This window comes from Streptomyces sp. NPDC053474 (assembly GCF_044544845.1).
Lineage (GTDB): Bacteria > Actinomycetota > Actinomycetes > Streptomycetales > Streptomycetaceae > Streptomyces.
The window spans coordinates 1-55,664 of record NZ_JBITXV010000009.1 but is presented as its reverse complement, the minus strand read 5'-3'; the positions used below and the strand labels follow the sequence as shown (position 1 = coordinate 55,664).

General features: G+C 71.6%; 51 protein-coding genes and 4 pseudogenes (1 of these 55 running past the window's edge). 26 read left to right on the top strand and 29 right to left on the bottom strand.

The genetic code is table 11. The features are described from left to right. The 7 genes and pseudogenes from ACIG3E_RS22065 to ACIG3E_RS22035 all read right to left on the bottom strand — a co-directional run. Window positions 1–1,188, bottom strand: partial view of an amidohydrolase gene (locus ACIG3E_RS22065; protein WP_399619004.1) — the 5' portion only. It extends 516 nt beyond the left edge of the window; 1,188 of the gene's 1,704 nt are visible here — the first part of the coding sequence; the start codon lies at window positions 1,186–1,188; its stop codon lies off the left edge, out of view. A 275-nt stretch (window positions 1,189–1,463) separates the two neighbouring features. Further along, a pseudogene (locus ACIG3E_RS22060) lies at window positions 1,464–1,726 on the bottom strand (aldo/keto reductase); the annotation flags it as partial. A 285-nt stretch (window positions 1,727–2,011) separates the two neighbouring features. Continuing rightward, window positions 2,012–2,347 (bottom strand): Lsr2 family protein, encoded by a 336-nt coding sequence (locus ACIG3E_RS22055; RefSeq protein WP_399619001.1) that lies wholly within the window; start codon window positions 2,345–2,347, stop codon window positions 2,012–2,014. Between the two features lie 655 nt (window positions 2,348–3,002). Continuing rightward, window positions 3,003–4,100: an iron-containing redox enzyme family protein gene (locus tag ACIG3E_RS22050; protein WP_399619834.1), complete on the bottom strand. Its 1,098-nt coding sequence runs from the start codon at window positions 4,098–4,100 to the stop codon at window positions 3,003–3,005. 84 nt (window positions 4,101–4,184) lie between these two features. Further along, window positions 4,185–4,454 (bottom strand): annotated as a pseudogene (locus tag ACIG3E_RS22045) (CDGSH iron-sulfur domain-containing protein); the annotation flags it as partial. Next, complete coding sequence (locus tag ACIG3E_RS22040) at window positions 4,339–5,028, bottom strand: methyltransferase (RefSeq protein WP_399619832.1); 690 nt, start codon at window positions 5,026–5,028, stop codon at window positions 4,339–4,341. The gene ACIG3E_RS22040 and the pseudogene ACIG3E_RS22045, both read right to left, overlap by 116 nt. A gap of 315 nt (window positions 5,029–5,343) precedes the next feature. Then, the gene (locus ACIG3E_RS22035) at window positions 5,344–6,084 is read right to left on the bottom strand and encodes a class I SAM-dependent methyltransferase (protein WP_399618998.1); all 741 of its coding nucleotides are present in this window, start codon (window positions 6,082–6,084) and stop codon (window positions 5,344–5,346) included. Window positions 6,085–6,290: 206 nt separating this feature from the next. Between ACIG3E_RS22035 and ACIG3E_RS22030 the strand changes: the two genes are divergently transcribed. Then, window positions 6,291–6,635, top strand: coding sequence for a hypothetical protein (locus ACIG3E_RS22030; RefSeq protein WP_399618995.1), 345 nt, complete (start codon window positions 6,291–6,293; stop codon window positions 6,633–6,635). A 156-nt stretch (window positions 6,636–6,791) separates the two neighbouring features. Then, complete coding sequence (locus ACIG3E_RS22025; protein WP_399618992.1) at window positions 6,792–6,956, top strand: hypothetical protein; 165 nt, start codon at window positions 6,792–6,794, stop codon at window positions 6,954–6,956. Between the two features lie 102 nt (window positions 6,957–7,058). On the opposite strand, the gene ACIG3E_RS22020 is transcribed toward ACIG3E_RS22025, so the two are convergent. Together ACIG3E_RS22020 and ACIG3E_RS22015 are read right to left on the bottom strand one after the other, a co-directional pair. Continuing rightward, window positions 7,059–8,789 (bottom strand): helix-turn-helix domain-containing protein, encoded by a 1,731-nt coding sequence (locus ACIG3E_RS22020; protein WP_399618989.1) that lies wholly within the window; start codon window positions 8,787–8,789, stop codon window positions 7,059–7,061. Further along, window positions 8,786–9,451 carry a DNA-binding protein gene (locus ACIG3E_RS22015; protein WP_399618986.1) on the bottom strand — a complete coding sequence of 222 codons (666 nt, stop codon included), beginning with the start codon at window positions 9,449–9,451 and terminating at the stop codon, window positions 8,786–8,788. Before ACIG3E_RS22015 ends, ACIG3E_RS22020 begins: the two co-directional genes overlap by 4 nt. Window positions 9,452–9,600: 149 nt before the next feature. Here ACIG3E_RS22015 and ACIG3E_RS22010 point away from each other — a divergent pair, with 149 nt between their 5' ends. Continuing rightward, complete coding sequence (locus tag ACIG3E_RS22010; protein WP_399618983.1) at window positions 9,601–10,146, top strand: putative immunity protein; 546 nt, start codon at window positions 9,601–9,603, stop codon at window positions 10,144–10,146. Window positions 10,147–10,353: 207 nt separating this feature from the next. After that, the gene (locus tag ACIG3E_RS22005) at window positions 10,354–11,124 is read left to right on the top strand and encodes a hypothetical protein (protein WP_399618980.1); all 771 of its coding nucleotides are present in this window, start codon (window positions 10,354–10,356) and stop codon (window positions 11,122–11,124) included. A 49-nt stretch (window positions 11,125–11,173) separates the two neighbouring features. Here ACIG3E_RS22005 and ACIG3E_RS22000 read toward each other — a convergent pair whose 3' ends face one another. The 6 genes from ACIG3E_RS22000 to ACIG3E_RS21975 all read right to left on the bottom strand — a co-directional run bounded on the left by ACIG3E_RS22000 (window position 11,174) and on the right by ACIG3E_RS21975 (window position 19,799). Further along, the gene (locus tag ACIG3E_RS22000) at window positions 11,174–12,490 is read right to left on the bottom strand and encodes an alpha/beta hydrolase family protein (RefSeq protein ID WP_399618977.1); all 1,317 of its coding nucleotides are present in this window, start codon (window positions 12,488–12,490) and stop codon (window positions 11,174–11,176) included. A gap of 184 nt (window positions 12,491–12,674) precedes the next feature. Then, entirely contained in the window at window positions 12,675–14,252 is a 1,578-nt protein-coding gene (locus ACIG3E_RS21995) for an alpha/beta hydrolase (RefSeq protein ID WP_399618975.1), read from the bottom strand. Between the two features lie 201 nt (window positions 14,253–14,453). After that, a complete protein-coding gene (locus ACIG3E_RS21990) occupies window positions 14,454–14,666 on the bottom strand; it encodes a DUF4287 domain-containing protein (RefSeq protein WP_399618973.1) in 213 nt (70 codons plus the stop codon). 39 nt (window positions 14,667–14,705) lie between these two features. After that, window positions 14,706–15,380: a DUF998 domain-containing protein gene (locus ACIG3E_RS21985; RefSeq protein WP_399618970.1), complete on the bottom strand. Its 675-nt coding sequence runs from the start codon at window positions 15,378–15,380 to the stop codon at window positions 14,706–14,708. A gap of 262 nt (window positions 15,381–15,642) precedes the next feature. Beyond that, window positions 15,643–16,542, bottom strand: a complete 900-nt coding sequence (locus ACIG3E_RS21980; protein WP_399618967.1) for a LysR family transcriptional regulator — start codon at window positions 16,540–16,542, stop codon at window positions 15,643–15,645. A 296-nt stretch (window positions 16,543–16,838) separates the two neighbouring features. After that, window positions 16,839–19,799: a M14 family zinc carboxypeptidase gene (locus ACIG3E_RS21975; protein ID WP_399618965.1), complete on the bottom strand. Its 2,961-nt coding sequence runs from the start codon at window positions 19,797–19,799 to the stop codon at window positions 16,839–16,841. Window positions 19,800–20,054: 255 nt separating this feature from the next. On the opposite strand from ACIG3E_RS21975, the gene ACIG3E_RS21970 reads away from it, so the two are divergent. The 3 genes from ACIG3E_RS21970 to ACIG3E_RS21960 all read left to right on the top strand — a co-directional run bounded on the left by ACIG3E_RS21970 (window position 20,055) and on the right by ACIG3E_RS21960 (window position 23,498). After that, entirely contained in the window at window positions 20,055–21,035 is a 981-nt protein-coding gene (locus ACIG3E_RS21970) for an NAD(P)-dependent alcohol dehydrogenase (RefSeq protein ID WP_399618962.1), read from the top strand. A 486-nt stretch (window positions 21,036–21,521) separates the two neighbouring features. Then, window positions 21,522–22,592, top strand: a complete 1,071-nt coding sequence (locus ACIG3E_RS21965; RefSeq protein ID WP_399618959.1) for a serine hydrolase domain-containing protein — start codon at window positions 21,522–21,524, stop codon at window positions 22,590–22,592. Window positions 22,593–22,925: 333 nt separating this feature from the next. Then, window positions 22,926–23,498 carry a hypothetical protein gene (locus ACIG3E_RS21960; protein WP_399618957.1) on the top strand — a complete coding sequence of 191 codons (573 nt, stop codon included), beginning with the start codon at window positions 22,926–22,928 and terminating at the stop codon, window positions 23,496–23,498. Between the two features lie 87 nt (window positions 23,499–23,585). On the opposite strand, the gene ACIG3E_RS21955 is transcribed toward ACIG3E_RS21960, so the two are convergent. From ACIG3E_RS21955 to ACIG3E_RS21940, 4 genes are all read right to left on the bottom strand, one after another. Beyond that, entirely contained in the window at window positions 23,586–24,725 is a 1,140-nt protein-coding gene (locus tag ACIG3E_RS21955; RefSeq protein ID WP_399618954.1) for a serine hydrolase domain-containing protein, read from the bottom strand. 161 nt (window positions 24,726–24,886) lie between these two features. Beyond that, window positions 24,887–25,132: a hypothetical protein gene (locus tag ACIG3E_RS21950; protein WP_399618952.1), complete on the bottom strand. Its 246-nt coding sequence runs from the start codon at window positions 25,130–25,132 to the stop codon at window positions 24,887–24,889. Then, window positions 25,129–26,070, bottom strand: coding sequence for a MerR family transcriptional regulator (locus tag ACIG3E_RS21945; protein ID WP_399618950.1), 942 nt, complete (start codon window positions 26,068–26,070; stop codon window positions 25,129–25,131). Before ACIG3E_RS21945 ends, ACIG3E_RS21950 begins: the two co-directional genes overlap by 4 nt. Before the next feature lie 118 nt (window positions 26,071–26,188). Then, entirely contained in the window at window positions 26,189–26,323 is a 135-nt protein-coding gene (locus ACIG3E_RS21940; RefSeq protein ID WP_399618948.1) for a hypothetical protein, read from the bottom strand. Between the two features lie 211 nt (window positions 26,324–26,534). On the opposite strand from ACIG3E_RS21940, the gene ACIG3E_RS21935 reads away from it, so the two are divergent. The 3 genes from ACIG3E_RS21935 to ACIG3E_RS21925 all read left to right on the top strand — a co-directional run bounded on the left by ACIG3E_RS21935 (window position 26,535) and on the right by ACIG3E_RS21925 (window position 29,533). Next, window positions 26,535–27,041, top strand: a complete 507-nt coding sequence (locus tag ACIG3E_RS21935; protein ID WP_399618946.1) for a carboxymuconolactone decarboxylase family protein — start codon at window positions 26,535–26,537, stop codon at window positions 27,039–27,041. Between the two features lie 279 nt (window positions 27,042–27,320). Beyond that, entirely contained in the window at window positions 27,321–28,448 is a 1,128-nt protein-coding gene (locus ACIG3E_RS21930) for an FAD-dependent monooxygenase (RefSeq protein ID WP_399618943.1), read from the top strand. Window positions 28,449–28,552: 104 nt separating this feature from the next. Continuing rightward, window positions 28,553–29,533, top strand: a complete 981-nt coding sequence (locus ACIG3E_RS21925; protein WP_399618940.1) for an AraC family transcriptional regulator — start codon at window positions 28,553–28,555, stop codon at window positions 29,531–29,533. Window positions 29,534–29,572: 39 nt separating this feature from the next. On the opposite strand, the gene ACIG3E_RS21920 is transcribed toward ACIG3E_RS21925, so the two are convergent. Further along, window positions 29,573–30,697: a hypothetical protein gene (locus ACIG3E_RS21920; RefSeq protein ID WP_399619830.1), complete on the bottom strand. Its 1,125-nt coding sequence runs from the start codon at window positions 30,695–30,697 to the stop codon at window positions 29,573–29,575. A 274-nt stretch (window positions 30,698–30,971) separates the two neighbouring features. Between ACIG3E_RS21920 and ACIG3E_RS21915 the strand changes: the two genes are divergently transcribed. Beyond that, complete coding sequence (locus ACIG3E_RS21915) at window positions 30,972–32,444, top strand: FG-GAP repeat protein (protein ID WP_399618937.1); 1,473 nt, start codon at window positions 30,972–30,974, stop codon at window positions 32,442–32,444. 5 nt (window positions 32,445–32,449) lie between these two features. Here the strand turns inward: ACIG3E_RS21915 and ACIG3E_RS21910 are convergent, their stop codons facing one another. The 3 genes and pseudogenes from ACIG3E_RS21910 to ACIG3E_RS21900 all read right to left on the bottom strand — a co-directional run bounded on the left by ACIG3E_RS21910 (window position 32,450) and on the right by ACIG3E_RS21900 (window position 34,671). Next, the gene (locus ACIG3E_RS21910) at window positions 32,450–33,376 is read right to left on the bottom strand and encodes an NADP-dependent oxidoreductase (protein WP_399618934.1); all 927 of its coding nucleotides are present in this window, start codon (window positions 33,374–33,376) and stop codon (window positions 32,450–32,452) included. A 105-nt stretch (window positions 33,377–33,481) separates the two neighbouring features. Next, window positions 33,482–33,773: pseudogene (locus ACIG3E_RS21905) on the bottom strand (FAD-dependent monooxygenase); the annotation flags it as partial. Between the two features lie 4 nt (window positions 33,774–33,777). Then, window positions 33,778–34,671 (bottom strand): NADP-dependent oxidoreductase, encoded by an 894-nt coding sequence (locus tag ACIG3E_RS21900; RefSeq protein ID WP_399618932.1) that lies wholly within the window; start codon window positions 34,669–34,671, stop codon window positions 33,778–33,780. 71 nt (window positions 34,672–34,742) lie between these two features. Between ACIG3E_RS21900 and ACIG3E_RS21895 the strand changes: the two genes are divergently transcribed. The 6 genes from ACIG3E_RS21895 (at window position 34,743) to ACIG3E_RS21870 (ending at window position 40,499) form a co-directional block, all read left to right on the top strand. Further along, window positions 34,743–35,312, top strand: a complete 570-nt coding sequence (locus tag ACIG3E_RS21895) for a TetR/AcrR family transcriptional regulator (protein WP_399618929.1) — start codon at window positions 34,743–34,745, stop codon at window positions 35,310–35,312. Then, window positions 35,309–35,773, top strand: a complete 465-nt coding sequence (locus ACIG3E_RS21890; protein WP_399618926.1) for a hypothetical protein — start codon at window positions 35,309–35,311, stop codon at window positions 35,771–35,773. Before ACIG3E_RS21895 ends, ACIG3E_RS21890 begins: the two co-directional genes overlap by 4 nt. Window positions 35,774–36,243: 470 nt before the next feature. Further along, a complete protein-coding gene (locus ACIG3E_RS21885; protein ID WP_399618923.1) occupies window positions 36,244–37,260 on the top strand; it encodes a hypothetical protein in 1,017 nt (338 codons plus the stop codon). A gap of 109 nt (window positions 37,261–37,369) precedes the next feature. Then, window positions 37,370–38,896 carry an amino acid permease gene (locus tag ACIG3E_RS21880; protein WP_399618920.1) on the top strand — a complete coding sequence of 509 codons (1,527 nt, stop codon included), beginning with the start codon at window positions 37,370–37,372 and terminating at the stop codon, window positions 38,894–38,896. A gap of 110 nt (window positions 38,897–39,006) precedes the next feature. Continuing rightward, window positions 39,007–39,807, top strand: a complete 801-nt coding sequence (locus ACIG3E_RS21875; protein WP_399619827.1) for a GNAT family N-acetyltransferase — start codon at window positions 39,007–39,009, stop codon at window positions 39,805–39,807. Between the two features lie 74 nt (window positions 39,808–39,881). Beyond that, the gene (locus ACIG3E_RS21870; RefSeq protein ID WP_399618917.1) at window positions 39,882–40,499 is read left to right on the top strand and encodes an HdeD family acid-resistance protein; all 618 of its coding nucleotides are present in this window, start codon (window positions 39,882–39,884) and stop codon (window positions 40,497–40,499) included. Window positions 40,500–40,516: 17 nt separating this feature from the next. On the opposite strand, the gene ACIG3E_RS21865 is transcribed toward ACIG3E_RS21870, so the two are convergent. Continuing rightward, window positions 40,517–41,002, bottom strand: coding sequence for a hypothetical protein (locus tag ACIG3E_RS21865; RefSeq protein ID WP_399618914.1), 486 nt, complete (start codon window positions 41,000–41,002; stop codon window positions 40,517–40,519). A gap of 184 nt (window positions 41,003–41,186) precedes the next feature. Here ACIG3E_RS21865 and ACIG3E_RS21860 point away from each other — a divergent pair, with 184 nt between their 5' ends. After that, the gene (locus ACIG3E_RS21860; protein WP_399619824.1) at window positions 41,187–42,284 is read left to right on the top strand and encodes a MerR family DNA-binding transcriptional regulator; all 1,098 of its coding nucleotides are present in this window, start codon (window positions 41,187–41,189) and stop codon (window positions 42,282–42,284) included. Between the two features lie 72 nt (window positions 42,285–42,356). On the opposite strand, the gene ACIG3E_RS21855 is transcribed toward ACIG3E_RS21860, so the two are convergent. Further along, the gene (locus ACIG3E_RS21855) at window positions 42,357–43,070 is read right to left on the bottom strand and encodes a class I SAM-dependent DNA methyltransferase (protein WP_399618911.1); all 714 of its coding nucleotides are present in this window, start codon (window positions 43,068–43,070) and stop codon (window positions 42,357–42,359) included. A 124-nt stretch (window positions 43,071–43,194) separates the two neighbouring features. Further along, window positions 43,195–43,587 carry a winged helix-turn-helix transcriptional regulator gene (locus ACIG3E_RS21850; RefSeq protein ID WP_399618908.1) on the bottom strand — a complete coding sequence of 131 codons (393 nt, stop codon included), beginning with the start codon at window positions 43,585–43,587 and terminating at the stop codon, window positions 43,195–43,197. Between the two features lie 214 nt (window positions 43,588–43,801). Between ACIG3E_RS21850 and ACIG3E_RS21845 the strand changes: the two genes are divergently transcribed. Next, window positions 43,802–44,707, top strand: coding sequence for an NADP-dependent oxidoreductase (locus ACIG3E_RS21845; protein ID WP_399618905.1), 906 nt, complete (start codon window positions 43,802–43,804; stop codon window positions 44,705–44,707). A 57-nt stretch (window positions 44,708–44,764) separates the two neighbouring features. Here ACIG3E_RS21845 and ACIG3E_RS21840 read toward each other — a convergent pair whose 3' ends face one another. Continuing rightward, a complete protein-coding gene (locus ACIG3E_RS21840) occupies window positions 44,765–46,042 on the bottom strand; it encodes a hypothetical protein (protein ID WP_399618902.1) in 1,278 nt (425 codons plus the stop codon). 300 nt (window positions 46,043–46,342) lie between these two features. Between ACIG3E_RS21840 and fdh the strand changes: the two genes are divergently transcribed. The 6 genes from fdh to ACIG3E_RS21810 all read left to right on the top strand — a co-directional run bounded on the left by fdh (window position 46,343) and on the right by ACIG3E_RS21810 (window position 53,756). After that, entirely contained in the window at window positions 46,343–49,588 is a 3,246-nt protein-coding gene (gene fdh / locus ACIG3E_RS21835) for a formate dehydrogenase (protein ID WP_399618899.1), read from the top strand. Continuing rightward, window positions 49,585–50,442, top strand: coding sequence for a 4Fe-4S dicluster domain-containing protein (locus ACIG3E_RS21830; protein ID WP_399618896.1), 858 nt, complete (start codon window positions 49,585–49,587; stop codon window positions 50,440–50,442). The genes fdh and ACIG3E_RS21830 overlap by 4 nt, the downstream gene beginning before the upstream one ends. Beyond that, window positions 50,439–51,395, top strand: a complete 957-nt coding sequence (nrfD, locus tag ACIG3E_RS21825; RefSeq protein WP_399618893.1) for an NrfD/PsrC family molybdoenzyme membrane anchor subunit — start codon at window positions 50,439–50,441, stop codon at window positions 51,393–51,395. The genes ACIG3E_RS21830 and nrfD overlap by 4 nt, the downstream gene beginning before the upstream one ends. Before the next feature lie 50 nt (window positions 51,396–51,445). After that, window positions 51,446–51,964, top strand: coding sequence for a cysteine hydrolase family protein (locus tag ACIG3E_RS21820; protein WP_399619821.1), 519 nt, complete (start codon window positions 51,446–51,448; stop codon window positions 51,962–51,964). A 22-nt stretch (window positions 51,965–51,986) separates the two neighbouring features. Further along, window positions 51,987–52,946, top strand: a complete 960-nt coding sequence (locus ACIG3E_RS21815) for a TIGR03557 family F420-dependent LLM class oxidoreductase (RefSeq protein ID WP_399618890.1) — start codon at window positions 51,987–51,989, stop codon at window positions 52,944–52,946. Between the two features lie 363 nt (window positions 52,947–53,309). Beyond that, on the top strand, window positions 53,310–53,756 hold the full coding sequence (locus ACIG3E_RS21810) for a GNAT family N-acetyltransferase (protein ID WP_399618887.1): 447 nt from the start codon (window positions 53,310–53,312) through the stop codon (window positions 53,754–53,756). A 536-nt stretch (window positions 53,757–54,292) separates the two neighbouring features. On the opposite strand, the gene ACIG3E_RS21805 is transcribed toward ACIG3E_RS21810, so the two are convergent. Next, complete coding sequence (locus ACIG3E_RS21805) at window positions 54,293–54,736, bottom strand: DUF2267 domain-containing protein (protein ID WP_399618884.1); 444 nt, start codon at window positions 54,734–54,736, stop codon at window positions 54,293–54,295. Window positions 54,737–54,868: 132 nt separating this feature from the next. After that, the gene (locus ACIG3E_RS21800; RefSeq protein ID WP_399618882.1) at window positions 54,869–55,300 is read right to left on the bottom strand and encodes an Hsp20/alpha crystallin family protein; all 432 of its coding nucleotides are present in this window, start codon (window positions 55,298–55,300) and stop codon (window positions 54,869–54,871) included. 127 nt (window positions 55,301–55,427) lie between these two features. On the opposite strand from ACIG3E_RS21800, the pseudogene ACIG3E_RS21795 reads away from it, so the two are divergent. Continuing rightward, window positions 55,428–55,664: pseudogene (locus ACIG3E_RS21795) on the top strand (type III effector protein); the annotation flags it as partial.

The following is a 55,664-nucleotide window of genomic DNA, read 5'->3' as shown; positions in this document are numbered from 1 at the left end:
GCGGGCGTCGGTCCTCGGGTGTTCGGCCATGGCCGCGGCGAAGGCGTCCGCGACGGTGTCGCAGGCCCGGTCGCCGGTGACGTGGATGCCCAGCTGGTGCCCGGCGACGTGGGCGTGGCGGATGATGGCGTCGATCTCGGCGGTCCGCTCGGTGTCGCTGGCGCCGCCGACGCACAGGGAGCCGCAGCCCCCGCCGACGTACGGCTCGTGCATCCAGGACGTCTTGTTGGGGACGACGCCGTCGGCGAAGACCTTGACGCCGTGGATCGCGAGGCGGCGCGGGTCGGCGTCGCCCTGCGCGCCGATGGCGGTGAGGGTGCGGGCGAACTCCTCGGCGGTGCTGGCCATTCCGGTGGGCAGGAGCAGGACGCCGACGCGGGCGGTCAGTTCGCCGTCGGCCAGGAGCTGCCGGTAGACCTCCAGGGTCTGGGCACCGAGGGCGCCGCGCATGATGCCGTCGCCGCCGGGGCCGAGCCCGGGCTCGGTGTAGCTGGTGATGCCGAGCCGGGCGAGGGCGGCGAGGGCGGACCGGATCGCTTCGGTCCGCTCCTGGCGGCTGAGCGGCGGCAGCGCGTTCTGGATCAGGGCCTGGGCGCCCTCGTGGAGCAGTCCGGTCGGCTCCCCCGCGGCGTCGGTGACGATGGCTCCGCCGGGCGGGGCGACGGTGTGCCGGTCGATCCCGATGAGGTCCAGGGCCTTGGAGTTGACCCAAGTGGCGTGGCCGGAGAAGGAGTACAGGACGACGGGGTGGTCGGGGCTCACGGCGTCCAGGTCGTGCCGCGAGGGCGTCCGCGACGGGTCGGCGACGCATTCGTCGAGGTAGCCCGGGTCCCAGCCGTGCCCGGTGATCCACTGTCCGGCGGGGGTGCGCCCGACGGCTCCCCGTACCGCGTCGGCGACGTCCGTGAGGGAGGACACGGCGGGGTGGCCGAGTTCGACGGAGAGCGGCGGCGTCGACATACCGAAGGCGCATCCGTGCAGATGGGAATCGTTGATTCCGGGGAGCAGCGTCGCCCCGCGCAGGTCGACGACGCGGGTGTCGGGTCCGATGAGCGGGGCGACGTCGTCCCGCTCGCCGACGGCGCTGATGACCCCACCGGTCACGGCCAGGGCCGAGGCGATGGAGAACTCCGCATCGACCGTGACCACCTGGCCGTCGAGAAACACCAGGTCCGCATACGTGTCCACAGAGGGTCCTTTCGGGTGGCGGGCGCGCTGCGGGCGCCCGCGAACGATCTCCCGAGGACTATGGCCGCGCCGCTCTCCCTCGCACATCGGTCATCCAACCGATACGACCTCCCGCCTCACGGCGGCGGACGAGACCGGCGGCCCCGTCGTGACGCTGGACTCGCTCGTGTCCCGGCCGGTGACCGAGGGCCAGCGCGAGAGCGGTCCCGGTTCAGGGTGGGGCGGCCGCCGCTCAGGTCGAGTGCCCGGCCCTTGCGGTAGCACCCGGTCAGGAAGCCCGAGGCCAGCGGGAAGTGGACCTTGGTCACGAGGACCACGTCGTGGCGCCGCCCCTTGAGGGCCTTGCCGACGACCGTCTCGGATTCGCCCGCCGAGTAATGTCGGCCGTGTCGACGAAGTTGATTCCCTCGTCGAGGGCGGCGTGGACGATGCGGGCGCAGTCTCCGTACTCGGCGTTTCCGACGAAGCCGGACATCATGGTGCCCAGGCAGTACGCACTGACTTCTATGCCGGTTCTGCCCAGGACGTGGCAGCGCATGCCGCTCTCCTAGGGGACCGCCTTCTCGGACCTCGGCGACCTTACGAAATCAAGTGCGCTCCAGGGCAAGCACGGTCTTGGGCGGCCTTCTCGTGAGGGGCGCCGGGGGCGGCTGTCGTGGCTCCTGGCGGGGCGTCAAGCTCCGCTTCTCCGCGCGGGATGGCCTGGCCGCGTTTCCCGTGCAAGGGGACCCGGCCGTCGGCGACCGCCGGTCGGGGTGAGCCGGGCTGCGACTCCCCCGGGCGCGGCGGCCGCACCGTTTGCCTTGTTTCCGAGCGGCCGATATCAGGCGGCGGCCTTCTCATAGGCCTCGCGGATGTTCGCCGGGACGCGGCCGCGGTCGTTGACCTCGAAGCCGTTCTCCTTCGCCCAGGCGCGCATCTTGGCGGTGTCCTGTCCGGCGGCGCTCTTGCCCTTGGCCGCGGGCTGCTTCACGCCGCGGCCGCCGCCGGTCTTGCGGCCGCCTTTCAGGTACGGTTCGAGGAGGCCGCGCAGCTTGTCGGCGTTCTTGGTGCTGAGGTCGATCTCGTACACCTTGCCGTCCAGGCCGAACGTCACGGTCTCGTCGGCCGTCTTGCCGTCCAGGTCGTCAATCAGCTTGATTTCAACGCGCTGTGCCATGGTTGTGCCTTTCGTAAAGGGGTGCGCCGATGAGGGGCGGCCTACCGGCCACCGGGCTTGTCGTGGCCGCTATCCGCTGACGCTCACGCCGACCGGTCAGCGCGCTTGTCCGAGTTTCGCTCGCTGCCGTGGGGCGTGTTCGTCCGCATACAACTTCTCTACCCCCCAATCCATTTGGGGATCATCTCAGAGGAATGCGGAGTCCGCTAGCGGTAATCCTGATGATGTGGCACCGAGACGCTTCTCAATCTTCAGGACAAGCCGGTCCGGCGGAATCGCTCAGGCGTCCGCTAGCCGACATTCGCCGCCTTCCGGCGAGGAGGATACGCGGATCGACCAAGGTCGTCCGGGACCTGAACAGAACACGGCTCTCCCGTGTCAATGAAGTACGACCGGGAAGTACGACCGGCAGCCTCGATGCGGCGATCTCCCATTCGGTCGTTCTCGTCACGCCGCTCTCCTCAGCTCGAAGTCAGCGCCTCGAAGTCATCCCTCGAAGGCCATCGCCTCGGCCGCTTCCCTCGATCTCTCCGCCTTGATCTCTTCTTCTCGATCACTGAACGTGCCTGTTTGATCGCACCGCATCGAGATCGAGGTCGCCGTCGGCACGGCTACCTGAGATGCGTGAGAAGCCCGGCGGGCGGTAGAGCGGAACCTACAGGGGGGCAGGCGTCACACACGGGAGGGGGACGCGCAATGCGCTGTGCCCCTCGCGCCAGGCGGCCAGGAGGTGGGCGGCCAGGCGGGCCTCGACGAAGTCGGTGGTGTGGACGCCGAAGGCGATGTCGGCGTCGAGCTCCGGCTCGGCGGCGAGCAGGCCTCCGACGACGTCGCGGCGCACCACCTGCTCGTGCACGGCGTCGGCCTCCACGTGTTCGTCGTAGAACCGCTCGGCCGCGGGGCCCGCGCCGACGCGCCGCAGGGCGGCGGCCAGCCGCCGGGAGCCGGGCGGCGAGGTGACCTCCACCGCGGCGAAGTGCCCGACCAGTGCGCCGCGCAGGGCCCGGTGGAGCCCGAACAGGGACATGAGGTTGACGACGGCGAGGGCTTCGGCGGGCGCCGCGTCGAGGTAGTGCCCGTAGGAGGTGTCGAGGCCGAGGTCGGTCATGAGGTCGGCGAAGAGCCGCGCGTGGATGCCCTCGGGCCGGCCCGCGCCGAACTCGTCGAACTCCACGGCCACCATCGCGGCCTTGGCGCGGCCGTGCAGCCGAGGGATGACCCAGGCGTGCGGGTCTGCTTCCTTGAGGTGGTAGAGGGACCGCAGGGCGGCGTACTCCCGCAGTTGCCACAGCTCTCCGTCACGCTGGAGGTGGTGGCTGACGCTCGTCCCGTCGTGTCCGGCGGGCTCGGTCAGCAGCGCGTCGAGGGCCTGCGCCGCGTCGCCGGGCCGGGTGGCGTCGGCCCGCAGGGCCCGGACGAAGCGCTGTTCGAGCCTGCGCCGCAGGGACAGCAGGTCCGGGTCCCACTCCCGCTCGTCGTCCACTCCGGCGAAGCCCTGGTAGTGGAGTTCGTACAGGACGTAGAGGGCGAGTTGCAGATCGTCCCCGTAGGGGTCGGCGTGCCGCGCCGCTTCGTGGGGCGCGGGGGTGCCGCCCTCGCGCAGGGCCGCGATGACGCCGTCGGACACCTCGCCCCGGGCTGCCGGGAGCTCCGGGCTGCGCCCACGGGACTCCGGGACCTCCGTGGCGCTTCGGGAGCGGGCGGGCGCCACGGACGTAGGGTCGCGCGGCGGCTCGGTGCGGGCGGAGGGCATGACGGCGGCTCCTGCTTCGGCGTCCTCGGTCGCGGGGGCGGAGGCCCGTTCCGTGTCCGGTCGGGTCCGGCGGCGATGGCTCGTGTCGCACCAGGGGGACGTACGGCTGCGGCGGCAGGTGCAGATCGCGACCTGGAAACGGTCCGAGACGCGGCCGGTGCCGTCATCGCCGACCACTTCCACCGGCCCTTCCACCAGGAGGGGGCCCTCGCGGTCGACGGTGACGCGGCGGGGGTGTTCAGCGGAGTTCGGCACGGATGACCACCAGCTCCTCCCTGGTCTCGGAGTCGCCGAGCAGTCCCGCCCGGCGCAGCCAGGCGCGGCGGGACCGCAGGACGGGTCCGAACGGAACATACTCCCGGTCGATGACCGCGGCCTCCATGCCGAGGCGGGCGAGCCGGTCGAGGGACGCCGTGACGCCGCACAGCCCAGAGTGCACCATCAGCAGGGCGCCGCCGGGATGCAGTACGCAGGGCGCCGCGTCGCAGACGCGGTTCACCACCGCCCTGCCTTCGGTTCCCGCCTCCCAGGCGCGCGCCGCGCCCCGCCGGGGAAGGCCGGGGGACGGGCTGGGGACGTACGGCGGGTTGCTGACCAGGAGGTCACAGCAGGCGTCGGGGAACTCCTCGGCCAGGTCGCCGCGGCGCGCGGTGACGCGCAGCCCGTTGCGCAAGGCGTTCAGGCGGGTGGCCAGGACGGCCCGCCGTGAGATGTCGACGGCGGTCACCCGGGCGCCCAGCGCGGCCGCCGCGACGGAGAGCGCCCCCGAGCCGCTGCCCAGGTCCAGGACCTCGGTGTCCTCGTCGATGCCCTCACGGCGCAGGGAACGGGTCAGGAGGTCGGTGTCGTACTGCGGCGCGTAGACGCCGGGGAGCGTGAAGAGGCGAGCCAGCCGGGCGGTCCCCGACGACGTACGCGTGGGGGGCATCGGCTGCCCGCGCGTAGGGGCAAGCGGCTGCGGGTGCGTCTCTGCGCTCATCGGCATCTCCCGTCGGTCGGTGTCCACGAGAGGGCGCCTTATCCCACCATCCGCCGGTTCTCCACCGCTCACCACCAGAACGTTCACAGATGGTGACTAAGTGAGAACTATGCGGATTTGTTTGCCGTCTCGGTCGTGTCACTGAGTGCCCACTGGGATGCTTCTGAACCCCGAGCGCCCTCGGATCCGACGGGCCGAGCGGTCCGGCGCTGGTTCAGGAGAGGTCATCGCGATCACGCGTTGGCCGACGGCGAGCCGGGCACGTCAGGCGCGGCAGCGCAGCATCTCCAGGGGCGGGTTGGCGAGGCAGTCCGCCCAGAAGTCGGCCCCGAACTCGCGTACACCCGCCTCCGACACCGTCACCGGCACCCAGGTCACCTCGCTGAATCCGGCCGCCCGCAGGCACTGTTCGTAGACCTCGCGGCGCGGGCAGGCGCCGACGAACGAGATCGGCGGGTCGAGGAGCGCCGTGACCCGGACGCGCGGCCCGGTCTCGATCTCCTCGCCGGTCGCCTCGCAGAGGAAGCCGTACTTGGCCAACGACGGCCCGTCGAAGCGGTAGTCGGGGTTCTGCGCGAACACGAAGAACTCGCCGCCGGGCTTGAGGCTCCGGTGTACGTTGCGGCCCATCCGCTCCATGGCAGCGATGTCTTCGGCGTAGTTGAGCAGCTGCACTCCAAGGGCTATGTCGAAGTGCCGCCCCAGCGGCCGCAGTTCGGCCACATCACCCACCTCGTAGCGCACGCCCAGCGGATCGCGCTCCTCGAACGCCCGGGCCACGGCGACCATTTCGCCGGAGATGTCGACGCCGAACACCTCCGTGGCGCCGCGCCGCTTGAGCTCCCTGCTGTAGAAGCCGGTGCCGGAGGCCAGGTCCAGGACCGACTTGCCGCGCACGTCACCGACCATGCCCAGGAAGCTCGGCGTCTCCCCGTACCGCGCCAGCGGCAGGGCCTTGAAGCCCTCGAACGCCTCACCGATCTCGTCGTACTGCTGCACGCTCATCGCACTGCACTCCCCTGCGCTTCGACATGCCCGTGGCCACGACCCCCGTCCCCGGGGACACGCCGTGGCGATTTCTGATGGGCAGTCTCTACGGATTCCGACGGGCCGCCGTACTGGCAGAAGCCACAAAGATCGGGGCGCCGCCCCGGGTTCCCGTACAACGGGAGCACGCTGGGGCTGTACCGTCGCCGAGGCAGGGAGGATTCATGAGCGACAGCGATCCGCACGTCCACGTCGAGGCGCGGGTGGGCCGCGGCGACGCCGCCGCCCGCACCATGATGGCATCCACGTTCGGGCTGGTCAGTGAGCTGCCGAGCGTCGTCACCACGGGGTGCGGGCTGCGGGTGCCGTACGCGATGGCCTCGGCCCGTCCGGACCGTGTGACCTGCCTCGCCTGCCGTGCGCACGCGCGCCGCGAACACCTGCGTCTCGCGGAGGAGGTCGAACGCCTGAGCCTCATGCTCGGATCCACGATCACCCCTGCCCAGGGCAGGCTCGCCGCGGCCAGGCATCGCGACCTCGCACAGGGGTTTTCGGACACGGAGAGCTGAGTCCGCGCCTCGCAGCGCGCCTGCCGCTCGGCGCGGTCCACCGGCCGGACGGCCCTCTGCGCTGGCCTGGTCGGGCCGGATGTGGGCACATGGCAGGGACGGCGCGACCGTGCGCCGTCGTCTTCCCGTACGCATTCCCGTACGAAAGGACTGGTCATGGGCGAGCACGAACGCGGCAGGGACAAGCCCCGGCAGGACGAAGAGGCCAAGAAGGCCCTCGCGGAGAAGGAGCGGGCCGAGAAGGAGGCGGCCAGGGCGTCCGAGTCGGACGACGCCAAGGCGCCCGGACAGGACCCCGGCGGTTCCGGGACGCCCGGGTAGTCCGGGACGCCCGGATGCTCCGGGTGTCCCGGATGGCGGGGCAGCCCGCCGCCTGCGGGTGGTCCGCCGCGGCGGGTGCGGGTCCGCCTCGCCGGACGACGGTCAGGGCGCGGCCACGGCCGCGTCCTCACCGAGGGTGTAGGTGTCCTTGACCTTCACCTGGGTCACGCCGCGGCCCTCCTCGAAGACGGCGCGCCAGTCGCCGATCACGTGGAGTTCGTCGGTGCCCATCGCGCGGACCACCATCAGGCCCTCGTCGTAGGCCTTGTAGGTCTTCATCCAGAGGTTGGCGAAGGCCTGGGAGCGGATGAGGTGCATCCAGTCGGAGCGGTACAGCTCGCGGTTGTAGTTCGACTCCCCCAGCGTCGAGACGAACTTGGAGTACATGGCCTTGACGTACTCCAGGGTCACCTCGTCGTCCTCGGCGATCGCCCGGTCCCGGGCGTCCTTCAGAGCGACGCGGAACTTCTCCAGGAGCCCTTCCGTGGCACCGGAGGTGAACGACTCGTGGATCTCGGGCGGGTCGCACAGGCCGTACTTCGGTCCGGACAGGCGCAGCAGCAGGCGCAGGGTCGGCTCGGTCACCCACAGGGGGCCCGGCTCGTCGCGGCTGCCGAGCGGGTTGGGGAGCACGTGGTCGTGGTCCCAGGCGGGCGGGGTGATCAGGTGGACTCCGGCCCGGCGCCGGTCGTGGGGGGTGCCCGTGGAGTGTTCCAGCTGGCCGATCGGCAGATGGGTCTTGAGCGCGGACAGGTACGCGCCGTTGATGTCGAGGGCGGTCACCTCGTGCTGCCCGGCGGGGAGTTCGGGGCGGGTCCACTTGGGGCGCGCCTCCCAGATCCGGTCGGCGCCGCGCGCGCTCTGCCTGCGCAGGATGTCGGGCATCCAGGGGTGGGCGACGATGTCGTAGCGGCCGCCGGTACGGGTGTGGTCGAGGAGTGCCATCGCGTCCGGGATGGCGCGCTTGACCAGGGCCGCGGTGGCCGCCTCGACGTCGCCGTGGTGCTGCGCGAGGGTCTCGGCCACGGCCGTGCCGATCAGGTCCGGGGAGGCGGCCGCGGCGGTCCGGGCGCGGCGGCCGACGGGGACGACCTTCACGCCCCGGCCCGGGCTGCGGACGGTGCGGGTGGCCGTGGCGGGCGCGCTGTCCGGCTCGGCCGCTGAGGGCCCCGAGGGCGCGGTGTGCGCAGGCCGCGCCGAGGCCGTGGCCGTGTCGGCCTCGCCCTGGGGAGCGGAGGCCGCGCACTCGGCGGCGTCCAGGTGCTGCGGGTAGCCCTCGACCTGGTCGCGGGCGGGCCGACCGCACAGGACGCAGGGCTGGGGCTCGGGGAGTCCGTCCTGTCGGGCCGGGGCGGCGGGGCTCGTGGCCGTCGGGGAAGGGGTGGCCTCGGCGGCTTCGGCGGTCGGCCCCGGGCTTTCGGCGAGCGGCCCCACCGGCTCGGCGGCTTCGGCGGGTGACTGGGCGCCTGCGGCGGATGGCTGGGCGGCTTCGGCGGGTGACTGGGCGGCTCCGGCGGTCGGCTCCATGCTTTCGGCGGGCGGCCCGACCGGCTCGGCGCGCCGCTCATCAGGCCCGGCGGCGCTCAGCCGGGCCTGGACCTTCTCCTCTGCCTGGCCCAGGAAGTACGCGTACCTGCCGCGGACCTCGCCGCTCGGGTCGCGGCCCGCCTCCCAGCCGCCGACCGTGGACGGGCTCACCGCGAGCGCGCGGGCCACCTGTGCCCGGGACAGGCCCAGCGCCTCGCGCAGCGCGCGGCGTCGCTCGGCGGGCGGCAGCGGAGCGGGCTCGGCCGCCGAGGCCAGCAGCGCGTCGATCGCGTCGAAGTCGCTCATGCCATCTCTCCGTGGGGGTGCGGGGAAGCCGTCTCGTCGCGGGGGCGCGGGGGCGACTTGAGGTAGGCGATCGGGCCGCCCGACCTCGCCTCCTGGACCCGGGCGCCCAGCAGCGTACGCGTGAGTGCGGCCAGGGCGGGGTCCTCGGTCAGGACGCGGAAGCCGTCGGGGTCGTCGAGCGCCGTGACCCGCCCGGCGACGCTCGCGTCGAACGAGTGCCGCACCTCCCGCCCTCCGTGCCGGGTGCCGCCGCGGCCGCGGATGGCCAGGACCCCGGTGACCCAGCCCGCGACCGCCACGGCCAGGACTCCGGCGGCGGTGACCTTGTCCGGTTCGCACCGCCACCACTGACGGGAGGCCTCCAGGAACTGTTCGTCCGTCAGGTGCGGGGCGTCCCCGATGAACTCCCGGTCGTCGTCCGCGTGCGGCGGCGGCCCGGCGGGCCCCGTACGCAGCACCGGCAGCTCCCCCCGGGTGACGCCGATCTGCGGGGCGCGGGCCAGGGCGTGGACCCGGGCGGCGGCGAGGTCGGGCAGGAACCCGCTGGCCAGGAGCTTGCCGACGGTGTTCGGCGACAGCCTGAGCACGGCGGCGGCCTCGGGCCGGGTGAGGAACGCGCCGACCAGGGCCCGGGGTGTCGTCAGGGCGACGGACGGCAGCACGCCTTCGGCCTCCGGATCGAGTGGGGTGAAGCAAGACGCAGTGTATTGCTTCACCATGCTCATCCGAGAGCTCCCCCCGCCCGGGTCGCGTACGGCCGGGGCAGCGCACACCGCCCGAGGGACCGGCCGTCCGTGGCAGGATCCCCGTCGTGACGAGCGTGGCCGGTGACTTCGAGTTGACCATGGACGAGCTGCGGGTCGTGGCGCGTTTCGCGGCGGAGAGCGCGCAGGAGGTGCTGTCCGTGTACGAGGACGCGCACCCCGGTGACCCGCGCCCCCGCGCGGCTGTCGCTGCCGCGTGGGAGTTCGCGCACGGCGCCCGGAGGACCAAGGTCCAGCGCGTCACCTCTCTGGCGGCGCACCGCGCGGCGAAGGAGGCGGCCGACGAGGCCGCTCGTCTGGCCGCCCGCGCGGCCGGTGACGCGGCGGCCGCCGCGTACCTGCATCCGCTCGCGCAGGCCACCCAGGTGGGCCATATCCTGCGTGCCGCCGCGTGCGCGGCGCGCGTCGCCGAGCTGACCGCGCCCGACGATCCCGACGCGGCCCTCGATCTCCTGGAGCGGACACGGCAGCGCGCGACACCGGTCCTGATCGACGTCCTCCACCGGTACCCACTCGCCCCGACCGGCAAGAGCCGGGTCGCAGAGCTGATGAGCGTGCTGGACGCGTCCCTGCGTACCGCCGCCCGCTCGTAGACACCCCGCCGACAAACCGGCCGTGCCACAGCCCCCGCTTCCCTCTTCTGAGTGGTGCATGCGGCTCCCAGGCATATCCGTCGCAGCGATGACGCACGACCAATGAGCGTGCTTGAAATGAACGTGCTTGAAATGAGCGTGCTTGCTCACTTGTTGCGTCACTGACGCGGCTTGAGACTCCGCGGGGGGCCTGTGGAACTGTGGCTGTTGAACCATCTGTCCACCACCGCGATCGCCGCTGTGATCGTCGGCGGCGTCGTCGTCCTGGCGCTGGCGGGCAGCGCCCTGACGCACCGGCTGCACCCGCAGCTGGCGGGCGGGGAGCACAACGACATGGTCGGCGTCGTCCTCGGCATGTACGGCGCCATCTACGGCATCATCCTCGCGTTCGTCGTCGTGACGCTGTGGACCCAGGTGCAGGACGCCGACGCGGTGGTGCAGAACGAGGCGTCGTCCCTGGCCCAGCTCACCTGGGACAGCGAGGTGTTCCCACCCGCCCAACGCGACCGCGTCCACGCGGCCGTCGGCGCCTACACCCACAAGGTGGTCGACGTGCAATGGCCCCTCATGCGAACCGGCAAGCCCCGCTACTCCGTCGCCCAGCAGCAGATGCGGGACCTGTTCACCTCGCTCCAGACGTACGAGCCGCGTACGGAGCGGGAGAAGGCCTTCTACCGCAAGGCGACCGACGACCTCAACGAGGTGGTCACCCAGCGCCGCGCCCGCATGACCATCGCCGACCAGGAACTGCCCACGCTGCTGAAGACCCTGGTGTACGGCGGCGCGCTGGCCTTCATCCCCCTGACGTTCCTCTACGGCATCAGCAGCCGCCGCGTCCAGCTCCTGTTCGTCGGCTCGGTCGCCGCCCTCATCGGATTCAGCCTGCTGCTCGTTGTCGCCCTCGACCACCCCTTCGCTGGCAACATCAGCGTCGACACGGCAGCGTACAAGGTGGGTCCCCTGGCACAGTTCTGGTGACCTCGCACGAGCACGGGTGGCGCGTGCCGCGCGGCGGCGCGGGTCGCTTTCAGTGCGGCTTCACGTACTCGACCTTCACGACGTTCGGCACCCGGGGCAGCTTCTTACGGCCCGTCAGGAGGGCCTGCGTGGAGGTGTCGTTCATCAGGTAGCGGCGGAAGAAGGCACTGGTGTAACCCGTGGCGATGCTGCGCTGGGTGGTCTCGTCGAGCCCTTTGTGCTGCTGGTTGGTGCCGTCCTGGGCGACGCAGCGGCCGGGCCGCCCGCCGGGAACGGCGTCGTTCTCACCGGCTACCTGCCCGCTGCGGGGAGACCACTGGGTGTTGAAGTAGTTGTGGTTGCCGCCGGTGAGGGTGATGCCGTGGAGCGGCGCCTTGTTGCGGCCCTTGTTCCACTTGACGTACTCACCGGTGTTGACCTGGTCGCAGGTTCCCCACAGTACGGCCATCGGCACCTGGGTGACGGGCTCGTTCTCCCAGGTGGCGGTGGGGGCGAGGCCGAGTGCCGCCTTCACCTTCACCCCGGCGGGCCAGTCGCCGTGCCGCTTGTCGGAGGCGTGCTGCATGACTCCGCCGCCGCCCATGGAGTGCCCGAGAGTGCCGACTCGTCCGAGGTCCACGCGCTCGGTGAAGGAGGCGGCGCTCGCCCGGCCGGTCTTCGCGTCCTTGAGCTTGCCCTTCAAAGGGCCCTTGCCCGCGTCGAGTTGCCGCCACAGATCCAGGTGCTTGTTGATGAGGGCGGCGCGTGCCTGGTACACCGAATCGGCCTGACCGCTGCTGGTGGCGTTGATCCCGTTCGCACCCATGGAGACCACCACGAAGCCCTGCCGGGCCAGGTCCTTGGCCAGATAGTCGTAGCCGGAACTGCTCGGCAGCGGAGCGATGCCCGGCCGACACGGCCACGCCGACAACCGGTCGCCCATCTCGCCCATGATCTTCAGCTGCCTGTCCGCCTCGGCCTTGTCACCGGCCTTCTCGGCCGCGGCCAGCGCCTTCTTGGCCTTCACCATCCGATGCTGCGCGGCACGGTCGGCGCAGGTGTTCCACAGGCCGTGCTGCATGACGATCAGCGGATGCCTGCCCGGGGCCACGCCCTTGGCGCCCGGCCCCTTCGGATAGTGGACCACCGCGGCGATCTCGTTCTTCCCCCGGTACGGCGGTGCGGGCACGAATGCCTGGTCTCCCAGGTCGTACGTCACCCGGCCCACCGACGGCGAACCGGACCCCACGGCGCCGGGAGAGGCCGCGCTGGCCGTGGCCGGGTGGGGGACGACCGCCCCGAGCACGGTCACCGCGGCTCCCGCGCACAGAGTCGCCGCACCGGCTCGTCCGCCGAAGGTCTTCCTGCTGTGGATCTCCGCCGCCATGCGGGGTCCTGCCTCTCACATCCTCGTCGATGGGGTCCGCAGGCTAACGCGCGGTTGTTAGGAACGTGTCAGAGCTGCTGACCGGGCAGGGCCTGGGCCCCCTCCCGCCCGGAACGCGGCTCGCGGGTGGGAGGGGGTGTGGGGTGGGCTGTCGGGCGGCGGTGTGGGACGTGCCCGTCGGGGGCTACTTGCAGACGGTGCCGTCAGCCGGGGCCTTGCCGTCGAGCAGGAACGTGTCGATCGCCTTGGTGGCGCAGCGGTTCTCGCCGTAGGTGCCGTGGCCCTCGCCGTCGACGGTCAGCGTGACGCCGACGCCCTTGCCCAACTGCCGGGCCATGCGCCGGGCGCCCTCGACCGGTGTGGCCGGGTCGCCGGTGTTGCCGACGACCACGATCGGGTCGGCGCCGGGCGCGGCCACCTCGGGCTTGTCCGCCTCACCGCGCACCGGCCACTGCGAGCAGCCGAGCAGGCCCTCCACCATGGACGGGCCGAAGACCGGGGAGGCCTTCTCGAAGGCCGGGCGCTGGGCGTCCACGTCGGCCCGGGTGTGGCGGCTGCGGGTGTCGGCGCAGGTGATCGCGGTGTTGGCGGCGTGCATGTTGCTGTAACGGCCCTTGTCGTCACGGCCGTTGTAGGAGTCGGCGAGCATCAGCAGGTTGTTGCCGGTGCCGTCCCGCATCGTCTCGCCCAGGCTCTGCGTCAGGGCCTCCCAGCCCTCCTCACCCGCGTACAGGGTGGCGCCGATGCCGGTCAGGGCGAGTTCCTTGGTGAGCTTGCGACCGCTCTCGGTGGGCGCGGGCTTCTTGTCGAGCTTGGCCAGCAGGGCGTTGACGCGCCGGTTGCCCTCGGCGGCGCCCTTACCGGTCGGGCAGTTGTCGGCGTACTCCTTGGCGCAGTAGGCCATGGCGGACTCCAGCGACTTCTGGAAGGCCCCGGCCTGGGCGAGGCCCGCCTGCACCGGGTCCTGGCTCGGGTCGACGACCGCGTCGAAGACGGTGCGGCCGACGTTCTTGGGGAACAGGTGCGCGTAGACACCGCCGAGTTCGGTGCCGTACGAGATGCCGAAGTAGTTCAGCTTCTTGTCACCGAGCACCTGGCGCATCAGGTCCATGTCGCGCGCGGTGGTGGCGGTGCCGACGTGCGGGAGCACCTTGGCGGAGTTCTTCTCGCAGGCCCGCGTGATCCGCCTGGCGTCCTTGAGCGCGTCCCCGCTGCCCGGGTCGGTGTCGAGGGTCTTGTCGTCCAGGCACGTGACGGGCGTGGTGTTGCCGACGCCGCGCGGGTCGAAGCTGACCAGGTCGTAGGCGGCGTTGAGCTTGGTGTAGTCCTCGGCCGCCTGCGGGAGCGTGGCGACGCCGGAGGCGCCGGGACCGCCGAAGTTGTAGACGAGGGAGCCGACGCGCTGGTCGGGGTCGGTGGCCTTCTTGCGGACGAGGGCCACGCCGACGGTCTCGCCCTTGGGCTCGGCGTAGTCGAGGGGCGCCTTCATGGTGGCGCACTGCCATCCCTTGCCGGGCGCCTCCGCGGTGCCCTGGGCGGCGGACGGCGCGGGGCAGGAGCTCCAGGACAGGCGCTGGCCGGTGAGGGCCGCGGGCAGCGCGGACGCGCCCCCGCCGGTCCCCGCGGTCGGGGTCACGGTGGACGTCCGCGCCCCCTTGCCCGCGTCGTCGGACCCGCCGCCGCAGCCCGCGAGGGCGGGGATCGCGAACAGCGAGGCGGCGGCCAGCACCGCGGTGCGACCCGGGCGTATGGGGTGGGGCATGCTGCGACTCCTGCCGATTTCGGTCATGTGAGAGCAATGAGAGTAAATGGTGAGCAAAGTCGGCTGTACTCTACCCACCGCCTCTCATCGACCGTGCCGCACCCCGGCAGGGAGTGCGCGGCAGCCGTTCGGCCAAGGGCGGGAAGCGCGAACGCCCCCTCGCCGCGGGGCCCGAAGGCCTCTCGGCAGGGGGGCGTCGGCCTACTTGCCGCTGCCTTCGGCGCGCGTGTGGGCGACGAGGGCGTTCGCGTGTCCGTGGCCCAGTCCGTGTTCGGTCTTGAGCCAGGTGACGAGCTCCATGTGCTTGGTCAGCGGCGAGCTGCGGATGAGGTCCACCCAGTCCGCGATCGGGCGCCCGTACTTCTTCTCGATGGAGGGGAAGTAGCTCGCCGGGCCATTGCCTGTCTGGGCCATTGCGGTGTCCTGTCTCTGGCGGGTGAGGAAGTGGAGTTATCAGTGGCTGGCGAGGGTGTGCGCCCTTGCCAGGCGGGCGGTGACCGCGGCAAGGCCCAGCAGCCCCAGACCGGCCCCGGCGGTGAACGCCAGGACGGTGGCGGCGGAGCCCGCGAAGCCGACGAGGACAGCGACAGCGACGAGGCGGCTGCCCACGGCCCACCCCCGGTGCCCTTGAGCGGCGAAGTGGCGGGCCAGCACGAGGAAGGCCGCGCACAGGGCGACGTAGCCCACCACGCCGCTGACCATGTGCAGGGCGCCGTGCCAGCTCATGGACGTGGCACGGGCGTCAGGGGCACCCGCGGGGAAACCGGCGCCGGGGTCGGCGGTGAAGACCGCGGAGAGCAGGAACGACGCGCCGAAGACAGCGGTCAGGCGGGGCGCCCACACCCCGCCGGGCCCACCGCGCAGCACGCGGCGCATGCCGACGGCACCGGCCATCAGCAGCACGCCCGTCAGCAGGAAGCTGGCCACCTGCATCCAGCCCGGTCCGCCGAGGCTCAGCTGGCTGAGCGCGTTGCGGGTGAAGTCGAAGCCGTCCCGCGTGAGCCCTTGAATCAGGCCCGCGCCCAGGAACAGCGGACCGGCCACGACGGCTCCGGCCAGGAGGGTGCGAGCGGTCACCGTGGCGGTGACGGTGACCGCGGCGACGGGAGCTTCGATCGTGTGCGACATGGCGTGATTCCCCCTGTTGGAACTAGACGGCTCAGTACTCCCCGCGGCGTGAGCGCCACAGTAGCCGGGCTAGAACTAGACTGTCCAGTACCGTAAGAGGCCGGGACGGAAGCGACCGAGCAGAGCAGGTCGGTCCGTGAGCCAACGCGGGGCGACTCCGGGTCGACGACCCGCTGCTGGCCGCCCACCACCACCCAGGACGACCTCGACCGCTACGCCGCCGCGGGCCTCACCTTCCGCTGAGGCCGTGCCTTCGCGGTCGTCAGGACACCGGCGCGAAGAAGGCGGCTCTGTGCCAGGTCTCCAGCCGCAGCAGGTCGAGCAGGGCCGTTTCCGCCGGGCCCGCGCCGGGCCGGACCGCGGCGACGACGGGCAGCGACACGACCGGGCACACCGGCCGGACGAGGTGCTCGTGGCCGTGGGGCACCGCGGAGGCCGGGACGAGCGTCACCCCGAGACCGTGGGCGGCCCAGCGCACGGCCGTCGCCGTCTGGGACACGCGGGCGACCGTGGTCGGGGTCAGCTCGTTGTCGCGCAGCACGTCCCGCAGCACGCCGTCGAGCGCGCTGCTCTGGTCGAACCTCACCCACGGCTCCCGCTCCAGGTCACGCAGCGCGACCCGGTCCGCGGCGAGCTGCGGATGCCCGGCGGGAAGGACCACGACGAACTCCTCGTCCCCGAGGTGGTGGCCTTCGTACAGGCCTTCTCCGCACGGCCCGGCCATCAGGGCGAGGTCCAGCACCCCTCCGCGCGCGAGGCGCTCCAGCTCGGCCGGGTTCGGCTCCTCGAAGACGGTGACCTCAAGGCGCGGAAAGCGCAGCCGCAGCGCGCTCAGGGCACCCGGCAACTGCCGCGTGCCCAGGCCCATCTGCGCCGCCACCGCCAGTTCGCCGACCAGTTCGTCGGCACCGGCCCGCGCGGTCGCCCGCGCCCGCCGCACCGCGCTCACGGCGACCTCCGCCTCCCGCAGGAAGGCCCGGCCGACCACGGTGGGCACCAGGCCGGTCGGCGTACGGGTGAACAAGGTCACGCCCAGTTCCCGTTCCAGGCCGCGGATCTGCTGGGACACCGATGGCTGGGCGACGCGCAGCAGCTCGGCCGCCGCCGTCACCGATCCCTCCTCGGCGACGGCCAGGGCGTACTCGAACTGACGAAGGCTCATCGGCTCCCGTCCCCTCCCCTGCGGTGGAGCGCGATCCGCCCCGTGGTCATCGTTGTATGTAAGCGACCGGGCTCCCCCGCTATTTCGTCCCGGAGCGCACCGGAGTACCGAGGTGATCCGTGGACGCCGGGTCGCGCCAGGACACGGGCGGTCTCGCCGATGCGGCGGCGGGACACGCGATCGGCCTCCGGGACCACTGCGGGTCCCGGAGGCCGACGTCATGCGGGCTGCGCGTTTCCTGGAAGTGCCTCTCCGTCAGGGCTACGAGCCCGGAGTCGGGGTACGGCCGTCGGGTGTCAGTCGCGCAGGTGGTTCAGGGCGGCGCGCATCAGGGCCGCCCTGTCGGTGGCCTCGGTGACGTGCTCGAATCCGAAGCCGAGCAGGACGCTGTCGCGTGCGGTGACCGCGGCGTAGGGCCGGTAGAGCTCGCCGGTGCGGGCCCAGTCGCCGGTGATGTTGGCGCTTCCGGGCGGGGCCGGGGCGACGGCCCAGGTGCCGAGCGAGGTCTCGAACCCCTCGGTCTCGGTCGCGGTGCCGCCGACGACGAGTTGGGCGTTGTCGGCGAAGAGGCCGCGGCCGCCGTCGGAGGAGTCGGTGACCGAGCTGAGGGAGACCTCGACCTTCTTGCCCGCGTAGGCGCTCAGGTCGAAGGCGGTCTGCTTCCAGCCGCCGGAGGAGCCGGTGAAGCTGTTCCAGCTGCCGCTGCTGCCGCTGGCCGTGCAGCTGGTGGCGCCGCGGGTGAGGTAGTGGCGCAGGAACGGGTGGGCGTTGATGAAGAAGCCCGCCGTGCACTGGGTGGGCACGGCGCTGGACGAGCCGCCGTTGCGGTCCGCCAGGGTGGTCCAGTCGTCGGCGCCCGGAGTGTGTGCCTCCAGCAGGCCGTGGTCGAAGCCGTTCTCCAGGTTCCAGTTCAGCGCGAGGCGCAGCTGCGGCTGGTCGGCGGCCGTGACACCGGTGAGGTCGATGGTGTGGGTGAGGCGCTTGTAGTCCCGGTCGGAGTGGGTCGCGGAGGCCATGCCCTGGCCCGCGTACGGGGCGTAGGGGTTGGTCAGGCCGGGGTAGGCACCCGCTGCCGCGCTCTTGAACTGCGGGAACTGTCGCGCGGGCAGGTTGTCGGAGGTGACGGTGAAGCGGCCCGCCTTGTCCAGCGGGTTGCCCTCGGCGGCCGCGACCGGCCCGTCGGCTCCGGCGAGGGCGCCGCTGCCGGTGAAGCGCTGGGCTCCGGCCGCGGGCAGGCGTTCGTAGGCGCCCAGGTAGTACTGCGCGAAGTCGTCGGTGAGCGCGTCGCCGAGGTCGACGTTGCCGCCCGTCCGCTCGCCGGACTCGATCAGCTTGCCGCCCTCGTTGAGGTAGGCGCGCAGGGCCAGCTGGGTGGGCGCGCCGGGCACCGGGTCGCCGGTGTAGTGCACCACCGCGCGGAAGTGCGACAGCACGCCCAGCGGGTGCGGGGTGCCCTGCTTGGCGACGTCCCAGACCGCCGCCGTACGGCCGCTGGCCTTCACGGCGTCGACGTACTTCTGGGTCTGCGTGACGCTCGCGCCCTCTTCGGCGACGACGAGGGTGTTCGCCTTGGGGCGTTCGGCGACGGTGTAGGTGAAGTGCCCGCTGTCGGTGCGGCCCTTCTTGGCGCGGCCGCTGAACCAGACCTCGACCTCGTCGCCCACGCGCGCGCCCTCGATCTCGGCGCGGTACTGGTCGAAGTACAGGTTGTCCTCGCCGCCGTAGGTCTCACCGCCCTTCCAGCGCGCGAGGTCCTCGGTCCGCGTGCGGCCGCCGTTGACGCGGTAGCGCAGCTCCTTGTCGCGCACCGACCTGCGGGCGGTGACGGCGACTTCCTGGTCACCGCCGCGCGCGTAGGAGGTGGTGAAGGAGTCGGGGGTGAAGTCGGGGGCGTCGGCCCCGGTGACGGAGACCGGGCGGTCGGGGTGAAGCGCGGACTCGGCGACGGCGAGCGCGAAGGGCACGTTCTTCGCGAACTCCTGCTGGATCAGCTTCTCGTCGTCGGGGAAGGTGAAGACGGACGCGCAGTCCTGGGGCTTCCAGGCGTCATTGGGGTCGATGTTCGAGGCGGTCTGGCAGGTGGACATCTCCGGCGTGAACATCGCGATGCCGTTGACGTTTCCCGCGTGCCCGTCGGCCTCGCCGTTGGTGGTGTACAGCTCGGAGGAGACCTGCGGGTGGTAGCCGGGGACCGCGGGCTTCTCGGGGGTGCCGGCCAGGGCCTTGTAGAGCACGTCGTCGGGCGTGGGGGTGGCGACCTGCCAGCCCACCCCGTAGAGGATCAGTTCGGCCGCCGAGTGGTAGTTGATCCCGTACGTGAAGCCGATGCGCTTCTGGAAGCGGTCGATCGCCTTCGTCTCGGGCTCGGACATCGGGCCGGTGCCACGGTAGGTCTCCGAGGACGCGTTCGGGGACGAACCCTCGTTGTCGTAGCCCCACTTGTAGGCGAAGTTGCGGTTGAGGTCGACGCCGTCGCCCGCCGCGATCCTGCCGTCGCCGTCGATGTCGCGGAGGTTCTTGCGCCACTGGCGGTCGCCGTCGGCGGCGTGCGTGAAGTCGTACCCGTCGGGGTTGGCGGAGAGCACGAACCACAGCTCGGTGGAGTTCACGAGCTTGGTGACGCGCTTGTCCTTGCCGTAGTTGTCGAGGTAGTGGTGCATCAGGCGGCGGGTCATCTCGGGGGTGATCCACTCGCGCGCGTGCTGGTTGGACATGTACAGCGTGGCCGGCTTGGAGCCGTCCTTGGACTTCGCCGCGCCCTTGGAGAGCTTGAGCGCGAGGATGTCCTTGCCCTGGAGGGTCTTGCCGATGGAGACGACCTTGGTGAGGCCGGGGTGGGCCTGCGCGGTCTTGACGATCTCCTCCTGGAGCCCGCCCTTGCCGCTGTAGGGCCGGTAGACGCCGTCGCCCGCGGCCGCGAGCCGCTTCTCGGTGGCCTGGGAGATCGTGTGCTCTTCGAGGTCGACGCCCTGGCGTTCGATCGACTTCGCCTGGGCCTCGGTCAGATAGAGCTCGACGCGTCCGGTGCCGCGTTCGGGCACCTGCCCGGCGAGTTCGTGGGCGTCCTGGCCCGCCTTGAGCACGATGGGGATCTGCTTCTTGGTGACCTCGGCCCGGTAGACCTTCACGGCCGCCGCGTCGCCGTCGGCCGAGGCCCCGGCCGGGCCGCTCGCCTGGGCCTGCGGTGCGGCGGCCACCCCGCCGACGAGCAGGGCACCGGCGGCGAGGATCGATCTCGCACGGGTTCTTCGTCTCATGAGCCCCCCTTGCAGTTGTCCGGCACGTTTGTGCGCGAACGCCAGGCTCGTCATGCTTCATGATCATGTCAATGGGTGCGTGGCCGGTTCCTGCTCCCGGCGGTACGCGTCCGGGCCGCTGGCCCCAACTCCCTAGGCAGGGGGGTGCGTTCGCGCGATGCTGGGGAGGCCGCTGCGGGGCCGCGCCCCGGCGCGCCCGTACGCGTGCGCACCCGCCCATGCCATGCCCGCTCGCCTCGACCGGGGGAATCCGCCGTGAAGGCCATCGTCCAGGACGTCTACGGCTCCGTGGACACGCTTCACGTACGGGACATCCCTTGCCCCTCCCCCGCCGAGGGCGAGGTACTGGTGCGCGTGTACGCCGCCGGGGTCGGCCCGGACGTCCGGCACGTGATGACCGGGCTGCCCCTGATGGTCCGCCCAGTCTTCGGACTGCGCGGACCCAGGAATCCCGTACGGGGCTGGGACGGCGCCGGACGCGTCGAAGCGGTCGGCGCGAAGGTCACGGACCTCGTGCCCGGCGACGCGGTCTATGGGCACCTCGACGGCTCCTTCGCCGAGTACGCGCTCGCCAAGACCGACAGGATCGCCCCGAAGCCCGAGAACGTCACCTTCGAGCAGGCCGCCGCCGTGCCGGTCTCCGGCGTCACCGCGCTCCAGGCCCTGCACACCAAAGCGGGTCTGCGGGCAGGCCACAAAGTGCTGGTCATCGGAGCCTCGGGCGGCGTGGGCAGCTTCGCCGTCCAGCTCGCCGTCGCCCACGGCGCGGAGGTCGTCGGGGTCTGCGGCGGCGACGCGGCCGAGTTCGTGCGCTCCTTGGGCGCCACGGCCGTCCTCGACCACACCCGCCAGGAGATCACCGAAAGACCTCACCGGTACGACGTCGTCCTCGACGCCGCCGGGAACCGGCACCTGCCCCTACTGCGCCGCGTCCTCACCCCGAGCGGCACCCTCGTGCGCATCGGCGGCGAGGGCGGCAGCCGGTGGTTCGGCGACACCGGCACCCAGCTACGGATGGCCCTGCTGACCCGCTTCGTGCGGCACGATCTGCTCGGCCTGCTGGCCGTCGTACGCCGGGCGGACCTGCTGACCCTCACGTCCCTGATCGAGAGCGGCGCGCTCACTCCGGTCGTCGACAGCACCTATCCCCTGGCCGAGGCCCGGGCCGCCGTCCGCCATCAGGAGCGGGGCCATCCCCGGGGAAAGGTCGTCCTGATCGCGGGGCCCGGGGCTTGACCGGCGACTCGTTCATCAGCGGGAAGTCCTCAGGCGTCGCACTGCCCCGGGGCCACCGGCGCCCATGACGCGTCCGAGCCGGTCACGAACTGGGCGGGTGCGCGTTTATGCGGGGGCAAGCCCCACCTCCACACATCCGGCGTGCTCCAGTGACCCGCACAGGGTCCGTACGCAACGCTGATCGGCATGACGACCAGATCGCACCACTTCCCCGTACGCGGGCACTCCCGAACGCGCCCGACTCACCGGCCTCGTAGACACCGATTGCACCTGGTGGCGGCCGTGTCCGTCCTGACGGTGGCTGGCTTAGGCATCGGACTTGAGCAGCCGGGGCAGGCGGCGACCCGGCCGACCGCTACCGTGTCGGCACACGACGCGCCAGCTTCCGGAGCTTCCGGGAAGGACGCAAGGGCCCAACAGCGCGACCAGCTGGAGCAGTTGGCGCGGAAGGTGGTGGATGCCGGGGCTCCCGGAGTGGTGGTGCGGGTGGATGACGGCCGCGGTCGACCGATCGAGATCGCCGAACAAGCTCCGTGGGCCCGCTCCGAGCACCGACTCCGGCCGGGCGACGAGTTCCGGATGGGCTCCAACACCAAGACCATGATGGCCACCCTCGTCCTGCAACTGGCCGCCGAGGGCAAGCTCGCACTGACCGACCCGGTGGACAAGTGGCTGCCGGGCCAGGTGCCGGACGGCCGCGCCATCACGCTGCGCATGCTGCTCAACCACACCAGCGGCCTGTACGACTACACCGAGGACCCGCAGCTCGTGCCCTCCATCCTGGGCAAGGACCAGAGGCGGTGGACCTCGGAACAGCTCCTCGCCGTGGGCGTACGACACGATCCGCTCTTCCCACCGGGCACGCGGTGGGACTACAGCAACACGAACTACGCCGCGGTCGGTGCGGTCCTGGAGAAGGTCACCGGCCGGAGCCTGGCGGAGCTGGTCCGTGACCGGATCGCCCGGCCGCTCGGCCTGCGGCACACGTACTACGCCGAGGACTCGGCCTGGCGCGGCCCGCACGCCCGCGGCTACGAACCCGATGCGGCGCACATGCCGCCGGGCGTGCCGACCGAGTTCCGGAACTACGCCGGGGCGCCCCGCGCGGAGCACGTGGACGTCTCCGCCAACAGCCCTTCGTGGGGCGGCGCGGCCGGTGCGGTGGTGTCCACCGCGCGCGACTGGGACCGCTTCTACACAGCGTTGATGTCCGGCAAGCTGCTGCCCGCCGCGCAGCTGGCGCAGATGCGCACCACCGTGCCGATCTTCCCCGACCAGCCGGACGGGCCCGGCTACGGCCTCGGCATCGAGACCACCACCACCGAGTGCGGCACGGTGTGGTCTCACGACGGCGGCATCCCGGGCTACCTCAGCGCCCACCTCACGGATCCCACGGGCCGACGCACCGCGAGCATCCTCATCTCGACGGAGGCGTTCGCCGAGTTCCCGGAGGCCTTCCCCGAACTGATCAAGTCCTCCAAGGCACTCCAGTCCGCCACACTGTGCGCCCTGTTCGACAAGGCGGGGTCGGGCGGGGGTGCCGCCAACTCCTCCTGATCCACGCGGAGTCGACGCTGCTACCCCGAACCGGGCGACGAGACCCGCCCCGGCGAGCGTGCCGAAGTCGCCCCACGCATCGCCGACCACCCCATCCGCACCACGTTTTTGTCCCGAGGTGCGGAGACGGGCTGCCGGACAATTGCGTGGGCGCTGGAATCCCTGGTGCACGGCCTCAGTCACCGTGTCCCAGCGAGGGGGTGGACAGCCCCTTTCGCGGAGCATCCGCGTGCCTCCCTCTCGTCTCCGTACGCCCTGCCGTTCACGCGCAGGGCAGGGCGTACCTGGGGCGCGGCATTCCAAGACCGCAGCGTCTACACAGGAAGCCAGCAGATGAATCTTCGCAAGAGCCTGACTCTCGTGACCGTGTCGATCGTCCTGGGCGGTGGCGTGGCGCTCGCCGCCCCGTCGGCCCAGGCCGATCAGCCCGCCTTCCAGAGCCAAGCCATGGACTCCGGCCTGACAGCCTCCGAGGCCACCCAGCTACAGCGCACGATCGACACCCTTCTGGCCAAGGAGGGTGGACGGCAGACCGCCGCCAACGAGATCCGTTACGCGGACGGCAGGCTGCTGGTGCCGCTGCCCGGCGAGAAGTACGTACGGGAGCTGAACGGCAGCCGGGCCGAGGGCACCGCTGCCAGTGCGCGCCACACCTGCACGTACAAGCGCCTGTGCGGCTACTCCGGCAGGAACTACACCGGTCAGGAGCGCGAGTGGTACCAGTGCAACGTGCTCTACAAGAAGCCGAGCGCCTGGCGCAGCGGCGGCTCCTGGTACAACAACCAGACGCCGGGGCGGCAGGGCAGCTGGTACGACTACAACAAGCGCTTCCTCTCCCACACCAGGCCCGCGCCCTACGGAGCCAACGGCAACTGGGCCCCCGTCGGCTACGTCAAGGCCTGCTAGTGCGCCGCACACGGCCGTAGGCCCCTGGGATCCACAGCGGGCCGTCTCCTCTCCCCGGAGGCGGCCCGCTGTCGCGCCGCCTGGCGGTCAGCGGGCGCACAGGGCCGCCTCCATGGCTTCTTCGAGGTGCTTCACGGCGTCGCCGCTCTTCGGTTCGAGGGTCATCGAGACGCTGGCGGCGCGGCCGTCGTCGGTGGCCGCGGCCCAGGTTCCGTAGCCCGGTATCGCACCGCTGTGGCCCCAGGCCACCTTGCCGCAGGAGGGCAGCTTCACGCTGACGATCCCCAGTCCGGCGTGGTAGCGGCGCTTCTCCGCGGGGACGTCGGGGCCTTCCAGGGGGACGGTGGTGCGCATCTCCTTGAGCTGGTCCTTCTTCAGGAGCCGCTCGCCGCCGCCGAGCAGCGCGGAGAAGAAGCGGTTGAGGTCGGAGTTGGTGGAGACCATCGCGCCTCCCGCCCAGGACGCGGAGGGGTCGATCTCGGTGACGTTGCGCAGGGGTGCGTCCGGGCCTTCCTGGCGGTAGCCCTGGGGGTGGCGTTCCCTGATGGCCGTCTCGCCGGGGGCGGGGAAGTAGGTGTGGCGCAGTCCGATGCGCCGGATGACGCGCCGGTCGACTTCTTCGGCGAGGGGCCGTCCGGTGACCTTCTCCACGATGAGACCGGCGACCAGGTAGTTCGTGCTGCTGTACCCCCACTCCGTGCCGGGAGTGAAGACGGCCTCGTGCGCCAGGGCGACGTCCAGGGCGTCGCGGGGTGAGAGGTAGCGGCGCTTGAGGATGTCGTTCGTGACGTCTTCCTCGTAGTCGGGGAGTCCGCTGGTGTGCTGGAGGAGCTGACGCACCGTGATCTTCTCTCCGTCGATCTCCTTTCCGCGCACGAGGCCCGGCAGGTACGTCTCGACCGATGCGTCCAGGGCGATCTCTCCCTCGTGGACCAGTTGCAGCACGACCACGGCGGTGAACGTCTTGGTGACGCTGCCGATCCGTATCTGTCCGTCCCTGGGCACCTTCGCGTGGGTGTCCCGGTCGCCCACACCCGCGGTATAGGTGCGCAGTTTGCCGTTGCGGTCCATCGCGCTCGCCAGCGCCCCCGGTGCGTGGTCGGAGTGCAGCAGCGTGTCCAACCTCTGCCGCACGGGGTCTCGTTGGGCGGCGGTCGCGGGCGCCGCCAGGCCCGTGGTGACGGCGGCGGCCAGGGCCAGAGCGACGAGGGTGAGGTGTCTACGCATCAAGGTTCCTCCAGAGCAACGATGACGTGCCTCAGCGGTGTGATCAACTCTGCGGGGAGCAGCCGCCGTTGTCCATCAGTGATCACCCTGACCGACCCCTGATCCGCCCTGGGAGCAGGCTCCTGGTTCGCCCCTGGAACTCTCCCCGAGACAGCGGGTCGTCAGCTCCCGCGCCCGGACTGCTTCGTCAAGCCGTGAGCCCGTCCGGCGACGGCCGCACCCACGATCACGCACGCGGCATGGACGCTGAGGCAGACTACGAATCCGCCCGGCAGTCCGCCGAGCACCCCCGCGTCGTCGTGGTCGACGAGTTGGCGGATCGCTCCCTGGCCGCCGAGGACGACGAGCGTCACACCGAGGGCCCGCAGTGCGTCGCGGCCCAGAGGACGCCGCCCTCGGCAGCTCACGACGTCACCCCCACCGCGGAGGTGAACCAGGTGTACACAGGAGCCAGCCTCGGTGAGGCGGGCCATCCGTTGACCGTCGACAGGAGGCGCCAGTACCGCTCGACGTGCGGGTCGGTGGTCAAGAGGAGGCGGGCGAGCAGCCAGCGGCGCAGGTCGCCGTCGCCCGCGTGCTCGAACGCGTACCCGTAGAGGTCGCTCAGCGAGTCGGCGAGCGGCGCGGTCAACAAGGCGGCCGGGAGGACGCCGACGGCCGCGGCCTCCAAGACGCGTTCGCGCATCGCCTGGTTGAGGTCGTCGTGCAGGGCACCGACCGCGCCCGGGGAAGGCTCTTGGGCCTGGATCTCGGCGACGCGTCGTATCGCTGCCCGGAAGTCCGCACTCCGGCACAGCTCGGCGAGTTCCACCCAGGCCCCTATCTGGTCCGGGGCAGGATCGTCGGGAAGCTCCGGCAGGACGGATCGCATCAGGCTCGCGAACTCGGGGTTGGCGTCCCCGTCCGCGAAGGCGGCGTCGATGAAGTCGGCCACCAGCTGGTGCTGTTCGGCGTGGGAGAGCGTGGCGAGTCGGTGCATGAGGTCCACTTCCATGGGGGTGGGGCCGTGCCGTGCGACGGCCCGCAGGACCGCCCGCCGCAGCCGCAGGGACTGGATCTGTACGTCCAGGGCGTCGGCGTGCGCCTCGGCGACTTCGGCGAGGGACACCTCGTGGTCCAGCACTTTGCGCACGGTCGCCAGGTCGAGCCCGAGCTCGCGCAGCGTCCGGACCAGGCCCAGTCGGGCGAGCGCCTCGGGGCCGTACAGGCGGTAGCCCACCCGGCTGCGGTCGGTCGGCGGAACGAGTCCCTTGTCGGAGTAGAACCGGATCGCCTTCACCGTCAGACCGGTCCGGCGCGCCAGCTCGCCGATGGAGTAGAGGGAGGATGAGGTGTCGCTGTGCATGCCCCTAGCTTGGGGTCTCCCCCGACGGGAGACTCAACCGGTGCACGGTCGTCCGCCCTGGTGCACGATGGCCCGCTGAGTGATGCCCGGTGGCCCGCCGAGTGGTATCCGCTGACCGTCATCCCTTCATCCCGGTCAGGAGCGCCAGGCTCTGGGCCCGTACGGAGCCGGGCCAGGTCCGCAGGCCATAGCAGAGGGCACCGGCGGCGCTGGCGAGGGCGACCGCGCTCCACAGCAGGAGCTCACGCGTCATCAGGTCCCTGTAGCGGGCCGTCGTAGCGGACAAGTCGAGCCGCCTTCCGCATCGGGTGGAGGGCCGATTTCGAAGTCGAGCAGAAAAGACAGGCTCCTCCCGGTCACATTTCCCCGCCGCCATCCGTCATGGCAGTGACCGCACGATGCGCGGTCTTGAGACGACATAACGACATAACGACATAACGACGTAACGACCTAAGGAGATGGCGATGGGAACACGTTCGATCACGGCGGAGATCCCCATGGAGCCGCGGCTGTCCGAGGACCCCGCGGAGCTCGTTCCGGAGCTGGCTGCGGTGTCGGCCGCGCTGTTCAAGGTCACCGGCAACGGTTCGGTGCCGCGTTCCACGATCAGTCTGGTGCAGCTGCGTGCGGGCCAGATCGTGGGCAGCACCTATCTGACCGTTCTGCACACCGGCTTCCTGCGCAAGGCCGAGGTGTCGGAGGAGCGGATCACGTCGGTGGCCTCCTGGCAGGACTCGCCGTACTTCACCGCCGCCGAGCGGGCGGCGCTGGCCCTCACGGAGGCGGTGCTCCAGCCGTCCGCGGACGGTGAGCGGGTCTCCGACGAGCTGTACGCCGAGGCGGCCGCGCACTACGAGCCCAAGGCGCTCGCCACGCTGATGTTCGCGATCGGGCAGGTCAACTTCTTCATCCCGGTGGCGCTCATCGCGAAGCCGGTGCCCGGGCGCTCGTTCACCGATCCGTGGAAGTGACCCACCACAGGGCTCGGCTCATGCGCTCGGTTTCCGGCGTCTGAGCCGAGCCCGGGCCGCCTCGGCTCCACGATGGCCTCCCGTGTGTGGCGGTGGTCCGGACCGCCGCCACACACGCGCCTGGCCGGGACTGTCCGCCGACGAAGTGGTGCGGATCCGCCTCCGGCCTCCTCCTCGGACGACCGCTTGCCGCCCGTGGATGGCCGCTGCCCGATTCGGATAGGGCGGAGCCTCGACGCGCCCTACGGTTTCGCGGAGATCGGCGCTCTGGAGGCGTACATGAACAGGTATCGCGGGGTACGGACGGCCGTGATCGTAGGGGCGGGCATCGCTGGTCTGACGGCGGCCACCGCTCTGGCGCGGGACGGATGGCAGGTGGAGATCGCCGAGGTCGGCCCGCCGGAGGCCACTTCTGGTTGGGGGTTGTGTCTGACCGGCCCTTCGCTGCGCGCGCTCGACGAGTTGGGGCTCGCGGACGCGTGCCTGGCCGAGGGCTACGGCATGAGCACGGTCACGCACGTGGACGTGAACGGCGAGCCCGCGGGTGAGACCCGGTTGCCGCGCCTCATCGGTGCGCGACGGCCCGCGATGGTGGGCATCGCACGTCCCGCATTGCACCGCGTCCTGCTCGCGGAAGCCCAGCAGTGCGGTGTGGTGGTGCGCCACGGGGTGACCGTGGCAGCGGTGGATCACGAGAGGCAGCTCGTCCGCGTACGGCTGTCGGACGGGACGGTACGGCACGTCGCACTGCTGGTGGGCGCGGACGGGATCCGCTCGGCGGTGCGGGGCCTGCTCGGACTCAAGGCCTCGCTCGACTTTCACGGGCAGATGGTCTGGCGAGCTCTGGTGCGCCGCCCGCGCTGGGCCACGGGGATCCATCAGTTCGCCGGGAGGGCCGACACGGCCGGACTCGTCCCCCTCTCGGATCGACAGGCGTACGTGTTCCTGACGGAGAACAGGGTGGAGCGGAGCGTCCTGCCCGACGCCGCGCTCGCCCCGCGCCTGCGGCAACTCCTTGAGGCGTTCCCGGGGCGGGTGGCGGAGATCCGCTCCCTGGTGGCTGCATCGGCATCGGTGGTGCGCCGCCCGGTCCTTACGGCGCTCCTGGAAGGCGCCTGGAACCGGGGCAACGGCGTGGTCATCGGGGACGCCGCGCACGCCCCCGCACCGCAGATGGCCAGCGGGGCCGCCCTCGCCGTCGAGGACGGGCTCGTCCTGGCCCGGGAACTCGCGCGGCACGAGTCCGTCGAGCAGGGGCTCCACGCTTTCGTCAGCCGACGCGCGCGGCGGTGCCGGACGCTCGTGGAGACCTCGGTGGCGATCGCCGATCTGGAGCAGGCGCGCCGCCACCACGAGGCGTATCCGCTGGCCGACTCCTGCCACCGGCTCATGGCCGAGCCCGCGTGACCAGGCGGAGGGCTCCTCGGGAGTTCCGCCCGCCCGGCTCAAGGGGCGGCCGACGACCGGCCTCCGTGGTCGACAATGGGCCCCTAGGGAAGGGCCCCACCATCGTGCCGACGCCGCTGCGCCACCACCTCATCACCAGGTCCCAGAACCCCGTGGACCTGCTGAACGCCGCCACCCGGCTGTTCGGCGGCTCGATCGCCGCAACGCCCCTGGACGAGCTGTGCGGTGGCGAGCACGAACTGCGCGGCGTCGCCGCGCACGACTTCGCGGTGGGCTACTTCGCCTCGCCCCTCGACGTACGGGTCGCCACGGCCAGGGGCCGTGCCCGTGGCTCCTATTTCGTCAACATCGGTGTCTCCGGGGCCCTCTCGGCGTCGTGCGGCGCGCTGCGGGCGACCCTCGACGAGACGACGGCGGGGGTCGTCAACCCCGGAGACACCCAGGAACTGCGGCCCCTGCGCGGCCAAAGGACGCGGTTCCTGGGCCTGCGGATCGACGCCGCCCTGGTCGACCAGGAGTTCACCGCGCTGACCGGGCATCCGCCGGTGTCCACCGTGCGCTTCGACTTCGCCCTCGACCTGGCCAAGCCCAAGGGCCGGGCGGTGCGCCTCCTTGTCCGCTCCCTGCTCGAACAGCTGGACTCGCAGGACCCCCTGTTCCAGCGCGCGGAGCTGCAACGCGGCCAGTTGCGCTGCCTCGTCACCGCCCTGCTCCTGGCCCAGCCGCACTCGCACACCGGTCAGCTGCACGACGGACCGCGCCCCGGCCACCCGCGCTCCCTGCGGGCGGCCCTCGCGTTCATCGAAGCGAGCCTCGCCGAGCGCATCAGCCTCGGCGACATCGCCAACGCCGCAGCATGCAGTCCGCGGACCCTCAGCTCCGCGTTCCGCGACCGGCTCGGCCTCTCCCCCATGGCGTACGTCCGCGATCTGCGGCTCGACCGGATCCGGGAGGACATCCTCACCTCCACCGATCCCGTCGGTGCGATCGCCTATCGGTGGGGTGTCTCGCACCTCGGCCGCTTCGCCGGTCAGTACCGCGCCCGGTTCGCCGAACTGCCCTCCGACACCGCGAGCCGCAGGTAGCACCATGGCACACGGGAGCAGCGCCGTCCGGCACCGCCGTCACGACCGGGTTGCGACCCCGCATCCGTCCCCGCCGCCCTGCCGCATGCGGGTGTCCATGGACGTGCTCCGGTCGTACGGGTCGACCTCGGGGCCGTCCGCGGCGCCAGGGGCGGTGCGTTCGGAGCCGAACTTCGGGGTGAAGTAGCCGGTGGCGTTGTCGCAGCCTCCGTTGGTGTAGTCCGCCTTGTACGACACCAGGGAGAACGTGCCCGGCTCGGTGATGACCTTCGCCGGGTTGTCCCAGCTCATCACCACTTCCCTCCGGACGACGGTGCGCACGACCTCGTCGCTGCCCTTCACGGCCCGGTCGCTTCCCCCCGCGGCCCGTACGACCGGATAGACGTACGTGACGTCGCTGACGACCTCCAGCGCGCCGCGCTTGCCCTCCCGGAAGGTGAGCCGCCCACGCGTCTTCACCACGTCACCGGCGAGCCGCACCTCGGCCTTCGGGAAGCGGCTGAAGAGCAGCAGGGGGTCGTTCTTCCGGCTGGGGGTGTCGAAGGCGGTGGCCAGGTAGTCCTGAACGTCCTGCTGGCGCGGGTTGATCAGCGCGATCGCCTTCGTGGGCCGCTGCCCCCGCAGCACACCCTCGTCCAGGCTGGACAGGGCGAGGAAGTCCCGGCTGTGCGCGAGCGCCCGCGCGACCTGGTCCTTGCTCATCCAACCGGTCGCCCGCGCCTGCGGCACGTGGATCCCCGCCGCCCCGTCGCTCCATCGCGCCGCCGGAGAGCCCCTGAACGGCCGGTCCACGGTGGGCAGTTGCTCCGCCTCCCGTGCGGGTGCCTGCTTCGGGCGTTCCGTTTCGGCGGCGAGGGGCTTGTCCTCTCCGCCCCCGTCGTCGCTCCCGAACCAGCCAGACACCTGTCCCGAAGCCAGCGCCACCACCAGCAGGACGGCCGCCACCAGCAGCCCGACCACGTACCAGGCCTTACCGCCCGTTCGCCGCGAGGTGGGCTGGTGCGTCCGCCACCCGTCCGGTGGACCGGGCTCCTCCCGAATGCGCCGCCCCACCATCCTGGCCCGCGCCGACGGCTCCTGCGGTGCGCCCGCGCTCCCGGCCTCGGCGTCCCGCAGGAAGCGCTCCCACTCCTCGTCCGATATCTTCCTGTCCCCACTCACGATGCGCTCCGCGCCCTCCCCGCCCTCTAACCCCTCGGACCTTTGTTCCCTTACTCCATCACACCGCTTCACCGCACCGCCACAAACCCCTAGGGCCGGAGGAACGCGCTGCGGCAGGCGGCAGTTCCCCTTGGCCCAGGCGTCCCACCAATCGCTCCGGCGCAGGCCGGGCCGCCATGAACCCGGCCCCAACCCCCGGTGAACTCCGTACAACCAGCCCCGCCCCTCGGCGGTCAGACCGGATAGTCCTCATCCCGTCGACCGAGGGGGAGCCTCCGTGCCACACAGCCGCCGCATCCTCACGTACGCCATCGCAGTCGCCGCCGCGGTCACCACGGGGCTCGTGCTCCCGTCCGGTGCCTCCGCTGCCGCGCCCCGCGCCACCACGAGTGACTTCAACGGCGACGGCTACGCGGACCTCGCCGTCGGCGTCCCGGACGGGACCGTCGGGGGCCGGGCCAAGGCCGGGTACGTGAACGTCGTCTGGGGTGGTCCGAGGGGCGTCGGTGCCCACGGGAGCGTCCGTGTCACCCAGGCCACCCCCGAGGTCCCCGGCACCCCGGAGGCGGGTGACCGCTTCGGCGCGTCCGTGGTCCTGACCGACCTCAACGGCGACGGCATCGCGGAACTGCTCGTCGGTGCCCCGGGTGAGGACGTCACCGACCGCGGTACGGACGCGGGTACGGTCATCGCCATAGGCGGCTCGCGGAACGGGCCGGGGCCGGGGTCGACGGTCCTGACCGGGCCGTCGCCGTCGGCCGCGTACGGCAAGTCGGTCGCGGCGGCCCACCTCACCGGCGGCGCCGACAAGACGATCGTGGTCGGCGGCACGGACAAGGTCGTCGCCCGTGTCATCCAGGGTGAGGACAGCATGGTCACCACCGTCGTCGCCGCCCCCATGGGCGGCCGCGCCCCCGTGCTGGCCACCGGTGACTTCGACAGCGACGGTACGGCGGACCTGGGCGTGGCGTACTGGACCGCCGGCCGGCCCAGCACGCAGTCCCACGTACGCCTGTGGAAGTGGGACGCCGACCGGTCCGAGATGGCCAACTTCTGGAACACGGACAACGCCGGTGTGACCGCCCTGGCAGCCGGTGACTTCGACGGCGACGGCCACGACGACCTGGCGCTCGGCGAGTGCCGTGAGATCGCCGACGAGAACATCGACGACCCGTGCGGGCCCGAAGGACTCGCCAAGGGCGGCGGCATCCACGTCCACTACGGAAGCCGCGCGGGCGGCGGCTCCTTCGGCAGCCGCGCCCAGACCCTCAACCAGGACACGCCGGGCGTCCCGGGCGTCGCCGAGGACGGCGACCGCTTCGGCGCCTCCCTCGCCGTCGCCGACGTCGACCGCGACGGCCGCGACGACCTGATCGCGGGCGCCCCCGGTGAGGCCATCGGCAGCGAGGCGGGGGCGGGCGCCACCTGGCTGCTGCGCGGCGACGCCCGGGGCCTGCTCGACGCGGGCGGCGCCGCCAGGTCCGTCTCCTGGAACCAGGACACCTCCGGCGTCCGGGGCGTCGCCGAGGCGGGCGACGCCTTCGGCGCGGCGGTCGCCGCGGGCGACTACGACGCCGACCGCGTACCGGATGTCACGGTCGGATCCCCCGGCGAGAACGCCTCCTTGGGCGCCGCGTGGCTCTTCCCCAAGGGTGCGGCCGGTGGCTCGCTGGCCTTCTCGCCCCGCACGCTCGGCCTCCCGGACCTCTCCACGGCACAGAAGTACGGGAAGCCGCTGAGCAGTCGCTGAGGCCGTCAGGGCACGGTGATGACGATCTTGCCGCGGGCGTGGCCGGAGGCGCTCACGTCATGAGCCGTGGCCGTTTCCTTCAGCGGGAACACGCCGTGCAGCAGGACGGTGAGAGCGCCGCGGTCGGCGAGATCGGCCGCCAGCGGCAGTCCTGCCCAGCCGGGCGACTCCCCTGCCGGGGAGCGGGAGAAGCGCACCCCGTGGCGGTCGGCGTCGAAGTCCGCGATGGTCACCACGCGGTCCGGGTCGCCGACGAGCGCCACCAGTTCGGCGAGGGAGCCCTTGCCTGCCGCGTCCAGAACCACGTCGACTCCGCGCGGAGCCAGTGGGACGAGGCGGTCGGCGAGGCCCGCCCCGTAGGTGACCGGGACGACGCCGAGCCGGTCGAGGAAGGCGTGGTTGCCCTGGCTCGCGGTGCCGATCACGGTGAGGCCGCGGGCCCGGGCGAGTTGCGCGGTGATGGTGCCGACGCCTCCGGCGGCACCCTCGATCAGCAAGGTCATGCCCTCGGCGGCGCCCAGGGCCTCCAGGACGCGCGTGGCCGTGTCGACGTTGCCCGCGGCACCGCCCGCTTCCTCGAAGGACCACGACCGGGGCTTGGGCGCCCATGCCGCGAGGACGGCGTACTGGGCCGCGGCGCCTCCCTGGTCGGCGACCGGTACGAGGCCGAAGACCTCGTCTCCCACGGCGGCGCCGGTCACCCCCTCCCCCACCTCGTCGACCACTCCGGCGGCGTCCATGCCGGGGATGTGGGGGAAGTCCAGGGTGGCGATGCCCCGCAGCATCCCCGTACGCAAGTACCAGTCAGCGGGAGTGACACCGGTGGCACGCACCGCGATGCGGACCTGACCCGGCCCGGCGTGCGGCTCTTCGGCCTCCTCCACGCGGAGGACTTCGGAACCGCCGTAGCGGTGGTATCGCACAGCGAACACGGACAACCTCCGTAGCTGGTGAAAGTGGTTCAGGAGGAGCGCTGGCCGACGCTCCCTCTCCGGGGCTCCGTCAGAGCTGCGGCCCTGTCAGATCCCCGCTTGCTCGCCGCCGGTGAAGAAGTCGACCAATTCGTGGCGGCCCTCGGCGAGGGCGCGGACGCCGGTGGCCTTGTGGGCCCCAACGGACGGTGCCGTACGGGAGTGAGTCCAGCAGGAGGTGGCGCAGCTCGCCGCGCCGCGCCTCGGGGCGATCGTCCGTGCCGTCCTCGTCCGTCAGGTCGGCTGCCTTGAGGGCGAGTTGGCCGGTGTGGTCGTGGATGTCGAGCATCCCGCCCTGCGCACGCGCCGCCGGAGAGGGGTCCGCTTCGTAGACCGTGACCGGGATGTCATGGAGGTGCGGCTCAGACCACGATGACCCGGCGCCCGCGCGTGTGCCCCGCCTGGCTGTCCATGTGTGCCGTCGCCGCCTCGGCGAGCGCGTACGACTTCTCCACCGGGATGTGGAGCTTTCCGCGCCGGACGAGGTCGACGACCGCGACGAGGGCTCGCGGCACGTCCCCGGTCACGCCGGAGAACCGGACGCCGAGGTCCGGCGCGCCGCGGTCGGCGATGGAGACCACCTTGTCCGGGTCCCCGGTCAGTTCGACGAGCTCGCGGACCACGCCCGATCCTGCGAGGTCGAGTGCCGCGTCGACCTGGCCGAGTTGCCGCACCCGCTCGACCCAGCCCTCGCCGTACGTCGTGGCGAGGGCGCCCAGGCTTCGCAGGTAGTCCAGGTTCGCGGCCCCGGCCGTGCCGATCACCGTGATGCCCCGGTCGCGGGCGATCTGCAGGGCCGCCGAGCCGACTCCCCCGGACGCCCCGCTGACCAGCAACGTCTGCCCGGGCCGCACCCCGACCTGGCCGATGACGCGCAGCGCGGTCTCCACCACGGAGGGGTACCCGGCCGCTTCTTCGAAGGTCAGGCCTTCCGGTAGCGGAGCCCAGGCCGTGAGCACGGCGAGCTCGGCATAGGTGCTCGAACCCCGCCCGAACACGCGGTCGCCGACCTCGACACCGTCGACCCCCTCACCGACCTCGTCCACCACCCCGGCGGCGTCCTGCCCGACCCCGGCGGGCAACTCGATCGGGCGGACCTGCTGGAACTGGCCTTCGCGGATCCGCCAGTCGACGGGGTTCACGCCCGCCGCCCGCACGGCGACGCGTATCTGGCCGGGGCCCGCATGGGGCTCCTCGGCGTCTTCGAGACGGAGAACATCGGGACCGCCGAACGCGGCGAAGCTCACTCTCTTCATGCGAGCGACCGTAACACTAACGGTTAGTGTTTAAAAACAGATACGCCTTTGGATTTGGTAGTGTCAGCTTCATGACCGTGCCGACCGGACGCCGCGAACGCAAGAAGGCCGCGACCCGCCAGAAGATCGCCGACACCGCTCTACGGCTCTTCCTGGAACGCGGATACGACGCGGTGGGCATCCGCGACGTGGCCGCCGAGGCCGACGTGGCCGTCACCACGCTGTTCTCCCACTTCGCCTCGAAGGAGGCGCTGGTCTTCGAGCAGGACGACGACTTCCGCCAGCGCCTCACGCAGGCGGTCTCCGGGCGCGCGCCGCACGAGCCGCTCATCCCCGCCCTGCGCCGCGAGATCCAGGCCATGCTCCGGCACTGCACGGCGGACGGCACCGCCGCGATCTACCGCATGATCGACGAGTCGCGCGCCCTGCGGGAGTACGAGGAGTCGATGCGCCTGCGTCACGCGGAGGCGCTGGCGACAGCCCTCATCGCAGCCCCCGACCTGCCCCAGAGCGCGACCGCCTGCCGGACGATCGCCAGGTTCGTGATCGAGGCCTACGCCCTGGCCCGCGAGGCGGCCGACCCGGAGGCCGCCGTGGAGGAGATCTTCCGGATGATCGAGGCGGCGTGGGACGTCGCGTGACCTCCACGAGCAGGCGTCAGAGCGGACCACCGCACCTGGGTTTGAGCATCGGCGACTACCTGGCCCGGCTGGTCCAGGGGGACGCCAGCGGTCTGCGCGCGCGGGCGGTGGACGCGCCCCCCGGCGTCATGTTCCTCGAAGCCGCGGGCATCACCGTCAAACCCACCCGCGAGCACGCCGTCGCCCTCAAGGACCTGCATTGTCCAGCCAGTCTTGGCGGGTCCACGGCGAACCTCCGCGCGCTCTTGGTGAGCAGCCACGCGCCCCAGCGTCGGGCCGTACGGCCGGTCCCGCTCCTGTTCAGCCGTCCGCGCACGGCCCGCGTCGACCGGCGCCGCCGCCGCGCGTGCGGGACGTGGCGCCCAGGGCCGGGCACGGAGTATGCCCAGGTCATCGAGGTCTGGCCGCTTCCGTGGAAGGCGGCGGCCCCGTTGGCCGTGCCCGCGAGTACAGGAGCGTGAGCGTGCGGACCGCGGCCGCGCGCCGTCTGGGGGCCGCGGTCGGCGGGGCCGGTCACGGATGGTGACGCCCGCTCACCGCATGGCTCAAAACTGTTGCTGAGCAGCCGGACAATTTTTGGGATCCTCTGGTCATGCGCCTCTCCAGGCACTTAAGTACCTGTCAGGCAGTCGCTACCAGCCAAGAGCGACAGCCCTCGGGCGGGTGATGAGCCAGCGGCCGTCTCCGCTCTGTTCGTCCGCCCTTCGCATGACCCGTGTCACCCGCCCCAACTGTCCGAGGAGTCCTCCGCCTATGGCCGCCAGCGCACACCATTCGGTGTCGTGCTTACACCAACCGGCGAGCCGTAGCGCTGACGTCGGGCAGTGCCGTGTGAACCGGCCGATTGCCGCGTGAAGGAGCTCCTACCGCCAGGACGCCCCACCCAGGAGAGCCAGCCGAAGGCGCACGGCTCCGGCCGGGAGGCGCGCTGATGGCGAGCTCGAACCCCGCCGGTCGTGACACGGACCTGTACGCGGCGGTGCAGGACATTCAGGCGGGTTACTGGATGCAGATGCGGCAGGTGCTGGCCCGGACGGGCACCTGGCCGCAGTGGACGTCCCGTACGCAGGTCCTTGGGGTCGTCGCGGCTCAGAACAACGTCGTGGAGTTATGGCTGGAAGAGGAACCGGAGAGCCTCGCCGCCCGGGTGATGTACGCCAGGGTCGCCACCGAGCGGGTCCTGCAAGCCCACCGCGGGCACCGGGCGCACGACCCCCGGCAGGCACGCGACCTGGAGACGCTGGCAGACCGGGCCCGGCAGGCGTGCCACAGGGCGGGCGAGGGAAACCCCGACGACGCCGTGCCCTGGATCTGCCGTCTGGCCCTGGCCGAAACGGACACCAACGGACGGTACCCCGAGCATCACACGCCTCCGCCGCCGCATGAGTACCTGCTGCCCCGCGGGCCATGGGGACTTCTCGGGGAAGTACACCGCCGGGACCCGTTCAACCGCGAGGCGTGGCACCGCATGTCCCAGGCGCTCCAGGCCCACCCGGGCCCCGCGGGCCGTCAGGCGGTCGCGACGGACTTCGCCCGCTGGGCGGTCTCGTTCGCGCCGCCCGACTCGCCCCTGCTTCTGCTGCCCCTCTACGCCCGTGTCCAGGAGCACCGGGAGCGACGGGACAAGGGCGCCGAGGTCACGCTGAACCTCCTGTGGACCAGGGAGGACACCACCCGGGCCGTCACGAAGGCGTTCGAGGGCTGGTTCCGGACGTGCGATCCGGCCACCAGTTCCCAGCTGGATCTCAACTACCTCGCGTACGCACTGGCGAGGGGCGGCTTCGTCCAGTGGGCATCCGAAGTGTTCGACGCCATCGGCGACTTCGCCACGCCCGCCCCGTGGCAGTTCGACGCCCGGTACCCCAACGACCAGTGGCAGAAGGCGTTCGAGGAGGACCGCGACGCCTGTCTGAGAGCACACCCGCGGCACCCGGGGCGACACCCGTGACCGTCGGCCCGGCCCCTCGGCGGGCTCCACCCCGTCCCGTCGGCGGCCCGCCAGGGCCCCGCCTGCACGCCCTCTTCCAGCTCCTTCAGCTTTCCTGTGCGGAGAACCAATGACTTCGGTAAGAGCATGGCGCCAGCGGCCGCACCCGGTCGATGACGACGGGGAGGACGCGCGCATCCTCCAATCGCTGGGCTACACCCAGCAACTGCACCGCCGCATGGGGGCGTTCGGCAACTTCTCCGCCTCCCTGTCGGTCATCTCGATCATGTCGGGGACCCTGCTCCTGTTCGGCTACGGCCTGAACACGGGCGGCCCCGCGGTGATCATGTGGGGGTGGCTCGCCGTCGGGCCGCTGGTGCTGTGCCTGGCCGCGGCCCTGGCGGAGATCACCTCTCGCTACCCCACCAGCGGCGGCCTGTACTACATGGCCCGCCAGCTCGGCGGCGAGCGGTGGAGCTGGTACACCGGCTGGCTCAACCTCCTGGGCCTGCTCGGCGGAATCGCCGCCCAGGACTACGGCATCGCGACGTTCACCGCCGCGTGGATGAACCTGCAGTTCGACTACACGCCGACCCCGGGCTCCCTGCTCGCCCTGTACGCGGTCATCCTCGCACTGCACGCGGTCCTGAACCTCTTCGGCACCCGGCTGATGAACATCCTGACGTCCGTGAGCGCCTGGTGGCACCTGGCGGGGGCCGTCGTCATCATCGGCTCCTTGGCGCTCGTGCCCTCCGACCACCAGTCGGCCGGCTTCGTCTTCTCCGAGTTCACCAACAACACCGGCTGGAGCGCCCCGGTGTACGTGGTCCTGCTGGGCATGCTCCTGCCGGTCTTCGCCCTGGCGGGCTACGACACCTCGGCCCATCTGAGCGAGGAGACCAACCACGCCTCCGTCGCCGCCGCCCGCGGGATCTTCCGCTCGGTGACGGTGTCCTGGATCGCGGGCGGCGTCCTCCTGGTGACGCTGCTGTTCGCCATCCAGGACTACGCCGCGACCTTGAACAGCCCGACCGACGTGCCCGTGGCGCAGATCCTGCTGGACGCCCTCGGCATGGCCGCGGCCAAGGCCCTGCTCCTCGTGATCATCGTGGCCCAGTTCCTGTGCGGCTACACCGTGACCGCCAGCGCCAGCCGGATGATCTACGCCTTCGCCCGGGACGGCGCCCTGCCCGGATCGGCGCGCTGGAAGAAGGTCAGCCGCCGCACCGCCATCCCCGCCAACGCGGTCTGGCTCGCGGTCGTCGTGGCGTTCGTGCTCGCGCTGCCTTCCTTGTACTCCTCGACGGCCTTCTCGGCGGTGACCGCCATCTCGGTCGTGGGATTCACCTCGGCCTACGCCATCCCGGTGCTGCTGCGGCTGCTCCACCGCGACCGCTTCTCCCCCGGGCCCTGGCACCTGGGCCGCTGGAGTCGGCCGATCGGCTGGGTGGCGGTGGTGTGGGCGGGGGCGGTCACGGTCCTGTTCCTGCTGCCGCAGAGCAGCCCGATCACCGCCACCACCTTCAACTACACGCCTGTGGCGGTAGTGGTGGCCTTTCTCATAGCCGCCCTGTGGCGGCGCTTCGGACGCAGTGCCTACCACGTGCCCCGCTCCAGCTCCCCCGCCGAGGACAAGCAGTTCGAAGGCATCATCTGATGGCCGCGACACCGCGGGCCGCGGGTGCGGTCCCCGGCGGCCCCTCGGCGCCGGAGCCGTCCGCTCCCGGCCCCGACACCTCCACGACCTCAACGATCCCTGGGAGTACGGTGACCGGCCTCACGGAGTCCATCGAATCGGCGCAGCAGCTCGCCGTCGCCTGGCGTGCCATGGTGCTCGACCGCGACGCGCACGCGGATGTGCGCGACCTCCCCGGCATCGCCGTCCGCTGGGCCGACTCCCCCTTCGCGTTCTGGAACTGCGTCACCCTGACCGAGCCCGGAGCGGGGGCCGATCTCGCCGCACGGCGCCTGAGCGAGGCGGCCGACATCATGCGTACGAAGAAGCACCCGGGCTTCTTGTGGCTCTTCGAGGACCTCCTCGACGAGGAGGCGCGCGCCGCGCTGGCCCCGGCGGCCGAGCGGGCCGGGCTGCGGTACGCCTTCCCCGGCAGGGGCATGGCCGGAGACCTGCTGCCCGTCCCCGACCCGGTCCACCCGGACCTGACGTTCGTGCGGGTGCACACCGACGAGCACCTGCGGGCCTACGCGGACCTCCAATCGCGCGCCTACGGCCTCCCCTTGGAGGAGACCCGCGAGGGCCTGGTCGGTTCCGCGCGCTGGAAGAGCGAGATGTACGCCTACTTGGCCATGCGGGGCGACGTGCCGGTGGCGTGCGCCGCTACGGTCGAAGCGCAGGGGCGCCTCTTCGTCGCCTTCGTCGCCACCGACCCGCGGTGGCAGCGCCGGGGCTACGGCGAGGCCGTCACCCGCAAGGCACTGCACGAGGGTGCCCGCGCCACCGGGCTGACCCGCGCCACGCTGCACGCGACGGCCGCCGGGGCCCCCGTGTATCCGCGTATCGGTTTCACGCCGAACTCTCCCATCCACTTCTACGACCTGAAGGAATGAGCCCACGGAGCGGCCCACGGCTCCTCGGCGGAGATAACTCGGCATTCAGTGGAAATTCGTACATAATTAGACATATGGAACGCATGGATGAGGTGGGCCACCTCCGTCGGGGTGGCCCGGGCAATCCCCTGGAGCGGCTGGGCAAGGTCGCGTGGCAGGCCCTGATGCTGTTGGGCTTCGCCGCGATCGCGATCGGCGTGGTCGCGCTGGTATGGCCGGACCGGACCCTGCTGGTGCTGGGTGTGCTGTTCGGCATCTACCTGTTGATCAGCGGCCTGGTGGAGATCGTGGCCGCGTTCGGCACCTTCGTCAGCGCCGGGATGCGCGTCCTGCTCATCGTCACCGGCGCGCTGTCGATGGCCCTGGGCCTGCTCTGCTTCCGCAACTCGCTGCACAACTCGGTACTCCTGCTGAGCCTGTGGATCGGCATCGGCTTCCTGATGTACGGCATCGCCACCATGGTGACCGCCGCCGAGATGCACAGCGGCTGGGGCGTGTTCCTGGGCCTGCTGGCCACCGCCGGCGGCGTCATCGTCCTCGCCTGGCCCATCGGCTCCATCGTCACCCTGGCGGTCTTCACCGGCATCTGGCTCATCGCGGTCGGCCTGACAGAAGTGATCCACGCCTTCACCCTGCGGGGCCTGGTGCGCTCGGCCGGTAGCTCCAGGAGGCACGCGACCGCTGGGGTGTGAGCGCGGGGCTGCACCGGTCAGTCCGGCCGGGTGCGCCGCTGCCGGTCGTACTCCGCCCAGTCGTCCGGCGGATACGTCGCCTGCGGCGCGGCGAGAGCCACGTCGACCTCGAGCGCGAGGTCCCCGTCGAAGAAGCCGTCCAGGTCACGGAGCCGCTCCAGAGCGCGTACGACGTCCTCGCCCAGCGGGCGCGCCATGCGGTCCACGCCCGACGGCACCGCGAGCATGCCCTTGCGGACCATCCGTACCGTGTGGTCGGCCTCCGCGTCCAGGCTCAGCGAGATGTACCCGACGCCCAGGGCGACGCCCTTCAGTGCCCTGCGTACGCCCTCGCACAGGTCCCTGATCCCGTGCATCGTCTGCATCGGACCACCCGCGGAGTGGTCCCCGCCCGGGTTCGGCCCGTACCGCTCCTCCAAGCGGCGCCGCTCGCCCTCCAACAGGCCGAGCACCTCACTCAGCAGACGGCCCACATGCCCCAGTTCACCAAGATCGTGCTTCACGATGTCCCTCCCCACGCGGCCCGCCCGGGCCGCATGACCCCACCGTCACCACCTCGCAGCCGATGCACAAGACCGGCATCCGGACGGGAGTCCGTCCAGGGCGCTCCCACGCCTCGTGGAGGCGGCTCTTGACCCTCACGTGACGTGAGGCCTCATAGTCGGTGCCGTGAAAGATCACTGGACTGTGGGGCGCGTGGCCGAGCTGGCTGGCGTGAGCGTCCGCACACTGCATCACTATGACGAGATCGGGCTCGTGCGGCCCTCGGCACGGACCGCGGCCGGGTACCGGGCCTACGCGGCGGGCGACGTGGAGCGGCTGCGCGAAGTGCTGGCCTATCGGCGGCTGGGCTTCGGGCTGCGGGAGGTCGCGGAGCTGGTCGGCGACCCGTCCACCGACGCGGTCGCACGCCTGCGTCGGCTGCGCGGCCTGCTGCTGGAGCGGCGTGACCGCGCCGACGCCATGGTGGCGGCCATCGACAGGGAACTCACGACACAGGCGAAGGGACTGAAGGTGACACCGGAGGAGCAACTGGAGATGCTGGGCGCACGGCTGTACGACACGATCGGCGGCGCGTACACCGCGACGCGCCGTACCGAACCGCGCATCGCCGAGCGGATCTGGGACGCGCTCGGCGACGCGCGGACGGTCCTGAACGTCGGGGCGGGCACCGGCTCCTACGAGCCCGCCGATCGCGAGGTGACCGCGGTGGAGCCGTCGGCAGTCATGCGGGAGCAGCGGCCCGCCGGAGCGGCTCCGTGCGTGGCCGCCGCCGCGGAGAACCTGCCCTTCGAGGACCAGACCTTCGACGTCGCGATGGCCGTCTCCACCGTTCACCACTGGGGGGACCCGATAGCGGGGCTGCGGGAGATGCGCCGCGTGGCCCGCCGCGTGGTGGTGCTGACGTTCGACACCGACGAGCCCGGCTGGCCGGACCGGTTCTGGCTCACCCGCGACTATCTGCCCGAGTTCGCGGCCGTCCTCGCGGAGTTTCCCTCGCTCGCCGGGATGGCCGACGCGATCGGCGCCCGCGCCGAGCCGGTGCCCGTCCCGTGGGACTGCGCTGACGGCCTGTTCGAGGCGTACTGGCGCCGACCGGCGGCGTATCTGCAGGATGACGTGCGCCGTGCGGTGTCGGTGTGGACGCGGGTCGGGCCGGAGGCCGAAGAGCGGGCGGTACGAAGCCTGGGTGACGACCTCCGTTCCGGCCGGTGGGCCGAGCGGAACGGTGACCTCGCCGACCTCGACGCGGCGGATCTCGGCCTCCGCCTGCTCGTGGCGTGAACGGCCACCGGCCGCGGCCGTGTCGGGGTTACGTCCGCTGACGCGACCGGTCGTCCGGGGGCGGCGGGCCGGTCACCTGCGGACGTACTGGCGGAACAGCACGCCCGTACCCGGTCCGGGCAGCGGCCGGAACCCCGCTCGCTCCAGGAGCCGACCGGCCTCCTCCTCAGAGAACACGCGGTAGGTGGAGTGCTGATGTGCCAGCACGGTGTCGTCCCGCAGGACGAAGTAGTCCTTGACGATCCGCCCGTCGCCGCCGTCCTGAACGTGCTGGACGTAGCGGAGCCCACCGGGCAGCGAGCGCTCCGCGGAGCGATGTGCTTCCTGGACGGACAGCAGCAACAGCCCTCCCGGCCGCAGGGCGGCGGCGAGACGTTCCAGCCCCGCGCTGTTCTCGTCGTCCCGCAGCAGGTGGCTGCCCAGGTGGGCGCCGTCCTGGTCGGCGAGCCAGAGCCAGACCCCGCCGACCGAGTACGCCACATCGAACGCGGGCTCCCACTCCGCGCTGACGATGTCCTGGTCGATGAGCCTCACCCGGTCGCCGAGCCGCGCTCGCGCCTGGGCCAGCATGCCCTGGGTGTGGTCGATGCCGGTGAGCCGCACCCCCGCGCGAGCGAGCCCCAACAGCCGCTCGCACACCAGCCCCGTCCCCACGCCCAGCTCCAGGACGTCCCGGCGATCACCGATGGCCGCCGCCAACTCGCGCGCGTAGGCGTCGTAGTCGTAGTACCCCGACGTCATGATGAGGTCGTAGTGCCGGGCTAGCTCTGCGTAGGAGTCGGCCACTGGAGGACGCTAGCGCGGTCCACCGCGCACCGGTAGGCGCGTGCTCGGCCTGCCCGGGCCGCGCACACCTCGGTCAGCGCCTCCCGAGGCACGCGGAGGTACGGCTCGTCCGGCGCGGCACGCGTCAACGCAGGTGCGCGTCAGCCGATGGAGGCGCCGCCGTCTCGCGGGCATCGAGGAGCTCGTCCCAGTGCTCGGTCGCCCATCGGCACGCGGCGGTCAGCGGCTCCAGCAGGCTGCGGCCCAGCGGCGTCAGCGCGTACTCCACCCGCAGTTTCGGATCGGCGTGCACGGTGCGTGACACGAACCCGCCCCGCTCCAAGCCGCGGAGCGACTGGGTGAGCACCTTCGGGGTGACGCGGCCCAGTGGTACGCGGAGTTCCGAGAATCTGCGCGGCCCGCCCTCCAGGCAGCGCAGGACCATAGGGGCCCATTTGTCACCGAAGCGGAAAGGCAGCAGCGAGGAGGGGCACAGCTCGTCGAAGAAGTCGGGTGGCAGCGGTGGCCGGTGTGTCACGCGGGTCTCCCGTCGCTGGTCTTGGTATCCAGCTGGTAACCGACCGTCTGGATACCTTCCAGAGCATCGACTCAACGGGAGGTATTCCGACGACGGGCAGGACCGTGGGTGTCGATGCGGGTGTCCGCCCCGCCTAACCGGCAACTTTGATGAACCGTATGACAGGCGTCGAACGAACGTCATCATTTCCACCTACAAAGGCAAGGCAGGACTTATGCGTGCAGCACGCTTCCATGAATACGGTGGGCCGGAGAGCCTGGTGGTCGAGCAGGCCCCCGACCCGCACCCCGGGCCGGGTGAGATCCGTGTCCGCACCGTGGCGGCCAGCGTCAATCCCATCGACTGGAAGCTGCGCGTCGGCGCCCTGCGCCAGTTGATTCCCCTGGAGCTGCCCGCCATCCCCGGGCGCGACGCCGTCGGCATGGTCGACGAAATCGGGACCGGAGTGCGGGGGGTGAGCATCGGCGACCGCGTCTTCGGCCTCGGCGGTGTCACCGGCGCGACCGCGGAGTTGGTCATCCTCTCGGCCTGGGCCCACGCCCCCGACACGTGGAACGACGAGCAGGCCGCGGGCGCCGGGCTCGCGTCCGTGACCGCCATGCGTGGCCTGAACGCGCTCGGCGCCCTCGCGGGACGCACCCTCCTCGTCGAGGGCGCCGCCGGAGGCGTGGGCAGCGCGGCAGTCGAGATCGCTGTGGCCCAAGGTGCCACCGTGATCGGGACGGCCAGCGAACGCAACCACGAGTTCCTCACCTCGCTCGGCGCCGTGCCCACCACGTACGGCCCCGGCCTCGCGCAGCGCCTCTCCGCTCTCGCTCCGCACGGCGTCGACATCGTGCTCGACACCGCGGCCTCCGGATCCCTGGACGACCTCGTCGCAATCGCGGGCGACCCGGCGCGCGTCGCGACGGTCGCCGACCACGCGGGTGGGCAGCGCCTGGGCACGCACGTGGTCAACGCGGAGAACGACCCCGCCCTCCTCTCCGCGGCCGCGGAACTGGGTCGGCAGGGCCGCTACACACCGCGTATCGAGCAGACCTACCCCCTGGAGCGGATCGCCGACGCCCACGCGCAAGCCGAGCGCGGACGCACCCGCGGAAAGATCGTGATCCGCATCTGAATCGTGATCCGCATCTGAGGGGCGCGGCGCGGATGCGCCCCTCACGGGGCGAGGCCGTCAGACCCGGGTCAGGTCATACGTGCCCGTGCCGTCCTGCCTGCCGCTGGAGTACTGGCGTATGAACTCCCCGTCCGCGTACCGGTCGTAGCCCATCATGGAGCCGGTGTACTTGTTCTGCACACCGATCTTCGGGCTGCCGGGTACGTCGCGGTAGATGTAGAACCGCTGGAGGTCGTCCTCCGCGCAGGGGAGCGTCTGCAGGACCGCCCGTTCGGTGGCCGGGTTCTGCGCGGCGATGATCGCGCACCCGCCGTTGCCCCAGTTCCACAGGGACGCCTCGATGACTCCGTTGCGCTCCGTCACGTTGCACAGGCGCCAGTTGTCCAGGTGGGCGCTGAAGATCGACGAGGGCCGCAGGCGGACACCGTCGGACGCCAGGACCGGCGCGCCCCAGGACAGGGGCTTGCCGGGTACGGCGATCTTGTAGACCTCGGCCTGGCAGTCGAGAGCGGCCCGCGCGCCACGCCCGGTGGCCTTGGGCTGTCCGGCGGGCGTGCCGCCGGTGCGGGCCGGGCGCTGAACGAGGCGGTCCCGCTTCTGCTTCGCCGTCGGCGCGACCGCACCCGCCGGGTACTCGGCCTTCGCGGCGGCCGAGCCGCAGTCGAGGAGGGTCTGCGCCTTGGCCATGATGCTGCCCGGGGGCACCTGGTCCTGGCAGCGCACCGCGCCTTCCTCAAGGGTGGTGTAGGTGGTGAAGTTGCCGCCGCCAGGCCCCTCGATCCACTTCAACGCCCAACTGCCGTCGCCCCCTTGGACACGGTTGCAGTTGAGGCTTCCGTACGTACCGGTGACCTTCTTGGTGCCCTTGTAGACACCGTAGTAGCCCGCCTGATGGAAGTTCCACGCGACCGAATTCGACTCGGTGCTGGTCGAGGTGTAGTCGACCTTGACGTTCAGGCCCACGCTCGTGCCGGCCTTGCTGAGGGTCTCGACGGCGAAACCGCCCTCGATGTTGCTGTTGAGGCCGACGGAGACCGAGATGGTCGTCTGGGTACTCGTGGTGACGGTCTGCTGGCCGGTGGTGCCCTCGGTGACGTACCAGCCCTTGAAGTGAGTGATCGTCGGCGCCACTTCGGTGGTCTTGATGTACGGGTGACGCGTGCCGAGGTCGGCCGCCGTACAGGTGTCGCCTGCCCGGGGCGATGACGTGTTGGTGGGTGCCGCGGCAGCCGGTGAGGCGGCGAGGCCCACGGCGGTGACCGCACAGGCGGCCACCGTAGCGGTCACTGCCGTGAGCGATCTGCCGACGCGACTGACGGGTCTTGTGGAGCGCATCGTTGCCCATTCCCCCTGGTCGTGTACATGCCTGGTCGGGGGCGAATGTAGCGGCCACAGGAGTGGGGGCGTGAGGCCGGAACTGGCCACCGCGTCATGGGGCCTCGTGGCTCCGCACCACACAGGCTTCCGCACATGACGAGCGCGCCCCACGTTTCACCCGCCCCCAGCCAGGTACCCCGTCTGCGGCCACAGCGTGCGGAGCGGCTCGGCGTGGCCAAGAATGGAGAACGCTGTGACCAGATTCCCGGGCGTCCCGGCACTGACCCGTCATCGGCCCGCTTTCTCCTGGGAGTCCGTATGGGTGTCACCGACCGATTCCGCGACTGGCCCGTCTACCGGCAGCTGACGGGGAGCGACCGTTCGGGCCGGGGCAGCGCTGTCGTGTCGGAGCGCACCGCCCGGCTGCGCTCGCGTACCGAGACGGCGGAGCGGGTGACCCAGTCCATCTGCCCGTACTGCGGCGTCGGCTGCGGCCAGCAGGTGTACGTCAAGGACGACAAGGTCGTGCAGATCGAGGGGGACCCCGACTCCCCCGTGAGCCGCGGCCGCCTGTGCCCGAAGGGCTCCGCGACGCTGCAGCTGACCACGGGGGCGGCCCGCCGCCACCAGGTGCTCCACCGGCGCCCCCACGGCACCGAGTGGGAGCCGCTCGATCTCGACACGGCCATGGACATGGTGGCCGACCGGGTCGTCGCGACCCGCCGCGCCACCTGGGAGTGGGAGCGGGACGGCGTGCGCACAGCCCGCACCATGGGCATCGCGAGCCTGGGCGGGGCCACGCTCGACAACGAGGAGAACTACCTGATCAAGAAGCTCCTCACCGGCCTCGGGGTCGTACAGGTGGAGAACCAGGCCCGCGTGTGCCACAGCTCCACGGTCGCCGGTCTCGGCGCGTCCTTCGGCCGCGGCGGCGCCACCACCTTCATGCAGGACCAGCAGCACTCCGACTGCGTCGTCATCCAGGGCTCGAACTACGCCGAAGCCCATCCGGTGGGCTTCCAGTGGGTGATGGAGGCCAAGGCCCGCGGCGCGACCGTCATCCACGTGGACCCCCGCTACACGCGCACGAGCGCGCTCGCCGATCTGTACGTGCCGCTGCGGGCGGGCAGCGACATCGTCTTCCTCGGCGGCATCATCAACCACGTCCTGACCGAGGAGAAGTACTTCCGCGAGTACGTCCTGCACTACACCAACGCCGCCACGCTGGTGAGCGAGGACTTCCGCGACACCGAGGACCTGGACGGCGTCTTCTCCGGTCTTGACGAGGACAAGCGCCACTACGACCAGCACAGCTGGCAGTACGAGGGCGTCCAGGTGCAGCAGCCGACCGGTGACGTCGACGAGCAGTACCACGACCGCGTCCACGCGGCGGGCGGCGCGGAGACCCACGGTTCCGGAGGGGCCCGTACCGCGCCGGACGCGCCCCGCGACCCGACGCTCCGGCACCCGCGCTGCGTGTTCCAGGTGCTCAGGCGCCACTTCGCCCGCTATACGCCCGACCTGGTGGAGAGCGTGTGCGGGGTGCCGCGCGAGACGTTCCTGCGGGTGTGTGACGCGCTGACCGACAACTCCGGCCCCGACCGGACCAGTTGCTTCGTCTACGCGGTCGGCTGGACCCAGCACACCACCGGTTCGCAGTACATCCGCACCGCGAGCATCCTCCAGCTCCTGCTCGGCAACATCGGACGGCCCGGCGGCGGGATCCAGGCGCTGCGCGGCCACGCCTCCATCCAGGGGTCCAGCGACATCCCGACCCTGTTCAACCTGTTGCCCGGCTATCTGCCGATGCCCCACGCCCACCAGGACCTGGACCTCGACCGGTTCATCGCCTCCTCCCGCACCGAGAAGGGCTTCTGGGCGGACATGCGGGCGTATTTCGTGAGCCTGCTCAAGGCCTACTACGGGGACGCCGCGCGGGCCGAGAACGACTTCTGCTTCGACCACCTCCCCCGGATCACCGGCTCGCACTCGACCTACGACACGGTCCTCGCCCAGCTCGACGGCGTCTGCAAGGGCTACTTCCTGATGGGGGAGAACCCGGCGGTCGGCTCGGCCAACACCCGTCTGCAACGCCTGGGCATGGCCGAGCTCGACTGGCTCGTCGTCCGTGACTTCTCCCTCATCGAGTCGGCCACCTGGTGGCAGGACGGGCCGGAGATCGAGAGCGGTGAGCTGCGCACGCGGGACATCGGCACGGAGGTGTTCTTCTTCCCGGCCGCGGCCCACACCGAGAAGTCCGGTTCCTTCACCAACACCAACCGGTGGGTCCAGTGGCATCACGCGGCCGTGGAACCCGAGGGCGACGCCCGCAGCGACCTGTGGTTCACGTACCACCTGGGCCGCCGCATCCGGGAGAAGCTGGCCGGTTCCGAGGACCCGATGGACCGTCCCATCCTCGACCTCGCCTGGGACTATCCCGTCAGTGGACCGCGGGACGAACCCGTCGCCGACGCGGTGCTCGCCGAGATCAACGGCCACGGCCCGGACGGCGGCCCGCTGTCCGCGTACACGGAGCTGAGGGACGACGGCTCGACGCGCTGCGGCTGCTGGATCTACTGCGGGGTGTACGCCGACGGCGTCAACCAGGCGGCCCGCAAGAAGCCGCAGTCCGAGCAGGACTGGGTGGCCGCGCAGTGGGCGTGGTCCTGGCCCGCCAACCGCCGCATCCTCTACAACCGGGCCTCGGCCGCCCCCGACGGCACGCCGTGGAGCGCGCGCAAGGCCTGCGTGTGGTGGGACCCGGACGCGGGCCGGTGGACCGGCCACGACGTCCCGGACTTCGTCCCGGACCGCCCGCCCGGGCACGTACCGGACACGGACGCCACGGGCGCGGACGCCCTGCGCGGCGACGATCCCTTCATCATGCAGGCCGACGGCAAGGGCTGGCTGTACGCGCCCGCGGGCCTGGAGGACGGCCCCCTGCCCACCCACTACGAACCCCAGGACTCGCCCTTCGACAACGCGCTGTACCCCCGGACGCCTCGCTCCCCGGTGCGGCAGGTCCTGCCACGTGACGGCAACCGCTACCACCCGAGCGGCACCGCCCCGGGCGCGGACGTCTACCCGTACGTCGTCACCACCCACCGGCTGACCGAGCACTTCACGGCCGGTGGGATGAGCCGCTGGTCGCCGTATCTGGCCGAGCTGCAGCCGGAGTTGTTCTGCGAGGTCTCCCCCGCGCTCGCCGCCGAGCGCGGTCTGGAGCACGGGGGCTGGGCGACGCTCGTCACCGCCCGCAACGCGATCGAGGCGCGCGTCCTGGTCACCGAACGCATGCGCCCCCTGACGGTCCAGGGCCACACCGTCCACCAGATCGGCCTGCCCTTCCACTGGGGCCCCAACGGCGTGGTCACCGGCGACGCCGCCAACGAACTCGTCGCCATCGCCCTCGACCCCAACGCGCACATCCAGGAGGACAAGGCGCTCACCGCCGACATCCGCCCCGGTCGCCGCCCCCGGGGGCCCGCGCTGCCGCGTCTGGTCGCCGACTACCGCCGCCGCGCGGGCATCAGTGACACCACCGGAACGGAGCCCCGGACATGAGCGAGGAAAGGGTCGGCTTCTTCACCGACACGTCCGTGTGCATCGGATGCAAGGCCTGCGAGGTGGCGTGCAAGGAGTGGAACGCCCTTCCCGAGGACGGCCTGTCCCTGACCGGCATGTCGTACGACAACACGCAGGCGCTCGGCGCGTCCAGCTGGCGGCACGTCGCGTTCATCGAGCAGGCCGCGCCGCAGGGGCGCACGCGACTCCCCCTCATCGAGGCCGATTCCGCGAAGGGGACCGCCGACCCCGGCCCTTCCGGGGCGGAGTCCTCCACGGAGATGCGCTGGCTGATGTCGTCGGACGTCTGCAAGCACTGCACCCACGCCGCCTGTCTCGACGTGTGCCCGACCGGTTCGCTCTTCCGCACCGAGTTCGGGACGGTGGTGGTCCAGGAGGACATCTGCAACGGCTGCGGTTACTGCGTGCCCGCCTGCCCCTACGGCGTCATCGAGCAGCGTCCCCACGACGGACGCGCCTTCAAGTGCACCCTGTGCTACGACCGCCTGGGCGCGGGCCAGGAGCCCGCGTGCGCCAAGGCCTGCCCGACCGAGTCGATCCGCTTCGGGCCCCTCGACGAGCTGCGGGAGCGGGCCGCGCTGCGCGTCGACGAGCTGCACGAGGCGGGGGTCGACGGGGCCCGCCTGTACGGACACGACCCCGAGGACGGAGTGGGCGGTGACGGAGCGTTCTTCCTGCTCCTTGACCGGCCCGAGGTCTACGGGCTGCCGCCGGACCCCGTGGTCACGACCCGGGACCTGCCCGCCATGTGGAAGCACGCGGCCGGGGCCGCGCTGTCGCTCCTGGGCGGCGTGGCGGCGGCGTTCGCGCTCACCGGCAGGAGGCGGCGATGACCTCTGAGAAGCCCGCGGTGGACGGGCGCCGCCGAAGCCGCCGTGGCGAACACCTCATGGTGCCCGAGGCCGAGTTCGACTCCTACTACGGCCGCCCCGTCATCAAGGCGCCCTCGTGGGCGGCTCCCGACATCGCGGGGTACTTCTTCTTCGGCGGCCTGGCCGGTGCGGGCTCCGTGTTCGCCGCGGCCGCCCAGCTCACCGGGCGCCCGCGCACGGCGACCGCCCTGAAGGTCTCCTCGCTGGCCGGTGTCTCCCTCTCCGTCGCCGCGCTCATCCACGACCTGGGCCGACCGGCCCGCTTCGCGCACATGCTCAGGGTCTTCAAGCCCACCTCGCCGATGAGCATGGGCTCCTGGCTGCTGAGCGCGTACGGCCCGGCGGCGGGGGCGGCCGCGGCCAGTGCCGTCACCCGGCGGCTGCCCGGGGCCGGGGCCGTGGCCACGGGGGCGGCGGCCCTGCTCGGCCCGGCCGTCGCCGCGTACACCGGCGTCCTGGCCGCGGACACGGCGGTGCCCGCGTGGCACGGCGCCCATCGCGAACTGCCCTACCTCTTCACGGCGTCGGCGGCGGCCGCTGCCGCCGGAATGGCCCTCGTCGTGGGTCCCGTACGGGAGAACGCCCCCGCACGCCGCGCCGCCGGGCTCGCCGCGCTCGCGGACACCGTGGTCGTCAAGGCGGCCGAGCGGCGTCTCGGGGTCGTCGCCGAGACGTACCGGCAGGGCCGGGCGGGCGCCCTCCTGCGGGCGGCGCGGGGACTCACCGCCGCCGGGGCCGCGGGCGCCGCCTTCGCGGGCGGCCGACGGCCCGTCGCGATCGCCTCCGGCCTGGCGCTGCTCGCGGGCTCCGCGTGCACGCGGTTCGGGGTGTTCGAGGCCGGGATGGCCTCGGCCCGCGACCCGAAGTACACGGTGGAGCCACAGCGCGCCCGCCTGGAGCGGCACGCACCGTGACCACCGACACGCCGGGCACCGACGCGCGGTGCGCCGTGATCGTGATCGACATGATCAACATGTACGACCACGAGGACGCCGAGCGGCTCCTGCCCGCGGCGCGGAGGATCGTGCCGGTCGTGGCCGACCTGCTCGCAGCGGCACGGGCCCGTGGCACCCCGGTGGTGTACGCCAACGACAACTTCGGGCAGTGGCGCTCCCACCACGGCGAGATCGTGGACGCGGCCCTGGCCGGTCCGCACGCCGATCTCGTCGCACCGATCGTGCCGGACGACGAAGCGCTGTTCGTGGTGAAGGCACGGCACTCCATCTTCTATGAGACGCCGCTGTCCTATCTGCTGCGGGAGCTGGGAGTGCGCCACGTGGTCCTGTGCGGTCAAGTGACCGAGCAGTGCGTGCTGTACTCGGCGCTGGACGCCCACATCCGGCACCTGGACGTGACGGTCGTCTCCGACGCCGTGGCGTCGATCCATCCCGAACTCGCCGACGCCGCCCTGGAAATGATGCGCACGAACATGGGCGCGCGCGTCGTCCGCGCTCAGGACGTCACGTTCGCAGGAGAAGAGTGAGCCGTCAGATGAGGAGCATATGATGCCGCGTTACGGATACTTCCTGGCGAGCGAGGAGTTCTCGCCCGCGCAGCTGCTCGACCAGGCCCGGGCCGCGGAGCAGGCCGGTTTCGACTGCCTTGCCCTCTCCGACCACTACCACCCGTGGACCGACGAGCAGGGCCAGAGCGCCTTCGTCTGGACCGTGATCGGCGCGCTCGCCCAGGTGACGTCGCTGCCCGTCACCACCTTCGTGACCTGCCCCACCGTGCGGATGCATCCGGCGATCAACGCCCAGGCCGCCGCGACCGCAGGCGTGATCACCAACAACCGCTTCCGATTCGGCGTGGGCACCGGGGAGGCGCTCAACGAGCACGTCCTGGGGGACGCGTGGCCCGCCGCGGACGTCCGCCTGGAGATGCTCGAAGAGGCCGTACAAGTGATCCGGAACCTGTTGACCGGGGACGAAGTCACCCATCGGGGCCGTCACTACACCGTGGAAAACGCCCGCTTGTACACGGTCCCGGACGAGCCGGTGCCGATCCACGTGTCGGGGTTCGGACCCAAGGCCGCCGCCCTGGCCGGGCGGATCGGCGACGGGTTCGTCACGATGACGCCGGACGAGGAGCTGGTCGGCCAGTTCCGCCGTTCGGGAGGCGGTCACAAGCCGGTCCTCGGCGGCCTCAAGGTGTGCTGGGGCACCGACCGGGAGGAGGCCGTCAAGACGGTGCACCGGATGTGGCCCACCCAGTTCCTGCCCGGCGAGCTCGGGCAGGTGCTTCCCACCCCCGCGCACTTCGAACAGGCGTCGACCCTCGTCACCCAGGAGGCCGTGGCCGAGGGCACGGTCTGCGGCGACGCCGTGGCCGAACACGCCCGCGCCCTCTCCGCGTACGCCGAGGCCGGATTCGACGAGGTGTACGTGGGCCAGATCGGCCCGGAGCAGCAGGGCTTCTTCGACTTCTACCGCAGCGAGGTGCTGCCGGGGCTGCGCGCGAACTGAGCGCGTCAGGCGCGGCCCCTGGCGGTTCCCGGCTGACCGGGCCGCGCGGCGGTTTCCTCGTTTCAGGGCCAGAGCTGGGGAGTTGAGCGGTTGTTGACCGGCCGTCCATCCGTGGGGGGCGTACTTGGCGTCGTTCCGTTCACGTACTTGGAGGTGTCACGGTGATCAGTCGGGTGATTCGAGTGGCGGCCGGTGTGGCGGCGGCCCTGGTGCTCGGCGCCGCGGGTGTGTCGGCTCACGCGGGGGCGGCTCCGCGCGCTGCGGCGGAGGTCACGGGGGTGGTTGCTCCTCAGGCCTGCGGCGCCACCCCCGCGAGCTGCACATGAAGGCCGCGGTTCCCCTTCGAGACCGGGCAGGCAGAGCATGACGGACATCGTGACGCGTCGGCTGCGGCTGCGCGGATTCAGTTGTGACGATGTGTCAGCTCTGGCCCGGTACCGCTCCGATGCCCGTGTGGCCCGCTACCAGACCTGGCGCTCGCCGATCGACCAGGCACAGGCGCAGGAGATCGTCGCCGGTTACCGCGAGGAGAAGCCCGAGGGCCCCGGCTTCTTCCAGTACGCGATCGAGCGGCACCGGCGGCCGGGCCTGATCGGTGACGTCGCCGTGCAGACCGAACCCGGCCTCGACCAGGCGGTGTTGGGCATCACGCTGGCACCGGACGTACGACATCGCGGCTACGCGACCGAAGCGATGACCGCCGTGGCCACCCGCCTCTTGGCCGCGGGAGTGCGACGGATCACGGCCGCGTGCGACGCCCGCAACACGGCGTCCGAGCGGCTCCTGCGGCGCGTGGGCTTCGAGCAATGAGGCCGACAGGAGCAGTACGTACAGCAGCGCGGCGTCCACGCCGACTTCCTGTTGTTCCAGCTGTCGCGTGAGCAGCTGCGCCGCCCCCGCCCCTCGTGACCTTCACGAACCGCATGAACGCGCCGGGAACCAACCGGGTCTCCACGGCAGTCACTGCGCGCGCCCGCGCGTAGATCACCAACAGCAGGACAAGATGGTAGATCCAGTCCGTCCGGGCACGCGTAGCGTGCCCGCCGATGAGAACGAAGGCGTCGTCGACGCCGTAGACGTACAGAGCTCGCGGGACGAGCAGGACGAGGCGGAGGAGCTCGAGGCGTAGCCCCGGGGTATTCGGCCAATCCTGTGTCCCGCGCGCATGGCCAACACTCCTGCGGGCACCCGATTGACCGGGCCCGCCGCGCTCCCCCGTCGCGGCGGGCCCGCCTGGCTGTTCACCTGGCGCGACGGCCGGGGGGCCGCGCCCGGCACGAGCCTCCTGACCGAGTTGGCCGCCCGCTTCGGCCCCCGTGTCCGTACCGCGCCGCGCGTCGGGTGGGTTAGGCGGCGGAGGTGAGTTCGGCTTGGCCGAACAGCAGGGCGTAGCCGTTGGGGAGTTGGTGGAGGATGCGGGTGATCAGGTCGGGTCCGGCGTGGGCGGTGACGGCGGCGAAGACGGAGCCGGTGTCCCAGCGGGTGGTGGCCGGGGAGGCGCCGGTGCGGGCGGCGAGGTCCTTGACGAAGGCCCAGCCGGTCAGTGGCTGGGTGTCGGGGATTTGTGCGGTCAGCACACGTGCGGCCTCCAGGGGCAGGCAGGCGGCCAGGTCGACGCGTTCGTCGCCGGTCAGCTGGCGTCCCAGCCCGGCGAGGACCAGGCGGACGGCGTCGTCGGCCCGCTCACGGGTGGGGTAGGCGCCCTCGTAGCGGACCTTCTCCAGCATCTGCTCGTACGCCGTCGAGTACGGCTGCTGGTGCTCAAGCGGTACGCGCACGTCGGAGATCACTGCGGTGTATGCCTTTCATGGAGCCGTGGGGGCGCCCGGTGCGGCACCCCGGTGTGGTCGTGGGGCTGGCCAGGGGGTGCGGAGGGCAGGGAGGGGCAGGTGTCCGTCCTCCGCACCTCGTCCGGGCTGGTGTCAGCCGGAGATTTCCTTGTGGGCGGAGCCGACGCCGATGGAGATCTTGCGGGGCTTGGCGCGCTCGGCGATCGGGATGCGCAGGGTGAGCACCCCGGCGTCGTAGTCGGCCTGGATGTGCTCGGTGTCCAGGGTGTCGGCGAGCACGATCTGGCGGGAGAAGACCCCCAGCGGCCGCTCGGACAGCTCGACCTTCACGCCGTCGCCCTTGGCCACCGGCCGCCGCTCGGCCTTGACGGTCAGCATGTTCCGCTCGACGTCGATGTCGATCGCGTCGGGGGTGACGCCGGGCAGGTCGAAGGCCACCACGTACTGATCGCCCTCGCGGTAGGCGTCCATCGGCATCACCGACGGCTTCGACCAGGTGCCCGGGCCCATCAGCTGCTGTGCCATCCGGTCCAGCTCGCGGAAGGGGTCAGTGCGCATCAACATCGTCAAACACCTCCAGCGGGTTCGGGCAGTTGCTGCCAATGCGCTGCACTGACACCGTTGTAACATGTCATCTAATGGATGACAATCACGATGTCGTCGACATGACGACAGATGGAGGGAGGTGCCCGTGACCGCAGCCGACCAGCCGCCCACGCCCCCTGCCGACACCCACAGCCCGGCGTCCTTCCTCGCCGCCGCGGCGGCCCTTACCGCCATCGACGACGCCCTGCGCCAGGCCCAGCACGCACCACCCGACACCCCCAGCCCCCACCCCGGCCCTGACCAGGCGCTGGCCTCCCTGATGCTGCTGCGGCAGGTACGCGAACAGCTCGCGGGCTGGGAGACCGGCCTGATCGAAACCGCC

Bases quoted from the DNA above. Each gene is read 5' to 3' on its own strand.
- fdh (WP_399618899.1), top strand. From the start codon at position 46,343: ATGGGTGTCACCGACCGATTCCGCGACTGGCCCGTCTACCGGCAGCTG.
- ACIG3E_RS22050 (WP_399619834.1), bottom strand. From the start codon at position 4,100: ATGCCCTCCGCCCGCACCGAGCCGCCGCGCGACCCTACGTCCGTGGCG.
- ACIG3E_RS21945 (WP_399618950.1), bottom strand. From the start codon at position 26,070: ATGCACAGCGACACCTCATCCTCCCTCTACTCCATCGGCGAGCTGGCG.
- ACIG3E_RS21990 (WP_399618973.1), bottom strand. From the start codon at position 14,666: ATGGCCCAGACAGGCAATGGCCCGGCGAGCTACTTCCCCTCCATCGAG.
- ACIG3E_RS21995 (WP_399618975.1), bottom strand. From the start codon at position 14,252: ATGCCCCACCCCATACGCCCGGGTCGCACCGCGGTGCTGGCCGCCGCC.
- ACIG3E_RS21815 (WP_399618890.1), top strand. From the start codon at position 51,987: ATGCCGCGTTACGGATACTTCCTGGCGAGCGAGGAGTTCTCGCCCGCG.
- ACIG3E_RS21980 (WP_399618967.1), bottom strand. From the start codon at position 16,542: ATGAGCCTTCGTCAGTTCGAGTACGCCCTGGCCGTCGCCGAGGAGGGA.
- nrfD (WP_399618893.1), top strand. From the start codon at position 50,439: ATGACCTCTGAGAAGCCCGCGGTGGACGGGCGCCGCCGAAGCCGCCGT.
- ACIG3E_RS21800 (WP_399618882.1), bottom strand. From the start codon at position 55,300: ATGTTGATGCGCACTGACCCCTTCCGCGAGCTGGACCGGATGGCACAG.
- ACIG3E_RS21845 (WP_399618905.1), top strand. From the start codon at position 43,802: ATGCGTGCAGCACGCTTCCATGAATACGGTGGGCCGGAGAGCCTGGTG.
- ACIG3E_RS21820 (WP_399619821.1), top strand. From the start codon at position 51,446: ATGATCAACATGTACGACCACGAGGACGCCGAGCGGCTCCTGCCCGCG.
- ACIG3E_RS21975 (WP_399618965.1), bottom strand. From the start codon at position 19,799: ATGAGACGAAGAACCCGTGCGAGATCGATCCTCGCCGCCGGTGCCCTG.
- ACIG3E_RS21930 (WP_399618943.1), top strand. From the start codon at position 27,321: ATGAACAGGTATCGCGGGGTACGGACGGCCGTGATCGTAGGGGCGGGC.
- ACIG3E_RS21880 (WP_399618920.1), top strand. From the start codon at position 37,370: ATGACTTCGGTAAGAGCATGGCGCCAGCGGCCGCACCCGGTCGATGAC.
- ACIG3E_RS21830 (WP_399618896.1), top strand. From the start codon at position 49,585: ATGAGCGAGGAAAGGGTCGGCTTCTTCACCGACACGTCCGTGTGCATC.
- ACIG3E_RS21960 (WP_399618957.1), top strand. From the start codon at position 22,926: ATGAATCTTCGCAAGAGCCTGACTCTCGTGACCGTGTCGATCGTCCTG.
- ACIG3E_RS21810 (WP_399618887.1), top strand. From the start codon at position 53,310: ATGACGGACATCGTGACGCGTCGGCTGCGGCTGCGCGGATTCAGTTGT.
- ACIG3E_RS22035 (WP_399618998.1), bottom strand. From the start codon at position 6,084: ATGAGCGTGCAGCAGTACGACGAGATCGGTGAGGCGTTCGAGGGCTTC.
- ACIG3E_RS22055 (WP_399619001.1), bottom strand. From the start codon at position 2,347: ATGGCACAGCGCGTTGAAATCAAGCTGATTGACGACCTGGACGGCAAG.
- ACIG3E_RS22040 (WP_399619832.1), bottom strand. From the start codon at position 5,028: ATGCCCCCCACGCGTACGTCGTCGGGGACCGCCCGGCTGGCTCGCCTC.
- ACIG3E_RS21895 (WP_399618929.1), top strand. From the start codon at position 34,743: ATGACCGTGCCGACCGGACGCCGCGAACGCAAGAAGGCCGCGACCCGC.
- ACIG3E_RS21840 (WP_399618902.1), bottom strand. From the start codon at position 46,042: ATGCGCTCCACAAGACCCGTCAGTCGCGTCGGCAGATCGCTCACGGCA.
- ACIG3E_RS21985 (WP_399618970.1), bottom strand. From the start codon at position 15,380: ATGTCGCACACGATCGAAGCTCCCGTCGCCGCGGTCACCGTCACCGCC.
- ACIG3E_RS22030 (WP_399618995.1), top strand. From the start codon at position 6,291: ATGAGCGACAGCGATCCGCACGTCCACGTCGAGGCGCGGGTGGGCCGC.
- ACIG3E_RS22025 (WP_399618992.1), top strand. From the start codon at position 6,792: ATGGGCGAGCACGAACGCGGCAGGGACAAGCCCCGGCAGGACGAAGAG.
- ACIG3E_RS21935 (WP_399618946.1), top strand. From the start codon at position 26,535: ATGGGAACACGTTCGATCACGGCGGAGATCCCCATGGAGCCGCGGCTG.
- ACIG3E_RS21940 (WP_399618948.1), bottom strand. From the start codon at position 26,323: ATGACGCGTGAGCTCCTGCTGTGGAGCGCGGTCGCCCTCGCCAGCGCC.
- ACIG3E_RS21900 (WP_399618932.1), bottom strand. From the start codon at position 34,671: ATGAAGAGAGTGAGCTTCGCCGCGTTCGGCGGTCCCGATGTTCTCCGT.
- ACIG3E_RS21885 (WP_399618923.1), top strand. From the start codon at position 36,244: ATGGCGAGCTCGAACCCCGCCGGTCGTGACACGGACCTGTACGCGGCG.
- ACIG3E_RS21955 (WP_399618954.1), bottom strand. From the start codon at position 24,725: ATGCGTAGACACCTCACCCTCGTCGCTCTGGCCCTGGCCGCCGCCGTC.
- ACIG3E_RS22000 (WP_399618977.1), bottom strand. From the start codon at position 12,490: ATGGCGGCGGAGATCCACAGCAGGAAGACCTTCGGCGGACGAGCCGGT.
- ACIG3E_RS22020 (WP_399618989.1), bottom strand. From the start codon at position 8,789: ATGAGCGACTTCGACGCGATCGACGCGCTGCTGGCCTCGGCGGCCGAG.
- ACIG3E_RS21870 (WP_399618917.1), top strand. From the start codon at position 39,882: ATGGAACGCATGGATGAGGTGGGCCACCTCCGTCGGGGTGGCCCGGGC.